This is a genomic window from Rhodococcus sp. NPDC003322 (assembly GCF_053589555.1).
The window spans coordinates 460642-518312 of the sequence record NZ_JBSFSC010000003.1; the positions used below are offsets into that span (position 1 = coordinate 460642).

The 57671-nt window shown below is 68.3% G+C and carries 53 protein-coding genes and 1 pseudogene (2 of these 54 only partly in view); 33 read left to right on the forward strand and 21 right to left on the reverse strand.

Going from position 1 to position 57671, the window contains the following annotated elements:
• On the forward strand, positions 1-8 hold the end of the coding sequence (locus tag ACWDUM_RS14355) for a polynucleotide kinase-phosphatase (protein WP_450134474.1). It extends 2545 nt beyond the left edge of the window; 8 of the gene's 2553 nt are visible here — the last part of the coding sequence; the start codon falls outside the window, past its left edge; it ends in the stop codon at positions 6-8.
• Positions 9-295: 287 nt separating this feature from the next.
• Here the strand turns inward: ACWDUM_RS14355 and ACWDUM_RS14360 are convergent, their stop codons facing one another.
• Positions 296-1828, reverse strand: coding sequence for an FAD-dependent oxidoreductase (locus tag ACWDUM_RS14360; protein WP_450134475.1), 1533 nt, complete (start codon positions 1826-1828; stop codon positions 296-298).
• Between the two features lie 513 nt (positions 1829-2341).
• On the opposite strand from ACWDUM_RS14360, the gene ACWDUM_RS14365 reads away from it, so the two are divergent.
• The 8 genes from ACWDUM_RS14365 to ACWDUM_RS14400 all read left to right on the forward strand — a co-directional run bounded on the left by ACWDUM_RS14365 (position 2342) and on the right by ACWDUM_RS14400 (position 12107).
• Positions 2342-3580 (forward strand): ABC transporter substrate-binding protein, encoded by a 1239-nt coding sequence (locus ACWDUM_RS14365; RefSeq protein ID WP_450134476.1) that lies wholly within the window; start codon positions 2342-2344, stop codon positions 3578-3580.
• 45 nt (positions 3581-3625) lie between these two features.
• Positions 3626-6409 carry an ABC transporter permease subunit gene (locus tag ACWDUM_RS14370; RefSeq protein ID WP_450134477.1) on the forward strand — a complete coding sequence of 928 codons (2784 nt, stop codon included), beginning with the start codon at positions 3626-3628 and terminating at the stop codon, positions 6407-6409.
• Positions 6406-7140 carry an ABC transporter ATP-binding protein gene (locus ACWDUM_RS14375; RefSeq protein WP_450134478.1) on the forward strand — a complete coding sequence of 245 codons (735 nt, stop codon included), beginning with the start codon at positions 6406-6408 and terminating at the stop codon, positions 7138-7140. Before ACWDUM_RS14370 ends, ACWDUM_RS14375 begins: the two co-directional genes overlap by 4 nt.
• 158 nt (positions 7141-7298) lie before the next feature.
• Complete coding sequence (locus tag ACWDUM_RS14380; protein WP_450134479.1) at positions 7299-8246, forward strand: SMP-30/gluconolactonase/LRE family protein; 948 nt, start codon at positions 7299-7301, stop codon at positions 8244-8246.
• Between the two features lie 38 nt (positions 8247-8284).
• On the forward strand, positions 8285-9193 hold the full coding sequence (locus ACWDUM_RS14385; protein WP_450117191.1) for an SDR family NAD(P)-dependent oxidoreductase: 909 nt from the start codon (positions 8285-8287) through the stop codon (positions 9191-9193).
• A 179-nt stretch (positions 9194-9372) separates the two neighbouring features.
• Complete coding sequence (locus ACWDUM_RS14390) at positions 9373-10500, forward strand: cytochrome P450 (protein ID WP_450134480.1); 1128 nt, start codon at positions 9373-9375, stop codon at positions 10498-10500.
• Between the two features lie 10 nt (positions 10501-10510).
• A complete protein-coding gene (locus ACWDUM_RS14395; RefSeq protein WP_450134481.1) occupies positions 10511-10831 on the forward strand; it encodes a 2Fe-2S iron-sulfur cluster-binding protein in 321 nt (106 codons plus the stop codon).
• Positions 10818-12107 carry an NAD(P)/FAD-dependent oxidoreductase gene (locus tag ACWDUM_RS14400; protein WP_450134482.1) on the forward strand — a complete coding sequence of 430 codons (1290 nt, stop codon included), beginning with the start codon at positions 10818-10820 and terminating at the stop codon, positions 12105-12107. The genes ACWDUM_RS14395 and ACWDUM_RS14400 overlap by 14 nt, the downstream gene beginning before the upstream one ends.
• A gap of 69 nt (positions 12108-12176) precedes the next feature.
• Here ACWDUM_RS14400 and ACWDUM_RS14405 read toward each other — a convergent pair whose 3' ends face one another.
• From ACWDUM_RS14405 to ACWDUM_RS14430, 6 genes are all read right to left on the reverse strand, one after another.
• Positions 12177-13154, reverse strand: coding sequence for an alpha/beta hydrolase (locus ACWDUM_RS14405; protein WP_450134483.1), 978 nt, complete (start codon positions 13152-13154; stop codon positions 12177-12179).
• A gap of 62 nt (positions 13155-13216) precedes the next feature.
• Positions 13217-13921, reverse strand: coding sequence for a GntR family transcriptional regulator (locus ACWDUM_RS14410; RefSeq protein WP_450134484.1), 705 nt, complete (start codon positions 13919-13921; stop codon positions 13217-13219).
• 72 nt (positions 13922-13993) lie between these two features.
• The gene (locus tag ACWDUM_RS14415; protein ID WP_450134485.1) at positions 13994-15244 is read right to left on the reverse strand and encodes a CaiB/BaiF CoA transferase family protein; all 1251 of its coding nucleotides are present in this window, start codon (positions 15242-15244) and stop codon (positions 13994-13996) included.
• On the reverse strand, positions 15241-16308 hold the full coding sequence (locus ACWDUM_RS14420) for an acyl-CoA dehydrogenase family protein (protein ID WP_450134486.1): 1068 nt from the start codon (positions 16306-16308) through the stop codon (positions 15241-15243). The genes ACWDUM_RS14415 and ACWDUM_RS14420 overlap by 4 nt, the downstream gene beginning before the upstream one ends.
• The gene (locus tag ACWDUM_RS14425) at positions 16305-17462 is read right to left on the reverse strand and encodes an acyl-CoA dehydrogenase family protein (RefSeq protein WP_450134487.1); all 1158 of its coding nucleotides are present in this window, start codon (positions 17460-17462) and stop codon (positions 16305-16307) included. Before ACWDUM_RS14425 ends, ACWDUM_RS14420 begins: the two co-directional genes overlap by 4 nt.
• Positions 17459-18274, reverse strand: a complete 816-nt coding sequence (locus ACWDUM_RS14430; RefSeq protein ID WP_450116435.1) for an enoyl-CoA hydratase/isomerase family protein — start codon at positions 18272-18274, stop codon at positions 17459-17461. Before ACWDUM_RS14430 ends, ACWDUM_RS14425 begins: the two co-directional genes overlap by 4 nt.
• Positions 18275-18401: 127 nt before the next feature.
• Here ACWDUM_RS14430 and ACWDUM_RS14435 point away from each other — a divergent pair, with 127 nt between their 5' ends.
• Together ACWDUM_RS14435 and ACWDUM_RS14440 are read left to right on the forward strand one after the other, a co-directional pair.
• Positions 18402-19160, forward strand: coding sequence for an SDR family NAD(P)-dependent oxidoreductase (locus ACWDUM_RS14435; protein WP_450116436.1), 759 nt, complete (start codon positions 18402-18404; stop codon positions 19158-19160).
• A complete protein-coding gene (locus tag ACWDUM_RS14440) occupies positions 19157-19573 on the forward strand; it encodes a VOC family protein (protein WP_450116437.1) in 417 nt (138 codons plus the stop codon). Before ACWDUM_RS14435 ends, ACWDUM_RS14440 begins: the two co-directional genes overlap by 4 nt.
• A 201-nt stretch (positions 19574-19774) precedes the next feature.
• Here the strand turns inward: ACWDUM_RS14440 and ACWDUM_RS14445 are convergent, their stop codons facing one another.
• Complete coding sequence (locus ACWDUM_RS14445) at positions 19775-20551, reverse strand: IclR family transcriptional regulator (protein ID WP_450116438.1); 777 nt, start codon at positions 20549-20551, stop codon at positions 19775-19777.
• 280 nt (positions 20552-20831) lie between these two features.
• Between ACWDUM_RS14445 and ACWDUM_RS14450 the strand changes: the two genes are divergently transcribed.
• Genes ACWDUM_RS14450 through ACWDUM_RS14480 form a run of 7 tightly spaced genes read left to right on the forward strand, consistent with a single transcriptional unit; the run spans position 20832 to position 29835 of the window.
• Positions 20832-22031, forward strand: coding sequence for a Rieske 2Fe-2S domain-containing protein (locus ACWDUM_RS14450; RefSeq protein ID WP_450134488.1), 1200 nt, complete (start codon positions 20832-20834; stop codon positions 22029-22031).
• A 38-nt stretch (positions 22032-22069) separates the two neighbouring features.
• Positions 22070-23254 carry an acyl-CoA dehydrogenase family protein gene (locus ACWDUM_RS14455; protein WP_450116440.1) on the forward strand — a complete coding sequence of 395 codons (1185 nt, stop codon included), beginning with the start codon at positions 22070-22072 and terminating at the stop codon, positions 23252-23254.
• Between the two features lie 29 nt (positions 23255-23283).
• Complete coding sequence (locus ACWDUM_RS14460) at positions 23284-24210, forward strand: VOC family protein (protein ID WP_450134489.1); 927 nt, start codon at positions 23284-23286, stop codon at positions 24208-24210.
• The gene (locus ACWDUM_RS14465) at positions 24207-25838 is read left to right on the forward strand and encodes a flavin-containing monooxygenase (RefSeq protein ID WP_450134490.1); all 1632 of its coding nucleotides are present in this window, start codon (positions 24207-24209) and stop codon (positions 25836-25838) included. Before ACWDUM_RS14460 ends, ACWDUM_RS14465 begins: the two co-directional genes overlap by 4 nt.
• A gap of 51 nt (positions 25839-25889) precedes the next feature.
• Positions 25890-27872 (forward strand): flavin-containing monooxygenase, encoded by a 1983-nt coding sequence (locus ACWDUM_RS14470; protein WP_450134491.1) that lies wholly within the window; start codon positions 25890-25892, stop codon positions 27870-27872.
• Complete coding sequence (locus ACWDUM_RS14475; RefSeq protein ID WP_450134492.1) at positions 27869-29578, forward strand: 3-ketosteroid-delta-1-dehydrogenase; 1710 nt, start codon at positions 27869-27871, stop codon at positions 29576-29578. Before ACWDUM_RS14470 ends, ACWDUM_RS14475 begins: the two co-directional genes overlap by 4 nt.
• Positions 29575-29835, forward strand: coding sequence for a hypothetical protein (locus ACWDUM_RS14480; RefSeq protein WP_450134493.1), 261 nt, complete (start codon positions 29575-29577; stop codon positions 29833-29835). The genes ACWDUM_RS14475 and ACWDUM_RS14480 overlap by 4 nt, the downstream gene beginning before the upstream one ends.
• Before the next feature lie 53 nt (positions 29836-29888).
• Here ACWDUM_RS14480 and ACWDUM_RS14485 read toward each other — a convergent pair whose 3' ends face one another.
• Positions 29889-31085, reverse strand: coding sequence for an NADH:flavin oxidoreductase (locus ACWDUM_RS14485; RefSeq protein ID WP_450134494.1), 1197 nt, complete (start codon positions 31083-31085; stop codon positions 29889-29891).
• Between the two features lie 33 nt (positions 31086-31118).
• The gene (locus ACWDUM_RS14490) at positions 31119-31763 is read right to left on the reverse strand and encodes a TetR/AcrR family transcriptional regulator (protein ID WP_450134495.1); all 645 of its coding nucleotides are present in this window, start codon (positions 31761-31763) and stop codon (positions 31119-31121) included.
• A gap of 88 nt (positions 31764-31851) precedes the next feature.
• Here ACWDUM_RS14490 and ACWDUM_RS14495 point away from each other — a divergent pair, with 88 nt between their 5' ends.
• Positions 31852-32700: an SDR family oxidoreductase gene (locus ACWDUM_RS14495; RefSeq protein WP_450134496.1), complete on the forward strand. Its 849-nt coding sequence runs from the start codon at positions 31852-31854 to the stop codon at positions 32698-32700.
• 1 nt (position 32701) lies between these two features.
• Here the strand turns inward: ACWDUM_RS14495 and ACWDUM_RS14500 are convergent, their stop codons facing one another.
• Complete coding sequence (locus ACWDUM_RS14500; protein ID WP_450134497.1) at positions 32702-33184, reverse strand: nuclear transport factor 2 family protein; 483 nt, start codon at positions 33182-33184, stop codon at positions 32702-32704.
• A 201-nt stretch (positions 33185-33385) separates the two neighbouring features.
• Between ACWDUM_RS14500 and ACWDUM_RS14505 the strand changes: the two genes are divergently transcribed.
• The 8 genes and pseudogenes from ACWDUM_RS14505 to ACWDUM_RS14540 all read left to right on the forward strand — a co-directional run bounded on the left by ACWDUM_RS14505 (position 33386) and on the right by ACWDUM_RS14540 (position 39579).
• Positions 33386-34207 (forward strand): SDR family NAD(P)-dependent oxidoreductase, encoded by an 822-nt coding sequence (locus tag ACWDUM_RS14505; RefSeq protein WP_450134498.1) that lies wholly within the window; start codon positions 33386-33388, stop codon positions 34205-34207.
• A 3-nt stretch (positions 34208-34210) separates the two neighbouring features.
• A complete protein-coding gene (locus tag ACWDUM_RS14510; protein ID WP_450134499.1) occupies positions 34211-35074 on the forward strand; it encodes a TIGR03619 family F420-dependent LLM class oxidoreductase in 864 nt (287 codons plus the stop codon).
• Between the two features lie 20 nt (positions 35075-35094).
• Complete coding sequence (locus ACWDUM_RS14515; protein ID WP_450134500.1) at positions 35095-35610, forward strand: nuclear transport factor 2 family protein; 516 nt, start codon at positions 35095-35097, stop codon at positions 35608-35610.
• 130 nt (positions 35611-35740) lie between these two features.
• Positions 35741-36088, forward strand: coding sequence for a hypothetical protein (locus ACWDUM_RS14520; RefSeq protein ID WP_450134501.1), 348 nt, complete (start codon positions 35741-35743; stop codon positions 36086-36088).
• A 310-nt stretch (positions 36089-36398) separates the two neighbouring features.
• Positions 36399-36677 (forward strand): annotated as a pseudogene (locus tag ACWDUM_RS14525) (Dabb family protein); the annotation flags it as partial.
• Between the two features lie 120 nt (positions 36678-36797).
• Complete coding sequence (locus ACWDUM_RS14530; protein WP_450134741.1) at positions 36798-37751, forward strand: alpha/beta hydrolase; 954 nt, start codon at positions 36798-36800, stop codon at positions 37749-37751.
• 47 nt (positions 37752-37798) lie between these two features.
• Positions 37799-38692, forward strand: coding sequence for an SDR family NAD(P)-dependent oxidoreductase (locus tag ACWDUM_RS14535; protein ID WP_450134502.1), 894 nt, complete (start codon positions 37799-37801; stop codon positions 38690-38692).
• The gene (locus tag ACWDUM_RS14540; protein WP_450134503.1) at positions 38689-39579 is read left to right on the forward strand and encodes an SDR family NAD(P)-dependent oxidoreductase; all 891 of its coding nucleotides are present in this window, start codon (positions 38689-38691) and stop codon (positions 39577-39579) included. The genes ACWDUM_RS14535 and ACWDUM_RS14540 overlap by 4 nt, the downstream gene beginning before the upstream one ends.
• A gap of 73 nt (positions 39580-39652) precedes the next feature.
• Here ACWDUM_RS14540 and ACWDUM_RS14545 read toward each other — a convergent pair whose 3' ends face one another.
• Entirely contained in the window at positions 39653-40243 is a 591-nt protein-coding gene (locus ACWDUM_RS14545; protein WP_450134504.1) for a helix-turn-helix domain-containing protein, read from the reverse strand.
• 47 nt (positions 40244-40290) lie between these two features.
• Here ACWDUM_RS14545 and ACWDUM_RS14550 point away from each other — a divergent pair, with 47 nt between their 5' ends.
• Both ACWDUM_RS14550 and ACWDUM_RS14555 read left to right on the forward strand, forming a co-directional pair.
• The gene (locus ACWDUM_RS14550) at positions 40291-41166 is read left to right on the forward strand and encodes a class I SAM-dependent methyltransferase (protein ID WP_450134505.1); all 876 of its coding nucleotides are present in this window, start codon (positions 40291-40293) and stop codon (positions 41164-41166) included.
• Between the two features lie 72 nt (positions 41167-41238).
• Positions 41239-41772: a HutD family protein gene (locus ACWDUM_RS14555; protein WP_450134506.1), complete on the forward strand. Its 534-nt coding sequence runs from the start codon at positions 41239-41241 to the stop codon at positions 41770-41772.
• On the opposite strand, the gene yaaA is transcribed toward ACWDUM_RS14555, so the two are convergent.
• A complete protein-coding gene (gene yaaA, locus ACWDUM_RS14560; RefSeq protein ID WP_450134507.1) occupies positions 41765-42505 on the reverse strand; it encodes a peroxide stress protein YaaA in 741 nt (246 codons plus the stop codon). The two genes, ACWDUM_RS14555 and yaaA, sit on opposite strands and share 8 nt — an antisense overlap.
• Before the next feature lie 84 nt (positions 42506-42589).
• Here yaaA and ACWDUM_RS14565 point away from each other — a divergent pair, with 84 nt between their 5' ends.
• Positions 42590-44347 carry a proline--tRNA ligase gene (locus tag ACWDUM_RS14565; protein WP_450134508.1) on the forward strand — a complete coding sequence of 586 codons (1758 nt, stop codon included), beginning with the start codon at positions 42590-42592 and terminating at the stop codon, positions 44345-44347.
• Positions 44348-44425: 78 nt separating this feature from the next.
• On the opposite strand, the gene ACWDUM_RS14570 is transcribed toward ACWDUM_RS14565, so the two are convergent.
• The 8 genes from ACWDUM_RS14570 to ACWDUM_RS14605 form a co-directional block, all read right to left on the reverse strand.
• The gene (locus tag ACWDUM_RS14570) at positions 44426-45175 is read right to left on the reverse strand and encodes a dioxygenase family protein (protein ID WP_450134509.1); all 750 of its coding nucleotides are present in this window, start codon (positions 45173-45175) and stop codon (positions 44426-44428) included.
• Positions 45176-45319: 144 nt separating this feature from the next.
• Positions 45320-46186 carry an SDR family oxidoreductase gene (locus ACWDUM_RS14575; RefSeq protein WP_450116459.1) on the reverse strand — a complete coding sequence of 289 codons (867 nt, stop codon included), beginning with the start codon at positions 46184-46186 and terminating at the stop codon, positions 45320-45322.
• Positions 46183-47853 carry an AMP-binding protein gene (locus tag ACWDUM_RS14580; RefSeq protein ID WP_450134510.1) on the reverse strand — a complete coding sequence of 557 codons (1671 nt, stop codon included), beginning with the start codon at positions 47851-47853 and terminating at the stop codon, positions 46183-46185. The genes ACWDUM_RS14575 and ACWDUM_RS14580 overlap by 4 nt, the downstream gene beginning before the upstream one ends.
• The gene (locus ACWDUM_RS14585; protein WP_450134511.1) at positions 47850-49469 is read right to left on the reverse strand and encodes a succinic semialdehyde dehydrogenase; all 1620 of its coding nucleotides are present in this window, start codon (positions 49467-49469) and stop codon (positions 47850-47852) included. The genes ACWDUM_RS14580 and ACWDUM_RS14585 overlap by 4 nt, the downstream gene beginning before the upstream one ends.
• A gap of 158 nt (positions 49470-49627) precedes the next feature.
• Positions 49628-50227, reverse strand: coding sequence for a TetR family transcriptional regulator (locus ACWDUM_RS14590; RefSeq protein WP_450134512.1), 600 nt, complete (start codon positions 50225-50227; stop codon positions 49628-49630).
• Between the two features lie 61 nt (positions 50228-50288).
• Complete coding sequence (locus tag ACWDUM_RS14595) at positions 50289-51632, reverse strand: cytochrome P450 (protein WP_450134513.1); 1344 nt, start codon at positions 51630-51632, stop codon at positions 50289-50291.
• 29 nt (positions 51633-51661) lie between these two features.
• Entirely contained in the window at positions 51662-52537 is an 876-nt protein-coding gene (locus tag ACWDUM_RS14600; protein WP_450134742.1) for an oxygenase MpaB family protein, read from the reverse strand.
• A 268-nt stretch (positions 52538-52805) separates the two neighbouring features.
• On the reverse strand, positions 52806-54065 hold the full coding sequence (locus tag ACWDUM_RS14605) for an amidohydrolase (RefSeq protein WP_450134514.1): 1260 nt from the start codon (positions 54063-54065) through the stop codon (positions 52806-52808).
• Positions 54066-54324: 259 nt separating this feature from the next.
• On the opposite strand from ACWDUM_RS14605, the gene ACWDUM_RS14610 reads away from it, so the two are divergent.
• The 3 genes from ACWDUM_RS14610 to ACWDUM_RS14620 all read left to right on the forward strand — a co-directional run.
• A complete protein-coding gene (locus tag ACWDUM_RS14610; protein ID WP_450134515.1) occupies positions 54325-56067 on the forward strand; it encodes an acyl-CoA dehydrogenase family protein in 1743 nt (580 codons plus the stop codon).
• A 20-nt stretch (positions 56068-56087) separates the two neighbouring features.
• Positions 56088-56564, forward strand: a complete 477-nt coding sequence (locus tag ACWDUM_RS14615; RefSeq protein WP_450134516.1) for a hypothetical protein — start codon at positions 56088-56090, stop codon at positions 56562-56564.
• A 335-nt stretch (positions 56565-56899) separates the two neighbouring features.
• A protein-coding gene (locus ACWDUM_RS14620) for an LLM class F420-dependent oxidoreductase (protein ID WP_450116467.1) crosses the window boundary here: on the forward strand, positions 56900-57671 show its 5' portion. Its footprint extends 89 nt past the window's final position; the window shows 772 of its 861 coding nt (coding positions 1-772); it begins with the start codon at positions 56900-56902; the stop codon falls past the right edge of the window.

A 57671-nucleotide genomic window follows, 5' to 3' on the forward strand; every position in this document is an offset into this window, starting at 1 on the left:
GGCTGTGAGGCCGCCCGACCGGGCGGCCTCCCGATGAGCGGGAGGGAGTGAATTTTCGTGCGCGGCCCGGTGCGTAACAGGACGTCTACGACGTCACGAGCTTCCTCGATCTGATCAAGGCGTGGGGCAGACGCGCGATGGAACTGGGCACGTTCGATGCCGCTCAGCGCGGATGGTTCGAACAGGTCTATCCCGACTCGGTCCCGACGTCTGTGTCCGGCTGACAACCCCATCACCCTGCGTGCCGCCCGCGACCGACAACGGTCGTGGGCGGCACGTGGATCTCGCGCCGGCGTCAGGCGTCGGCCGCGCTCTGTCCGGCCCGGCGTCCGAAGAAGCTGCCGTCACCGAGGGAGGCGCCGCTCGCGTAGCCACCGGCGCAGACGCCGGACGTGCAGCGACCGGCCGCGAACAGGCCCGGAATCGGCTGCCCGGAGACGTGCAGCACCTCGGAGTCGACGCTGGTGCGCAGGCCGCCGAGGGTGAACCCGCCGGTCATGCCGCGCAGGTCGATCGCGGCGATCGGGGAGCCGATCGGCTTGACCCACTCCGGCTTCTTCCCGAGCAGCGGGTCCTCCCCGTTGGCGGCGTGCCGGTTGTACACCTCGACGGTGGCCTGCAGCGACCCGGCGGGCAGACCCATCTCGGCCTCGAGCTCCTCGACGGATTCGCACACCCAGGTCGGTCGAGCATGGGTGCGTGGGCTGGAACTCGGAGCGGCCAAGCCTGCCTCGTACGACTCCTCGTCGATGACCAGGAACGCCTGGTTCTGGTTTTCGATCAGCGTGGCCTGCCCGACCCGTCCGGGATAGGTGTCCTCGTTGATGTAGCGCTGACCGCGCCCGTTGACCAGGATGCCGCGGACGAACAGCTGCGGGTTGCAGAAGAACGCGACCTCGGTGGCGTCCATGTGCGCGAGATCGGCGCCGATCGCCTGCGCCATCCGGATCGCGCGACCGTCGTGCTCCTCGATCGACGCGGCCGGGCGACCGACCAGCCGCGGCGCGTAGGACTCGACCATCCGGTCGTTGTAGGCGAAGCTGCCGGTCGCGAGGACGACGCCCTTGCGGGCGCGGATTGCAACGTCCTTGCCGTACTGCTTCGCGATGACACCGACGACGCGGACGCCGCCACCCTTGGGTGAAGCCTCGGGGTCGGCGGCATCGTCCTCGGCGTCGGCGGGATTGTCCTCGATGACCAGCGCCTGCACCCGCATGTCGTATTCGGAGCGCACGCCGAGTTCGGCGGCCTTGTCGGTGAGCGGCTTCATCAGCATGTAGCCGCCGCCCTTCTCCGAACCGAGGTGCTTGTCCTGCATCTGCGGGACGTGACCGCGCGGTGCCGGCGGGATGGTGGCGTTGAACGGGGCCGCGTTCTCGCCGCCGCTGTACATCAGGCCCTCGTCGCCCGGCGGCTCCCAGCCCGGCTCGCCCCAGAAGCTCTCCTTGAACGGCACGCCGCACTCGTCGACGAGCCAGTGATAGTGGTCGACGCTGCCCTCGCAGTAGGCGTCGATCTTCGCCTCGTCGGTGCCCGGGCCGAGCGCTGCCTTCATGAACGCCTTCATGTTGTCGACGGTGTCCTCGAACCCGCACGCCTTCTGCAGCGGAGTGCCGCCACCCAGGTAGATGAAACCGCCCGACATCGCGGCCGCGCCGCCCCAGCCACCGGTGCGCTCGAGCACCAGTACCTCGGCACCCGCCTGCGCGGCACCGACCGCGGCGGCCGCCCCGGCGACACCGAAACCGGCGACGACGACGTCCGCCTCGTACGCCCATTCGGTGATGAGATCGCGGCGAATCGGGTGTATCGGTGTCGCTTCGGGCATGGTGTGTCCCTTCGTCGGTTGTGTGGATCTGTGGCGCAGAGCATGCCGGTCACGGTTCGAGGGCGTGAATCACGTTGATCTGAAATCTGTTTCGTTCCTGCTGCGGCGGTATGCGCTGTGCCTGGGGCTGGGTGCGGGGGAGTGGAGTCCTGCGTATCGCGATGCAGCGCGGGTGTGATTCGTGAGTTGATAGCCGCTGGACGATAGTCGTCGCCGGCGCACGTGGGTTGGTGGTCTCCCGCTGGTCGGGAGGCTCGCTGCGACGGTCGCTGTGTGCCCAATTTCGTTGCTGGCTGCAACCGTTCGCGGCGTGCGTCGCGTCGGGGTTCGGCAGACGTAGAGGCGGTCATATGGGCCTCCCGTTCAGCGGGAGGGGGTGCGCCACGTGTGCGTCCGATGTCCTGATAATCACCGCTCACAATTCAAAGAGTGACGTGCATCACTGCTGGTGGCTGAAGGTGTCCAGCGCCACGCCCCCCGGTGCCGTCACCACCCTGTGAAGGAGTCCACGTAATGAACCCAGTCAGTCGAGGACGGCGCGTGCGCGCTGTTGCCGGCGCGAGTGCGCTGCTGCTTGTCGGACTGCTCGGTACCGCATGTGCCGACGAGGAGACGGCTGACGTCGGTGTCGCGGGCGCGTCGACCTCCGCTCTGCCGAGCAATCCCGCGAGCGGTGATGCGGTGAAGATCGGCTTCGTGTCGACCGAGGGTGGCGCCGCGGTGTCCATTCCCGACATGCGAGAGGGCGCCGAGGCCGCGGTCGAGTACCTCAACAAGAACGGCGGCGGGCTGGCCGGCCGGCCGATCGACCTGGTGGTGTGCAAGCAGCAGGAGGAGCCGACCTCGGCGAGCGCCTGTGCGAATCAGTTCGTCGAGCAGAAGGTGTCCGCGGTGCTGTCCCCGGGCACGTCGCAAGGACCGGTGATCGTGCCGATCGTGCTCGGTGCGGGCATCCCGTACGTCACCCTCAACGGCGTCGCGCCGATCGAGCTGACCTCACCCGACGTTGCCTCCCTCTCCGCGGGCCTGCCCGGCACGTTGACGGCGGCCGCGACCGCGGCCAAGCAGGAGGGCATGGCGAAGTTCACCATGTTCGCCAGCGACGGAGGTGGAATCGCCGCCATGATCGACCAGATGGGTCAGCCGATCTTCCAGGGATTCGGTGTCGCTCTCGATGTCGTCCCGGTGGCCCTGGGCACCCCGGACCCGACGCCGGTCGTCACGGCGGGACTGGCAAAGGATCCCGACGGCGTGAGCTTCATCGGCGACGCCGCCACCTGCACCTCGGTGCTCAAGGCGGTCCAGACCACCGCGCCGACGATGAAGAAGGTGCTCATTCCGACCTGCCTCGACGAGAACGTCGTCAAGGCGATCGGAATCGCCAACGTCAAGGGCAACATCGGTATCACTGCCACCGACGCGCTGTCCGACCGCCCCGACTCGGTGCTGTTCCGGTCGATCTTCGCCGAGTACGCACCCGACCTGTCCCCGAACGGCTACGGGTCGACCGGGTACCAGACCGTGATGGCGCTGGCCGCCGCGACGTCCGGTATCAGCGGCGACGTCAACTCCGCCTCCATTCGTGACGCGCTGCGGAGCGCCACCAACGTCGAGATGCCCGCGGGCGGCGGAATCACCTTCAGCTGCAACGGAACGGCTTTCCCGATGATGCCGTCGATCTGCTCGCGGCAGATGTTGATCGGCGAGATCAACGAGCAGGGCATCCCGGTCGACCTGACGGTCACCGGCTAGCACGGCAACGCCTCTCGAGGCATGTGATCGACTGAAAGAAGAAGCATGACCGACCATCTCGCCTACCTGGTGCTCGGCCTCGGCAACGGTGCCGTGTACGCCGCCATCGGGCTCGCGCTCGTGATGACATTCAAGAGTTCGGGTGTCGTCAATTTCGCCACGGGTGCCGTGGCCCTCTACACCGCATACACCTACGCGCTGCTGCGCACGGGTGAGCTGATGGTCCCGATTCCGGGGCTCCCCAAGACGGTCGACCTCGGTGGACCTCTTGGGGTGGCCCCGGCCATGGCCATATCGCTCGCGATTGCAGCGATCCTCGGAGTGTTGTTCTACGCGTTGATCTTCCGGCCGCTGCGCAATGCGACGGTGGTCGCCAAGGCTGTCGCCTCGATCGGGTTGATGATCGTCCTCCAGGCCCTCATCGCCCTGCGCGTCGGCACCGAGATCGTGGCCGTCGAACCGATCTTCGCGCTCGACAGCATCTCCATCGGCGCCCGGCAGGCGCCGACCGACCGCATCTGGCTCGCGGCAGCGATCATCGCGATCGCTCTCGTCGCGACCGCCGTGTTCCGGTTCACGCGATTCGGTATCGCCACGGAGGCGGCCGCGGAATCGGAGAAGGGTGCCTACCTCACCGGCCTGTCCCCGGACAAGATCGCCTTCGCCAACTGGGCGCTTTCCTCGGTGGTCGCCGGGTTGGGGGGCATCCTGATCGCGCCGATCGTCGCCCTCAATCCCATCGCCTACTCCATGTTCATCGTCCCGGCGCTCGCCGCGACACTGGTCGGCAACTTCAGCTCGATCTGGCTCACGGTCGTCGCCGGCATCGCGATCGGTTCGCTGCAGGCCGAGATGATCAACCTGCAGGCCACGTTCGACTGGTTTCCCCACGCCGGCATGGCGGAGGCGATCCCGCTCCTGCTCATCCTCGTGTTCCTCGTCGTCAAGGGACGGCCGTTGCCCGATCGTGGCAGCGTCGTACGGCAGGCGCTGGGTCGCTCCCCACGCCCCGATCGCATTCTCGGCCCCACCCTGCTCGCCGTCGCGACCGCCGTTGTCGCCCTGTTGCTGGCCAGCGGTAGTTACCGCGCCGCGATCATCAGCAGCGTCATCTTCGCGGTCGTCGCGCTGTCCCAGGTGGTGGTCACGGGATACACCGGGCAGGTGTCCCTGGCGCAGCTCACCCTGGCCGGGGTCGGTGCCTACTCGATCAGCGTGCTGAACACCCACCTCGGCATCCCCTTCCCCTTCGCACCGCTGATCGGTGCCCTGTTCGCAACGGTCATCGGGGTGGTGATCGGGCTTCCGGCGCTGCGTGTCCGGGGCCTGCCGCTGACCGTGGTGACGCTGGCATTGGCGGTCTTCCTGGAGGCGTTCTGGTTCCGCAACCCTCAGTTGAACGGGGGCGTCCAGGGCGCGCCCGTCGATGCCCCGAGGCTGTTCGGTCTCGACCTCGGGATCGGAGCCGGGGAGGCGTACCCGCGGCTGGCGTTCGGGTTGCTGTGCCTCGCGGTGCTTCTCGCGTCGGCCCTCGCGGTCGCGTGGCTGCGGCGCAGCCGTCTCGGCACCGACATGCTTGCGGTCCGGGCGAACGAGAGGTCGGCGGCGGCCTCGGGGATCAACGTCTCGAGGACCAAGCTCGCGGCCTTCGCGATCGGTGCGTTCCTCGCCGGTCTCGCCGGCTCACTGATGGCCTACCAGCAGACTCTGGCGACACCGGAACCGTTCACCGTGTTCCTGGGCATCACGCTGTTCGCGGTCATGTACATCGCCGGCATCACCTCGATCACCGGAGCGCTCATCGCCGGCCTCATCGCTCCGGGCGGTGTGCTCTACCTGCTGGTCGACCGGTTCCTGCACATGGGCGAGTACTACGCCGTCATCAGCGGCATCCTGCTCGTCGTCACGGTCATGACCAGCCCCGACGGCATCGCGGGCAGGCTGCCCTCGATCCCGCTGCCCACGTTCCGGCGCGCGGCATCGAACCGTGCCCCGGTCGGCGTGAACACCGTTGTCGCGCCGACTGTCTCGGCCGGACCCGGCGAGTCGCTCCTGTCCGTGCAGGGGCTCGGGGTCGCCTACGGGGCGGTGCAGGCGGCACAGGATGTCACGTTCGACGTCCGCCCCGGGGAGATCGTCGGGCTGATCGGCCCGAACGGTGCGGGCAAGACCACCGTGATCGACGCAATCACCGGGTTCGCGCCGTCGACCGGCACCGTCGTCCTCGACGGTACGGACGTGAGCGGGTTGCGCCCGCATCGGCGCAGTCGGTTGGGGCTCGGGCGCAGCTTCCAGGACGTCGAACTCTACGACGATCTCTCCGTTGCCGAGAACGTGACGGTGGGTGCGGGACGGTCCGGCTCGGCTTCCGACGTTGCGGGCCGGGTGCGGGGAGTACTGGCGACGGTCGGGCTGACCGATGACGCGGACGCTGCGGTGTCAACCCTTTCCCAGGGTCGTCGCCAGCTCGTCTCCATCGCCCGCGTTCTGGTTTCCGCGCCGAAGGTCGCACTGCTCGACGAGCCTGCCGCCGGTCTCGACAGTGCCGAGAGTCGGTGGCTCGGTGAGCGCCTGCGGGATGCGCGTACCGCCGGAACCTCGATCCTGTTGGTCGACCACGACATGGAGCTGGTGCTCACGATCTGCGACCGGGTCGTCGTGCTCGATCTCGGGCGGGTGGTGTGCTGCGGGACGCCCGACGAGGTCAGGTCCGATCCCAGGGTGATCAGTGCATATCTCGGCCTGCCCGCAGAAGAGGTGGATCCGGCCCACGAGGCGATTCCCGAACTCGCCGCAACCGTCCCTGCCAACGAGGAGGCGCACCCGTGACCGCACTGACGATTCGGAGCCTGACGACGGGCTATCTCCCGCAGCGTCCCTGTATTCGTGGCATCGACCTGGACGTGGAGAAGGGGCAGATCACCTGTCTGCTCGGACCCAACGGGGCAGGCAAGACGACTCTGCTGCTGTCGCTGGCGGGGATGCTGCCGCGATTCGACGGCCGGGTCGCCGTTGACGGACGGGACCTCGTCGGCGGTCGACCCCGCGACGCGGTGCGGTCGGGGATGGTGCTCGTTCCCGACGACCGGGCCCTGTTCCGGGAACTGAGTGTGACCAACAACCTGCGCCTCGCGGTTGCGGACCGTCGCCGCCGTTCCGGGGCCGTCGGCGAGGTGCTCGGGTATTTCCCTGCTCTGGAGAAGCGGCTGGGCGTCGCGGCGGGACGGTTGTCGGGCGGCGAGCAGCAGATGCTCGCCATCGGCCGGGCCATCCTGCAGAGGCCGAAGGTGCTGCTCATCGACGAGCTGAGCATGGGCCTGGCGCCCGTCATCGTCGACGAGATCCTCGCCGTGCTGCGCCGGCTTGCGGTCGAGCGGGAGATGGCGGTGGTGCTCGTCGAACAGCACGTACACCTCGCCCTCGCTACAGCCGACCGGGCCGCCGTGCTGGTGCACGGTGGTGTGGCGCTGACCGATTCGGCCGCCGCACTCCGCAACGATCCGACCCGGATCGAGCGGGCCTATCTCGGTGTGGCATCGGACCTCCCGGCAGCGGGCTGACCGCTCAGCGGGAGGCCCCCGACCACGGCCCACCGCAGAACATATCGTCCATTGCGAAAGTTGTTGTGACACAGTTCACTGCTCTCGATCCGGGCCAGTCACCCGGCGAATCAACCCAGGACCACTGTGTCCTTCTCGCCCTCACTGGAAGGCTTCACATGACCAACGTAGTTGCCGACACCGCCGCTGCTGTCGCGCAGTCGGGCGCGCGCATCGTCGAGCCCCGCAGGATCGCCGGGGGTTTCTCGTGGCCGGAGTGCCCTCGCTGGCACGACGGCGCCTTCTGGTTCTCCGACATGTACACCGCGACCGTGAAAACCCTTGATGACGAGGGCAACGCCACCGTCGTTGTGGACGCCTCGGCCCGTCGGGAGAACACCGAGGTGCCGATCGTCCTCGGTGGTTTCGGATGGCTCCCGGATGGACGGCTGATCGTCAACTCGATGCATGAGAAAGTGGTGCTCGTTCACGGCGGCAACGGCCCGGACGACCTCGCCGTCTACGCCGATCTGTCCGAGTTCTCGCTCGCCGCGACCAACGACATGGTCGTCGACGCGGACGGCCGCGCCTACGTCACGCAGCTCGGATTCAACCTGTTCGCCGGTGACGAGCCGGTGCCGTCTCTCATCATCGTCGTCGAGCCCGACGGCACCGCGCACACCGCGGACGAGGTCGGGCCGCTGGTGTGCGCCAACGGTATCGCGATCAGCGCGGACGGCACGAAGGTCTACACCGCCGAGGTGATGGCGCAGAAGATCACGGTGATCGACCGCGCGGCCGACGGATCGCTGTCGAATCCGCGGCTCTTCGCGTCCTGCCCGTTCATGCCGGACGGCATCGGACTCGACGAGGAGGGTGGCGTCTGGGCGGCGATGCCCGGCAGCGGCTACGTGGCCCGCTTCACCGAGGAGGGCATGACGGATGCCATCCCGGTGCCGATCGAGAACGGTGTCGCGTCGGCGTGCCTGCTCGGCGGCCCTGATCGTTCCACCCTTTACATGACCGTCGGCGTCGAGGTTTTCGACTTCGACAAGTCCGCACGCGAGGCACTGGGCACCATCTGGGTTGCCGACGTGTCGAACCGTGGCGGCGTGACCCGACCCTGACACTGCACCGGCCACTTCACTTTCCGAGGAAGACTCACATGACAGAACTGGATTTCACCGACCGCGTGGTTGTTGTCACCGGCGCGGGACGCGGTATCGGCCGCGCGCACGCGGAACTGCTCGCCTCGCGCGGCGCCGCGGTGGTCGTCGGCGATCTCGGGGCGGCCATCGACGGCTCCGGTGTCGACGGTGACGACCCTGCCCGCGAGGTCGTGGACGCGATCACTGCCGCCGGCGGCAAGGCCGTCGCGTGCTCCGCGGACGTCTCCACCGAGGACGGAGCCGTCGCGCTGGTCGACGCCGCACTGTCCGCGTTCGGTCAGCTCGACGCCGTGATCAACAACGCAGGCATCGTCCGCACCGCGCCATTCGACGAGGTCCCGTACGAGGAGTATCAGCGACACCTCGATGTGCACTACTTCGGTTCGATCAGGCTGTGCCGCGCCGCCTGGCCGCACCTGCTGAAGTCGCCGGCGGGCCGGGTGGTCAACACCATCTCCCAGGCCATGCTCGGCAATCCGGGCATGTCGCACTACGGCGGATCGAAGGGTGCGCTGTTCGGATTCACCCGGAACCTCGCACTCGAGGGGCTCGAGGCCGGAATCAAGGTCAACGCCATCGCACCGGGCGCGGGCACGCGGATGGCCGAGGCCGCCGCCGACACGCTCTCACCGGAGGTCATGGAATACATGCGCACCCAGCTGCTCCCGGAGCACGTCGCCCCCGTGGCGGCCTACCTCGTCCACCCGGAGTGCAGCGTCACCGGTGAGGTGTTCAACGTCGCGGGAGGCATCGTCAACCGCCTCGCCATCCTCAACACCGTCGGGATCCACGACCCCGCTCTCACCGTCGAGACGGTTGCCGAGCGGTTCGACGAGATCATGGCGATCACCCCCGACGCCATCCCGCAGATCGTGGCACCCGCCCAGGTTCCGGCGTCGTCCTGACCCGAACCTCCACGACATCGGCTCATCCCCACCTCGAAGACTCCACCAGGAGAAGTACCGTGAGCTCTACCGAAACCTCCACGACCACCACCGAGACAGTGGACACCGCCTACCCCTTCGGGCCGGTGAGTGTGAACGAAGCATCCCGACGGTATGTCGCCATCGCAGCCGAGCGGCCCATGACGAAGATGACAATGCCGTTCGGCGGTGACGTCTGGGTCATCCACCGCAACGCCGCCGCACGGCAGATGCTCGGCGATCCGCGCTTCGTGCGCGAACCGTTCCGCACCGGTGAGCGTGTGGTGCCGTACTTCGTCGAGTTCCCCGAGTTCCTCAAGACGACGCTGCAGTTCGAGGATCCGCCGCAGCACACCAAGCTGCGCAAGCTCGTGCAGAAGTCCATCTCGCCCAAACGTGTACGTGCCATGCGGGAGTCGGCGGTGGAATTCGCAAACCACCTGATCGACGAGATGATGGCCAAGGGTGCTCCGGCGAACCTGGTGCACGACTATGCCGTCGCTCTGCCGATCCAGATGCTGGCAAATCTCCTCGGGGTGCCGCCGGAGGACCGGCCGAAGTTCCAGAAGTGGAGTTCGGCGACCCTCGCCGTGGCGAACATGCCCGAGGAAGAGGTCGTGGCCAACATGACCGAACTCGTCGGATACATGATGGCCCTGATCGACGAGCGGCGGAAGAACCCCCGGGAGGACCTCCTCAGCGACCTCACGAACGCGCAGCACAAGGACGACACCCTCACCGACGCGGAGATCCTGCCGATCGCGATGGTGTTGATCATCGGCGGTTTCGACAACACGGCCAACTTCATCTGCTTCGGGGCGCTCTCGCTGTTGAAGAACCCGGACCAGTTGAAGGTCCTGCTCGAGGACGTCGACGGTGTCGCCCCGACCGCGGTCGAGGAGATCCTGCGGCACGGGCGAATGGCGTTCGGTGACAGCGTCACCGGCGGGGGCGGTCTGGTCCCATTCGTCGCGACCGAGGACGTCGAGATCGACGGGCACGTCATCGCCAAGGGTGAGGCCGTGCTCGTGGATCCGGCGTCGGTGAACCACGACGGGGTCGCGGTCACCGACGGCGAGAAGTTCGACGTGCGGCGCGAGGGGAACCCGCACCTGACGCTGAGTTATGGCCTGCACCACTGCCTGGGTGCGCCGCTGGCGCGCATGGAGATGCAGGTGGCCATCGCGGAGTTGTTCAAGCGAATGCCGGGGCTGACGTTGGCCGGCGAACCGGCGGTCGACACGAACCTTCTCACCGAGCCGGTCGTCGACGTCCCGGTGACCTGGTAGGAGTTCGGAGATGCCGAAGGTTTTCTACACCCAGCCTGACGGCTCGGAACGTGTGATCGACGGGGCCGTAGGTGATTCCGTCATGTCGGCGGCGGTCACGAACGGCGTGACCGGGATCGTGGGCCAGTGCGCCGGCACACTCTCGTGCGCGACTTGCCACGTCTACCTCGCTGCGGACGACCACCAGTACTTCGACGCTGCGACGGAGGACGAGGACGACATGCTGGACTGCACGGCCAGCGACCGCGAGGACACGTCGCGGCTGTCGTGTCAGCTGGTCCTCCGCGACGGCATCGACGTCCACGTGACAGTGCCCGATGAGCAGGCGTGACGAGAACGGCCGGGGTGCCGGAGAACAGCCCGGCAGCGTGGCGGTAGTCGGTGCCTCTCACGCGGCGGTACACCTCGCCGACCGGTTGCGCGCCGGTGGCTACGCGGGTGCGCTGACGCTGATCGGCGGTGAACCCCACCTGCCGTATCAGCGGCCACCGCTGTCCAAGGCGTGGCTGAAGGGGGACGCCGCAGCGGGTTCGTTGGTGCTGCGGGCCGCAGACCACTACGCCGACAACGGTGTCGAGCTTCTGCTCGGCACTGTTGTCGAACGGGTCGAGCGCGAGGGCGACGGCGTGCTGCTGCACATGCGTCGCGCCGACGGTCCCAGGGAAACCCGGCGTTTCGACCGGCTGGTCCTCGCCACGGGCGCCCGCGCGCGCCGGCTGGAGATGCCCGGCTCCGATCACCGTGACGTGCTGGTGCTTCGCGAACTCGACGACGCTCATCGGCTCGCGGAGCGGGTCGGGTGCGGGCCGGTCGTGGTGATCGGCGGGGGCTTCGTCGGTCTCGAGGTGGCCGCGACCCTTCGCGGTCTCGGCGCCGACGTCAGTGTCGTCGAGGCCGGTCCCAGGTTGATGGGGCGGGCGGTCGGCGCGGGGACGGCGGAGTTCCTACTGGCCGCCCACGCTGACATGGGTGTCGAGGTGCTCCTCGACGCCACGCCCACCGAGATCGTCGTCGACGGCGACCGGATCCGTGCGGTCCGTCTCGCCGACGGCCGCGAGATTCCGGCGGCGACCGTCCTCGTGGGTGTGGGGGCCGAGCCACGCGCGGAACTGGCCGACCGACTCGGCCTGAAGTGCGAGCGCGGGGTCGTCGTGGACGAACACTGCCTGGCTTCGGACGGCCGCACGATTGCGATCGGCGACTGCACGGTCCAGGAGACTCGCGACGGCGGGCGGGTTCGCCTCGAATCGGTCGACAACGCGACCGAGCAGGCGAACGCGGCGGCGGCCACGCTGCTCGGTCACGACGTTCCGGACCGTCCCCAGCCGTGGTTCTGGTCCGATCAGGGATCGTGGAAGCTGCAGATCGTCGGGCTGGTAGGTGCGCACACCGAGGTCGTGGTGCGCACCGACCCGGACAAACCGCAGCGCCGCGTCGCCCTGTACTTCGAGGATGGCGCACTGGTCGCCGCGGAGTGCGTCAATGCGCCGGCAGACTTCGTCGCGCTCCGGACGGCTCTCGCCCGCGGTACTCGTCCCACACCGGATGAACTGTCGGACAACGGAGTTCCGCTGAAGAAACTGCTCGCATCGCCTCGTGGTGCGTGAACCTCCGCGAGGGGTGGGGAAGAAGGAGGCGGCACGACCCGGACCGGGTCGTGCCGCCTCGTCTCTTCGCTATCCCCGCTCGTCGGCCGCGAATCGTGTGGCCACCAGAGCGCCCACCTCCGCCATCGCCGCGCGCGCACGAGCGATCGTCGCGGTCTGCATCGCAAACCCGTGTCCCACACCCGGGTACCGCAACTGCGCCGTCGGCACCCCGGCATCCCGGAGTCGGTCCCCGTACTCCTCGACGCCGTCGCGGATGGGGTCGGCGTACCCGACGGCGATGATCGCCGGCGGCAGCCCCGTCAGCGACGTGGCGAGTGCGGGAGTGCCGTACTCGTCGTCGACGCTCGGGTCGTCACCGAGGTAGAGCGCCTTCATCCAGTCGATGTCGGTTGCGGTGAGGAACGGGCTGTCCCCGAACTCCCGCATGGACGGCCGGTCGCAACGGCGTTCCACGCCCGGATAGAACAGGACCTGCTGTGCGATCGCCGGCCCCTCCTCGTTGCGTGCGCGGATGGCGGTCGCGGCCGCCAGCCCGCCGCCGGCGCTGTCCCCGCCGACGCCGATTCGCCCTGGGTCGACACCGAACTCGCCGGCGTGCTCGTGAAGCCAGCACAGCGCCGCGTACGCCTCGTCGTTGGCAACTGGGTACGTGTGCTCGGGGGCCAAACGGTAATCGACGTTCGCGATCACCGCTCCGGTCGCGTCCGCGACGTCGCGGGCGAGTCGGTCGAAGGAAGCCAGCGAGCCCATGATCATGCCGCCGCCGTGAAACCAGAGCAGGGCCGGCGCATGCGTGTCCGGGGCCGCATGAGGGCGGTAGACGCGCACCGGCACCCGGCCATGGGGTCCGTCGAATCCGCAATCGGTGACGGACCGCATCTGTGGGCCCTCGGGGCGGACGATCGACTCGAGGTTGCGCCTGGCGCCCTCGACACCGATCTCGTGCATCGGTCGGGCGCCTGCGTCGATGACCCGTCTGACGACGACTGCGACGTCCGGGTCCCAGACAGAGGTGTAGCGGTTGGTGGGTTCTGTGGCAGGCAAGTCGTGTTCTCCTCGGTCGACCGGAGTCCGATCCGGTGTGGGGAACGTGACGGCGGGCCAGGTCAGGTGTCGCTGCGGGTCGTGTTGCGCAGCAACATGCCCGTACCGGCCTCTCCGCCACGTCGATGTTCGTTCATGAGCTCGATCAGACGCTCGTTGTCGTGGTCGGCGAGCGCCTCGATCATCGCTTCGTGTTCTGCCACCACCCGCCGCCGCACTTCGGCGTCGAACAGGTAGGCGGCGTGATACGGCATGGCCAGCTTCCACAGCCGGCGGATCTCCGTCACGACGAGGGCAAGGGGGGAGCGGTCGAAGACGGCGAAGTGGAACTCGTGGTTCGCCAGACGCATCTCGAGGACGTCGCCGCGCTCCGCGGCGAGGGTGACGCGGTCGCTGAGGTCCCGGATCTCGGCGAGTGCGTCCTCGTCGAACGGGGGAAGGGTCGCGAGCACCTCGCGTTCGAGGGCGCCGCGCATCAGATAGATCTGGTCGAACTCGGACTGCTCCAGCCGCGCCACCGCATAGCCGACGTTGCGGCGGTGCTCGACGAGCCCCTGTGACGCGAGCTGGCGCAGACCCTCTCGGATCGGAAGCCTGCTGACCCCGAGCCGTTCGGCCATCAGTTCCTGTCGGACGGGTTGACCGGGCAGCAGGTCGCCGGTGACGATCATGCGTTCGATCTCGCCTGCCACCCAGTCGGCGCCGCGAACCACCCCGGCTGTGCCGGGCGCCGAATCGCCCTGCGCCGCTGTCGTCCCTCGGCTCACCGCTGTCCTCCTCGTACCGCTGTCCTCCCAGTACCGCCTTTTTCGTGCCGGCGGCGCACCGCGGCGGAACCGTCACTCCCCGCCGAATGCCCCTGCCGACCGCAGGGCCTCGACCTCGTCGGGGCGGTATCCCATCGCACCGAGAACCTCTTCGGTGTCGGTTCCGCGGGGCACGGCGCGGCGGGGCGTCCGCGTGGGCGTCCGGCTGAGCTTGATCGGAACGCCAACGCCACGATAGTCGACGGTGTCCAGGAACAGGCCGCGGTGACGGGTCTGCGGTGCGGTGAGCGCCTGTTCGACGGTGTTGACGGGGCTGGCGGCGACCCCGGCCGCCTCCAGCTTGCCCGCGAGTTCCTGGCGGTCCCACTGCGCGATCAGATCCTTGAGCAGGGCCGCGAGGGTGTCGCGATGCTCCGACCGCACCCCGTTGGTGACGAAGCGTGGATCGTCCGCGAGTTCGGGGACCCCGAGAACGGTGACCAGCGATCGGAACTGCCGGTCGTTGGCGGCGCTGACGAAGAAGTCGCCGTCGCGGGCGGCGAACACCTGATACGGCACGACGGTCGGGTGGAAGTCGCCGGTGCGCCGCGGCACCGCACCGCTGGACGCCCAGTTCGCGGCGTGCGGATGCAGCAACGAGATCACGGCATCGAGGAGCGTCACATCGACGAGCTGGCCACGTCCGCTGATGCCGCGTTCGGCCAGGGCGAGCAGGATGCCGCTCACCGCGAGGTGCGAGGCGACGACGTCGACGATCGGTACGCCCACCCGCAGCGGGTTGCCGTCGGGGTAGCCGTTGACGCTCATCAACCCGCCGAAGGACTGCAGGACGGCGTCGTAGCCGGGAAGCCCCCCCATCGGGCCGTCCACTCCGAATCCGGTGACACGGCAGTACACGAGGCGCGGATTGGCCTCGGCGAGCACCGTGTCGTAGTCGAAGCCCCAGCGGGACATGGTGCCGGCCTTGAAGTTCTCGATCACCACGTCGGCACCCGCCAGCAGGTTCCGCAGCACGTTACGTCCCGCTTCGGTGCGCAGGTCCAGGCAGACGTTCTCCTTGCTGTGGTTGAGGCTGCCGTAGTAGGCGCTGCTGGCCCCCTCCTCCTCGAAAGGCGGCCCCCAGCCGCGGGTTTCGTCGCCGGACGGTGCCTCGACCTTGATGACCTCGGCGCCGTGGTCGGCGAGGGTTTGCGCGGTGTACGGGCCGGCGAGGACGCGGCTGAGGTCGAGCACACGGAGACCGGCGAGGGCGCCGACCCCGGTGCTCGTGGCGGCCGCGCGCCAGGCCGCGCGTCCGTCGACGGTCGTGGTGGGAGCGTTCATCGCGAACTCCTCTCATCGGTCGTGTCGCCGGTGCCGACGACGAGATCCCACACGTCCACACCCTCGTCGAGGACGCGCCGTGCCAGTTCATCGGCCCAGAATCGCTCCGAGCCGTGACGGTCCCGCCAACTCCACAGTGAGGTGGTGAACCGGCCGAGCCGGTGCTCGGACGTCGTGCCGATGGCGCCGTGGATCTGGTGGGCAGCGGCGGCGATCGGGTGCGCCGAATCCGATGCGACGACCTTCGCGGCCGCGATCGCGTCGGGGGCCCCGGAGGCGATGGCTTCGCCCACCGCGATCTCGGTCATTGTCGTGAGCGCAGCCTGCTGAGCCAGACGTTGCTGTACAGCCTGGAACTTCGCCAGCGGGCGGCCGAACTGGATGCGTTCGGACGCATGACGCAACGTGTGGTCGTGCACGGAGCGGGCGGCGCCGGCGAGCGCGGCGGCGTAGGCGACGGCGCCGCGCCGGACGACCTCGTCAACGGTCAGAGTTGAAGGACCGTGGAAGGAGACGGGTACATCCTCGAAGGTGACGTCGGCCAGCGAGATGCCCGTCAGGTCGGTCCCCGGCGAGACGGAGACACCGGGACCGGACGCCGGCACGATCGCGACGGTGGACCCGTCGGCTCCGGAGCCGGGAGGAAGGACCACCACGATCGTGTCGGCCTCCGCTGCGAAGGCAACCTCGGTGACGGCGCCGTCGAGCACGAGGCGGTCACCATCGGAACGGACGTTGCCCATCGTCGCCACGCCCGCCGTCGCCGCCGACGAGGTGAGGGTGTGGCCGGCGGCCGCCGCGATCCACGCCGCGAGTACCCCGTGCTCGATCAGCGGGGTGAGGGCGCCGCGTTGTGCGGAGACCGACACCACCGCGAGGGCGTCGGCGAGGTCTCCGCCGCCCCCGCCCGCGTCCTCCGACACCGCGACGGTGGCGAAACCGCTGCTCTGCAACTGATCCCAGATCTCCTGGTCCCATCCCGACGCGGGGGTCCGGAGGTCGACACCGATGCGGTCGACGATCGACGTGGTGGCCGAGGTCAGCTCGGCGGCAATCTCGCTCATCGGATTCCCAATCCGCGGGCCACGATGCCGCGCAAGATCTCGTTGGTTCCACCTCGCAGGGTGAACACCGGTGTGTGCAGGACGCTCTGGGCGAGCATCAGGGCGAGTGGGTCCGCCGCCCTCTGGCGCGCGACGATTCCGCTGGAGGCGCGCACCGCCTCGACCAGGTCACCCTCGTACGTGGACCCGAGGTCCTTGACCATCGCCGCGAGAACGTCCGGTTTGCGGCCTGCGGTGAGTTCGGACGCCACCTTCAGTGATATGCGGCGCAGCGCCCAGGCCTTGGCCGTCAGAGTGCCGAGCGTGCGACGCTGGTCGGGCGTGGCGCCGACCTCGGCGAGGTGTGCCGACCACGCCCGCAGCAATGGCATGGTGCTCAGGTAGCGTTCGGGTCCCGAACGCTCGTAGGCGAGTTCGCTCATCACCTGGGCCCAGCCGTTGCCTCGGGTGCCGAGCAGTGCCGTCGCCGGCACTCGCGCATCGTGGAAGATCACCTCGTTGAAGTGGGCCTGGCCGTCGAGGCTCGGGATCGGACGGATCTCGATGTGGGGATTCGGCAGGTCGACGAGGAACTGTGACAATCCCTCCTGGCGATCCTGGGGTCCGCCGTCGGTGCGGGCGAGCACCACCATCGCGTGGGCGATGTGTGCGCCGGTGGTCCACACCTTGGTCCCGCTGAGGACCCAGGTGTCGCCGGCGAGAGTGGCACGGGTCCGGACCGACGCCAGGTCGGAGCCGGCGTCGGGCTCGCTCATCCCGATCGAGATGAACGTGGTGCCGGAGGCGATACCCGGGAGATAGTGCGCCTTCTGCTCATTCGAGCCGTGCGCCAGGATGCTCGGTGCCATCTGGCGGTCGGCGATCCAGTGCGCTGCGACGGGTGCTCCGTGCGCGAGCAGTTCCTCGGTGACGACGAAACGTTCGAGGGGTGTGCGGGCGTGACCGCCGTACTCGGTGGGGATCGTCATGCCGAGCCAGCCGCGTGCTGCCAGACGGGCACTGAAGCCGGGGTCGAAGCCGGCGTTCCAACTGTCGGCTTCGGGTGTGAATCGTCCCTCGGCGAGTTCGTCGGAGAGGAAACGCCGGACGTCGTTTCGAAGGGCGTCCAGTCCGGCGGAGCCGGTGGGCGTCGGGTGGGTCACGGTGGTTGTCATGATCGTGCCGGACCTCGGGAGGACCAGGCGGACTTGCCCTTCCGCGACATCGACCACATCTGCACGCCGCGTTCGATCTCCAGGGCGGACGCCCAGCTGACGGCGGGCGGACCGAGTTCCAGGCGCGCACTGGACATGATTCGCCGGGTCAGTTCGGGGTCGGCCGCAGGGATGCGGACGAGTCCGTCCACGACACCGGGGATCTGCTCGGCCGGGACCGCGGTGTGTGCGAGTCCACGAGCGACGGCCTCGCTCCCGGTGAGCGACTGCCCGCATGCTGCGAGCGCGACGGCACCGGACCAGCCGAGTGCTCGACCGAGCAGTGAGATGTGGCCGCCGCCGGGGTGGATGCTGCGGGCGGAGAAGCCGCTGTCGAGCACGGTGTCCGGCGTGACGACCATGATGTCGGCGGCCAGCGCGAGGTTCAGTCCGGCGCCCACGGCGCCGCCGGTGACGACGGCGACGGTGGGTACGGGCAGTGAGCCGATGCGCACGAACGCGCCGTAGACGGCGGATGTGCGCTCGACCGCTTCGGGAGAGGCCGGGTCCGCCGAGGAGGAGGCCAGGTCGCGGGTGTCGGCGCCGCTGCAGAAGTAGCTGCCGTTGGCGTCGACCACGACCGCGCCGATCGAGAGGTCGGATTCCACACGCTCGCAGAACCGTTCGATGTCGGCGGCCATCGCGAGGGTGATGGCGTTCTTTCGGCCGGGATTGTTGAGGGTGAGGCGGGCGACGCCGTCGTGGACGGACGTGAGGACCGGCGGCTCCGGGGGAGCCGCACCCAGGTCCGTGTCGGGTGTGGTCTGGGTCATGCGCCGACCGTAGCAGATTGTGCACCCAAATTGGATCCAATAATGATTGACAAAAGTGGTTGCGCTGCTGTGCACTGGCCCACACCAGAAGTCGCCGCATCAGGGTGGCGGCCGGGAAGGAGTACCTGTGTTCAGCTTGGCGGGACGGATCGCGCTGGTCAGCGGAGCCGGCCAGAGTGTCGGCGAAGGAATCGCGAAAGTTCTCGCGCGCCAGGGTGCGTCGGTCATCGTCAACGACCTGCACCCCGACCGCGCGGAGAAGGTCGCGGCCGCCCTCGTCGAGGAGGGCAACACCGCGGTCGCCGCAGCCTTCGATGTCACCGACTACGCCGCCGTCGAGGAGCATGTGCGCGCGGCCGAGGCCGAACTCGGCGGGCACGTCGACATCGTCGTCAACAACGCGGGTGTCGCCGAGGGCCGCGTGATCAAGCCGTTCCGCGAGCTCTCCCCCGAGGAGTGGCGGGCGCCGATCGACCTCAACATCTTCGGGGCGATGAATTGCATCAAGGTGGCGCTCGACGGGATGTGCGACGCGGGCTGGGGGCGCGTCGTGCAGATCTCCTCCGGCTCCGCGCGCACCGGGCAGAACATCAACCAGAGCATGTATGCCACCGGAAAGAGCGGCATCGAGGGCTTCATTCGCCACCTCGCCGCGGAGACCGGGCAGTACGGGGTGACCGCGAACATCGTCGCGCTCGGTCATCAGAAGAACCTCGAGGAGAAGATGAGCCCCGAGATGATCGAACAGATTCTCCGCACCATCCCCATCGGCAGGCTCGGTGACGCCATCGAGGTCGGTGCGTTCTGCGCCTACCTGGCGTCGGACGAGGCCGGAGGCATTACCGGGCAGACGATGGACTTCAACGGTGGGTCTCAGACTCGATGAGCGCGCCGGAGTCCGGTCGTACCGGGCCGGCAACCACGCTGTCGCTCACCGCTGTCCGCGTGTCCGACCTCGCCCGGTCCGTCGCGTTCTACGTGGATGGCTGTGGTTTCGCGCACGAACGTGACCTCGAGACGCCCACGTTCAGGGCGTCCATCCTCAGGGCAGGCGCCGCCGGACTCGAACTTCTGGTGCCGGCGGAGCCCGAGCCGCTCGAGTACGGGAACGTACTGGTCAAAATCGTCCTGGGCACCGACGACGTAGTCGCATGTATGACCGCGGCGTGCGCACACGGTGGAACCGAGGAGACGCCGCCAACCCTCCTCGAGGCGTACGGGATGGTGATCGGCACCGTCCGTGATCCCGACGGGCATCTCGTCGAGTTCGTACAGCGCAACGGCGTGAAAGAAGCCTGACCGGCACGGTCGTGCGACGCGCCGCAGTCGTCGGTATCGGCCAATGTGGCTGGAATCAATTGTCTTGCAGTGCCCTTCGATTTCCTGGCGGGGGCAGACGACGAGTTCTGTTGGGGAAAGGGTCCCTTCGGTCGGTTCTTTGTTGGAGCGTTCACGGCGCCGGCCGGGCACCATCGGGTGCCCGGCCGGTGTTGTGTTCCGTCAGTGAGTCGCGAGGTCGGCCGCGACGCACCTGTTCCAGATGTCGCCGGCCACCACGCGCAGCGGCGCGATCATCTTCTGGTGGTCGAACGCGCCGACCGGTGCGCAGATGGACAGTCCCGCGAGATTGCCGTACATGTGCTCGGCCGGGCCGATCGACACACCCACGCAAGCGATGCCGGGGAACGCCTCTCCGCGGTCGAAGGCGGCACCGCGATCACGAACCTGGTTCATCTCTTCGTCGAACCGGCTCGATGCAGGGCGGGTGGGAGGGCTGCCCTCGCCGGCCCCGAGCCCGCGGGGGGACGGGGCCGGAGACACCGCGGAGTAGGCCATGATGACCTTCCCCACCGCAGTCAGATGCGCCGGCACTCGTTGTCCGACCGCGGTCGGTGTAGGTCCGGACGTGCGTCCGTTCACCTTGGCGAGGTAGACGGTGTCGCCCCGGTCGACGACACCGAGTTGGATGGTGAACCCGGTGCGCTGTGCGAATGCGTGCATGACAGGACGTGCGTGGTTGAGGAGGCGGTTCTGGTTGAGCGCGGCCTGCCCCATCTCGTAGGCCTTGACGCCGAGCTCGTAGGTCTGCTCCGGTGAGCGGGCCAGCCAGCCCGCGTTCGAGAGCTGTTCGAGGAGTCGGTGCGCCGACGACCTGGGAATGCCGGTTCGGGCCGTGACCTTGGCCAACGTCATCGGGCCTGCACTCAGGGCCTCCAGGACCAGCGACACCCGGTCAACGACGGAAACCGGGATCCCATCGGTGCGTGACGTATTCAACCCATCCTCCTTGCACCACGTGCGGTGTGACGTGGATCACGGTACCTGTGGTGTGCGGTATGCATCAATCCACGCCGTGACCGTTCGCTGTGTGTGGCACCCGCCAGCGCGAAAACGGCAGGTCGGGGCGTATTCGGCGGTGTTTCTCCGCCGACGACGACGGCGGCAGCGGAACTACCCTCCCGTTCTACGGGAGACCGACGTCACAGGGCAACTCCCGTTGCCAAGCTGGCGACAGCGCGACGGGTGAGTTGTCGCGATCAGCCGATCAGGAGACACCGTGAATTCCACTGACACCGAGGACCAGATTCGCGTCATCGACACCGGCACTCCGCCGACCCGCTACGCGCGCGGATGGCACTGCCTTGGGCTGGTGCGTGACTTCGCCGACGGAAAGCCGCATCAGGTCAGTGCATTCGGGACCGGGCTCGTGGTGTTCGCGGGCGAGGACGGAGAGCTCAACGTCCTCGACGCATTCTGCAGGCACATGGGCGGCAACCTTGCGCAGGGCACGGTGAAGGGCGACTCGATCGCGTGCCCGTTCCACGACTGGCGCTGGCGGGGGGACGGCAAGTGCTCGGGAATCCCGTACGCACGCCGCGTTCCGCCACTGGCCCGCACCCGAGCCTGGCAGACCTCCGTGGTGAGCGGGCAACTGTTCGTGTGGCACGACCCGCAGGGCGCCAAGCCGTCCGGCGAGTTGGCGATTCCCGAAATCCCCACGTATGGGAACCCGGGATGGACGGACTGGGTGTGGAACTCGATCGAGGTGACCGGATCCCACTGCCGAGAGATCGTCGACAACATCGTCGACATGGCGCACTTCTTCTACGTGCACTACGGGATGCCAACCTTCTTCCGCAACGTCTTCGAGGGGCACACCGCAACCCAGCTGATGCGGTCGAGGCCCCGGGCCGACGCGGTCGGGGTGAGTCAGTCCACCAATTACAGCGTCGAGAGTCAGTCGGATGCAACGTATTACGGTCCTTCCTACATGGTCGACAAGCTGTGGAGTGGTGGACGCGACCCTGAATCCGCACCGAACATCTACCTGATCAACTGCCACTACCCGATCACGCCCACATCGTTCCGGCTGCAGTACGGAGTCATGGTGGAGAAGCCGGCCGGTCTCCCCGACGAGCAGGCGGATCAGATCGCGCAGGCCGTTGCCAAGGGTGTCGCGATCGGGTTCGAGCAGGACGTGCACATCTGGAAGAACAAGTCCCGCATCGACAACCCGCTGCTCTGCGAGGAGGACGGCCCCGTCTACCAGCTTCGTCGCTGGTACGAGCAGTTCTACGTCGATGCCGACGATGTCCGGCCCGAGATGGTGAACCGCTTCGAGTACGAGATCGACACCGAGCGGGCACTGGGCAGCTGGCAGGCCGAGGTCGACGAGAACCTCGCCGCCGGACGCAGTGCCTTCGCCCCGAATCTCACCACCGCCCGCGAGGCAGCGCCCGCCCAGTCCGGTTCCTGAACCCCTCGCCACACCTCACACCTTTTGGAGACACGACCATGAGCTACCAAGTGCTCGACAACATCGTCGCGATGACCGACGAGATCCGGGCCGGAGCCGACGCCTCCGACGAGCTCGGCCGGCTGACCGATGACATGGCCAAGAACCTCAAGCAGGCCGGCATCATCCGGCTGCTGCAGCGTAGGAAGTACGACGGCTACGAGGCACACCCCCGTGAGTTCGCCGAGACCGTGATGAAGACCGCGAGCCTCTACGGTTCCGCGGGATGGGTCGGCGGCATCGTCGGGGTCCACCCGTGGCAGCTCGCGTTCGCGGACCCGAAGGTGCAGGACGAGGTGCTCGGCGCCGACTCCGACACGTGGCAGGCGTCCCCGTACATGCCGGGCGGCATCGCCACCCCGGTCGACGGCGGCTACCGGATGTCCGGCCGGTGGCAGTTCTCGTCCGGTACCGACCACTGCGACTGGATCTTCCTCGGTGCGATGGTCGGCGGCGAGGACGGCACACCGCTCATGCCGCCCGTCGGGCTGCACGTGATCCTGCCGCGATCCGACTACGAGATCGTCGAGGACTCGTGGAACGTCGTCGGTCTGCGCGGCACCGGCAGCAAGGACATCGTCGTCACGGACGCCTTCATCCCCGACTACCGGGTGATGAAGTCCCAGGACGTGATCGACGGGACCGCGGCCAAGGAATACGGCGTCACCGAGACGCTGTACCGGATGCCGTGGTCGACGATGTTCCCGCTGGGCATCACGTCCGCAACGATCGGGATCTGCGAGGGCGTCCTCGCTGCCGGCGTCGACTACCAGCGCGGGCGGGTCGGCGCAGCCGGCACCGCGATCAAGGATGACCCGTACGTCCTGCACGCACTGGGGGAGGCCGCCGCGGAGATCGATGCGGCGCGCCAGCAGCTGCTCGCGAACGTGGACCGCATCTGGGATCTCGTCGATGCGGGCAGGGAAGTGGACTTCGAAACCCGGGCCTCGTCCCGCCGCAATCAGGTGCGGTCCGCGTGGCGGGCCGTCCGCGCCGCTGACGAGATCTTCGACCGCTCCGGCGGCAACGCGCTACGGGTCGACAACCCGCTGCAGCGGTTCTGGCGCGACGCGCACGCCGGACTGCACCACGCCATCCACGTCACGAGCACGACGTACCACGCATCAGCAATGGCGTCATTGGGAATCGACGTCCCGAACGGCCCTCTGCGCGTGATGATCTGACGCCCCATCGGCGTCCAGGAAGGAACACAGTGACCGAGATCAAGGGACTCGGGTACGTCCGCGTGCACGCCACCGACATGGTGCGATGGCGCGAGCTCGGATTCGACGTGCTCGGCTTCGCGCCCGGAACCGGACCCGAGGAAGACGCCCTGCACTTCCGCATGGACGAACGGCCGTCGCGGATCACCGTCGAACACGGTGACGTCGACCGCGTCACCGCCGTCGGCTGGGAGGTTCGCGACGGCGCTGCACTGCGCCGGCTTGCCCAGCGGCTCGACGCGGCGGGCTGCGAGTACGCGCCCATGCCGTTCGACGTGTGCGAGTTGCGTCGCGTCGAGGCCGGCCTGGTCACGAAGGACCCCGGCGGCACACCGCTCGAGTTCTTCTTCGGGCCGGCACTCGACCACAGCCCGGTGATCACCCGCTATGGGCAGACGTTCGTCACCGGGTCGCAGGGCCTCGGTCACGTGGTGATGCCGACCGCGAACTTCGACGATTCGTACCGCTTCTACACCGAGGTGCTCGAATTCCTGCCGCGTGGCGCGTTCCGGATGCCGACGCCTCCGGGTACCCCGCCGCAGCGGATCCGGTTCCTCGGCGTCAATCAGCGCCACCACAGCCTGGCGATCATGCCGGTGCCGGAGGGTCGCGACCCCGGGCTCATCCACGTGATGGTGGAGGTGGACTCCCTCGACGCCGTCGGCCGAGCCCTCGATCAGGTCGAGGCACGGAACTTCCCGCTGTCGTCGACGCTGGGCAGGCACACCAACGACAAGATGATCTCCTTCTACGTCCGCGTGCCCGGCGGCTGGGACATCGAATACGGAACCGGCGGAAAGCTGGTCGACGAAACGTACTACACCGCAGAGGAAATCACCGCGGACAGCTACTGGGGCCACGAATGGATGTGGGCTCGGCAGGCGAAAGCCGAGAGGGAAGCGGTCCAGAGCGCATGAAGAAGGACGTGAACACAGTGGACACACACGACGTCGACGCGATCGTCATCGGCGCAGGCATCTCCGGACTGTACGCGGCGTACAAGCTGCGGGAACGCGGCATGACCGTGCACGGCTTCGAATCCGCGGCCGGAGTCGGCGGCACCTGGTTCCACAACCGCTACCCGGGCGCGCGGTGCGATGTCGAGAGCATCGACTACTCGTACTCGTTCGACGAGAACCTGCAGCAAGAGTGGACGTGGACGGAGCGATTCGCGACGCAGGAGGAGATCCTCGCGTATCTCGAGCACGTCGCGGACCGCTTCGACCTGCGCGGCGCATACGACTTCCTGACCCGGGTGACGTCCACCGTCTGGAACGAGGAGTCGGCGCGGTGGACCGTCACCACCGACACCGGGAAGACGATGACCGCACGGTACTGCGTCATGGCCACGGGCGTGCTGTCGGCGACGAACCGTCCCGACATCGCCGGCCGCGACTCGTTCACCGGCGAGACCTACCACACCGGTGAATGGCCCCACGAGAAAGTCGATTTCACCGGCAAGCGTGTCGGGGTGATCGGCACGGGTTCGTCGGGAATGCAGTCCATCCCGCTGATCGCGCAGGACGCGGCGCATGTCTTCGTCTACCAGCGCAGCCCCAACTACTCGATCCCGGCGGGCAACCGGCCGCTCACCCCGGAGCAGATCGCCGAGGTGAAGGCGACCTACCCGGAGCGGCGTCGGCTGGCCCGACTCAGCGGAGGCGGCACCCCGTTCACCCCGTACCCGAAGGGGGCGATGGAGGTCGACGAGGCCGAGCGCCGGCGTGTGTACGACGAGTGGTGGCAGCGGGGCGGATACCTGTTCGCGAAGGCCTTCCCGGATCAGACCGTGAACCTGGAGTCCAACGACACCGCCCGTGAGTACGTCGAATCGAAGATCCGCGAGATGGTGAACGACCCCGCGATCGCCGACCAGCTCATTCCCACCGACCATCCGATCGGAACCAAGCGGATCGTCACGGACAGCGGCTATTTCGAAACCTACAACCGGGACAACGTCACCCTGGTCAATCTGCGGCGAACCCCGATCGTCGAGGTCACCGAGACCGGGATCCGCACCAGCGAGGGTCACCACCAGCTGGACACGCTCGTGTTCGCCACCGGGTTCGATGCGATGACCGGCGCATTGTCGCGGATCGACATCCGCGGGCGCGATGGCCGCACCCTGCGCGACGAATGGGCCGCGGGACCGCGCACGTACCTCGGGCTCGCCTCCAACGGCTTCCCGAACATGTTCTTCATGGTCGGCGCGGGCAGCCCCAGCGTGCTGGCCAACATGGTGCTGATGGCCGAGCAGCAGGTGGACTGGATCTCCGCCTGTCTCGATCACCTCGACGAGGTGGGTGCCCGGACGATCGAAGCCGGCGCACAGGCGGTCGACGACTGGGTTGCCGAATGCAACGAGAAGGCCGCAGGCACCCTGTTCCCGTCCGCGAACTCGTGGTACATGGGCGCCAACATTCCCGGCAAGCCACGCGTGTTCATGCCGTACATCGGCGGTTTCGCCAACTACTGCACCATCTGCGCCGAGGTCGCCGAGGCCGGCTACAAGGGATTCGACCTGGTCGGGTCGGAGAGCGCCTGAGATGACCGCAGCACATTCATCAACCACACATTCATCGACGAGAGGCCGATCATGACCGACACGATGCCCGTCGCCTCCAGGGCCGACACCGAGGAATTCGAATCGCAGTTGGCCGCCGCGATCGACGTGTGCGACCCGGCGCCACTGCTCATGTCGCTCGTTCACGTGACCGGAGACACCGGACTCCTCGACGAGTTCGGTCCGCGGCTGACGATCAGCGAACCGGGGAATCACTATCGGACCGGCACTCGCCCGGCCACACCGCCGGGGCAGTACCCCGAGGACGTGGTCGCCGACATCCGGGCCCGCGCGCACAAGTTGCTCACCGCCGATATGGCCGATCGCCTCGGCGTTCCCGACCCCGAACTGTTCGTTCGCATGGCGACGGTGGGGACGTCGGAGCGCGTCGACGAGGAGTTCGTCCAGATTCTGCGCGAACAGTCCGGGTTCGTCCTGGGGGAGCGCCGCGTCCCGGTGACCGTCGCGCCCCCGGCCGACTTCTCGGTCATCGTCATCGGCGCGGGGATCGTCGGTATCAACGCCGCGATCAAGTTGCAGGATGCCGGCTTCGCCTACCGTGTGTTCGAGGCGCGACACGAAATCGGCGGAACCTGGTCGCGCAACACGTATCCGGGTGCCGCCGTCGACACTCCCAGCCACTACTACTCGTACTCGTTCGAGCTGAACCCCGGCTGGTCGAAGTACTACCCCTCGGGAACCGAGTACCAGCGATACCTCGAGGGCGTCGTCGACACCTACGGGATCGCCGAGAACATTTCCTTCCGCACCCGCGTGCTGTCCGCGACCTGGCTCGACGACCAGCACGTCTGGGAGGTGACCACCGAATCCGCCGACGGCACCCGTGAGGTGCACCGCGCGAACGCGGTGGTGACCGCGCTCGGCATGCTCAACTCGCCGAACATTCCCGACGTCGAGGGCATGGACACGTTTGCCGGAACCGTTGTCCACACCGCCGACTGGGACGCCGGCCTCGACCTGACCGGCAAGCGCGTCGTGGTGCTCGGAACCGGCTGTACGTCCGTGCAGGTCGTCGCCAGCATCGTCGACCAGGTGAAGTCACTCGACGTCGTGGTCCGGTCACCGCACTGGATCGTGCCGGAAAAGGCCGTCGTGAACGACGTTCCGGACGGCGAGAAATGGGCGCTCGCCCACATCCCGCGCTACCACGAGTGGTTCCGGCTGCGCTCGTACTGGTTCGCGTCCGACAATCTGTACACGTTGCCGCGGATCGATGCCGAATGGGCGAAGACGCACTTCTCCGCCTCGCCGGCCAACGAGATGGTGCTGAACACGGCACGGAACTACCTGCAGACCAGCTTCGCCGACCGCCCCGACCTGGTGGAGAAGCTGACGCCCGACTTCCGTCCGTACGGCAAGCGGATCGTCAAGGATCCCGGTTTCTTCAAGGCGCTCACGCGAGAGCACGTGACCCTGCACCGGGCGTCGTTCCAGCGGGTGACACCGGACGGTGTGATCACTACCGAGGGCGACTTCGTGCCCGCCGATGTCATCATCCTGGCGACCGGCTTCGCACTGGAGTTCACCACGTCCATCGAGATCGCCGGACGCGACGGGCGAATGCTCGCCGACCAGTGGAAGGGTGGTGACGACCCCCGCGCCTATCTCGGCATCCAGGTGTCCGGCTTCCCGAACCTGTTCGTCACGGCGGGACCGAATTCGGCACCGAACCACGGTGCCGGCCACAACATTCTGAGCGAGGAGCACGTTCACTACGTCATCGAGTGCCTGCAGTACCTCCTCGAGAACGGGCACGATGCGATGGACGTGCGGCAGGAAGTGCAGGGCGACTACAACCGCAGGGTGGACGAGGCGCTGGACAAGACGGTGTGGGTGCATCCGGGCGCGAAGGTCAACGGCTACTACCGCAACAGCGCCGGACGGGCAGTGGTGCCGTGTCCGTGGCGTCTGGTCGACTTCTGGACGATGCTGCGGGAACCGAACCCGGAGGCTCTCGAGTTCATCGACCCCACCACCCGAGGCGGCGACCGATGAGTCCCGAACCCGCAATCGTCGACGGGTGTGTGGAAGTCGACCTGCTCGTCGTCGGATCCGGCACCGGTCTGGCCGCTGCGCTGGCCGCATCGGAGGCCGGACTGTCGACGCTGGTCGTGGAGAAATCCGAGTACGTGGGCGGGTCGCTGGCCCGTTCGGGTGGAGCGTTCTGGGTTCCCGGAAACCCGGTGCTGGCGGCACTCGCGCCGTCCGACACCCTCTCGGACGCCCGCACCTACGTCCGCGCGGTGGTGGACGGTAGCGCGCCCGACGAGCGGGGTGAGGCGTTCCTCGACCACGGTGGCGCCGCCATCGCGATGCTCGAGCGCATGACACCGATGAAATTCATGTGGGCGAAAGGGTATTCGGACTATCACCCGGAGAGGCCGGGTGGATCGGCGCTGGGCCGGACCTGCGAGTGCAAGCCGTTCGACATGTCCGTGCTCGGTTCCGAGCAGGCCAGGCTCAGACCCGGTCTGCTCGACGCGCCGCTGCCGATGCCGGTCACCGGTGCCGACTACAAGTGGCTCAACCTCCTCACCCGGACGCCGCGCAGGTCGCTGGCCCGGGCAATGCGGGCGTTCGCCATCGGGGTCGGCGGCCTCGCACTGCGACGGCGGTACGTGGCCGGCGGTCAGGCTCTGGCCGCAGGGCTGTTCGCGGGGGCGGTCCGAGCGGGCATCCCGATCTGGACCGACTCGCCGCTGGTCGAGTTGACCGAGCGGGACGGGCGGATCGTCGGTGCGGTGGTGGAGCGGGCAGGTCGTCGGACCACCGTCGTGGCCCGGCGCGGGGTGGTGCTCGCCGCGGGAGGCTTCGACCACGAAATGGAGATGCGGCACAAGTTCCAGTCCGCACGGCTGGCTGAGAACGTCAGCCTGGGATGCACCGCGAACACCGGCGACGCCATCAGGCTGGCCCAGGATCACGGTGCCGCGGTCGGCCTCATGGATCAGGCGTGGTGGTTTCCGGCGGTGGCGCCGCTGCCCGGCGGACAGCCGAGGGTCCTGCTCGCCGAACGCTCGCTCCCGGGATCGTTCATCGTCGATCAGACCGGCCGCCGCTTCCTCAACGAGGCGATGGACTACATGTCGTTCGGACAGCGCGTGCTGGCCCGCGAGCGCGAGGGCGACCCGATCGAGAAGATGTGGCTCGTCTTCGACCAGCGCTATCGCAACAGTTACCTGTTTGCCGGGGAGTTCTACGCTCGGCAGCCGCTTCCGGACTCCTGGTACGAGCACGGGGTCGCACACCGGGCCGGCGGGGCGCGGGAACTCGCCGCCAAGATGGGGGTGCCCGGCCCCGAGTTCGCGGCGACCATGCGGACGTTCAACAACGCCGCTGCGAAGGGCATCGATCACGACTTCGGTCGCGGGTCCAGCGCCTACGACCGGTACTACGGAGACCCGACGGTGACCCCCAACCCGAACCTGCGTGCGCTGCACGAGGAGTCCCTCTTCGCTGTCGAGGTCGTCCTCAGTGACCTGGGGACCTGTGGTGGTCTGAGTGCGGATCACCATGCGCGCGTGCGCCGCGAGGACGGCACCGTCATGGACGGTCTCTACGCGATCGGGAACACCGCCGCGAACGCGTTCGGCGCGACGTATCCCGGCGCCGGGGCGACGATCGGTCAGGGACTCGTGTACGGCTACGTCGCGGCACGGACTGCGGCCGGGGCGCCGCTTCCCGTGAGGATCCCGGGATGACGATGCAGGAACTGAACTGCGAGACGTGTGGGCGGGTCGTGCTCGTCGAGAAGTTCAGTCCGGCCCACACGTCGATCCAGTGGACATCCGACGCGTCGGGGTGCCCGCTGATCGCGGAGGCCACGCACTCGCTCGGCGACCGCGATCGGGGCTGCGGCGCGCTGCGGCGCACCATCGACCGCGCGGTGGCGAGTCACGGACTGGGCGAATCGTGCATCGACTTGCCCTCCGGCCCGGATCTGCCACGCCTGCACTGACGAAAACGGAAGCGGCCATGGAAATCCATGGCCGCTTCCGTTTTCGTCGTGTGTCAGTCCGCGGTGCCGACGACGAGCGGGCAGCGCGTGCCCGTGAAGATGCTCGCCGCGCACTTGTTGCAGTGGATGCACAGTGAACGCGTCTCGCGGTCGCGTTGGATACGCGCGATGAGGTCGGGCTCACGCAGCAGGGCTCGCGCCATGGCGACGAACTCGAACCCCTCACGCATGGCGACCTCCATGGCATCGAGGTCGGTGACACCGCCGAGGAGTACGAGCGGGAGCGACAATTCGTCACGGAATTGCCGCGCGTACTCCAGGAAGTACAGCGGCTCGTACGGGTAGTGCTTGAACACTGCCTTGCCGAACACCTTCATCCCGAACTGCACGATCGGGACCTGCGTCTCCGCCATCTCCTGCAGCGGCACGTCGCCGCGGAACAGGTACATCGGATTCAGCAGGGACGAACCGCCGGTCAGCTCCAGCGCGTCCAGGTGCCCGTCCGATTCGAGCATCTTCGCGAACGGCAGGGATTCGTCGAGCCAGAATCCGCCGGGCACGCCGTCGGCCATGTTCATCTTCGCGAGGACTGCGATCTCACCGCCTGCGGCTTCGGCGACGGCGGCGAGGATGCGGCGGGCGAACTCGGCCCGGTTGGCGAGGGAGCCGCCCCAGCGGTCCTTGCGGTGGTTGACTTTCGGGCTCAGGAACGAACTGGCGAGGTAGTTGTGACCGAGGTGGACCTCGACGGCGTCGAATCCAACCTCGCGCGCGTAGCGGGTGGCCTGTCCGTGGGCGTCGATGATCCGCTGGATGTCCTCGTCGCCCGCCTTGTGGTCCATGCTCATCGACAGCGGGTTCGGCCGGCCGGACGGCGCGAGCGAGGGCAGCCCGTTCGAACGGGAGTTGGCGACGGGACCGGCATGGCCGATCTGTGCGGACACCTTCGCGCCGGTCGCGTGGACGGAATCGGTGAGGTGCCGAAGTCCGTCCAGGGCCTCCGGGCGCCAGTAGATCTGGTCGCGTTCGGTGCGCCCTTCGGGGGCGACGGCGAGGTATGCGACCGTCGTCATGCCGACGCCTCCCGCGCCGACCGCAACGTGGAAGTCCACGAGGCGGTCACTGACGAGGGCATTCGGTGTCGCGCCCTCGAACGTCGCGGACTTGATGACGCGGTTGCGCAGCGTGATCGGTCCGAGGCGCGCGGGAGCGAGTGGGTCGGGTACCGGGGTGGTGGGTGGTGTTGTCATGCGATCTCCATATTTCTCGGGCTGTGAGAGGAGTCATGCACTTGCGGGTGAAACGTGGGTCGCGATGTCCATCCAGCGCAGCATCGCGTCGACGGCGTCGGCGGAATCCCCATGTGCGCCGGCTTCGGCCCATTCGGTCAGTGCGGCAAACGCCGCGGCCTGATAGGCGGTGGCCAACGCGCGGGCGATCGCCGGTGGTGCTTCGGGGATCCGCCGGGTGAGGTAGTCGGACAACACGGTGATCCACGGCCGATATGCCTCGGTCGCCATCCCGGCCAGCTCCGGCTCGCTCGAGATCAGACGGAGCCAGTCGGGGCTGACTCGTTGGACTCGCGGCCGGCGTGAGACCGAATCCACCACAGCGGTTCGAACCGCTTCACCAACCGGAGTGGACTCCGGTATGGCGGACAGGGATTCGCGCAACCGGTCGGTGGCCGAGGCTACACCGATCCACGCGATGGCGGACTTCACGGAGAAGTGCCGGATGAGGGTGCGGGTGCTGATGCCGGTCGCCGCGGCGAGATCGCTCCAGCTGGTCGCGGCGTAACCCTGACGCGACCACAGTGTGAAGGCGACCTCCGCGACCGCTTCGGGTTCGAGGACGGTGGGCCGTCCGCGTCCCCGTCCGCTCGCGGGTCGAGTGGACGGCTCTGAGAGTGAGGATTCTTCGCGACTCACGGTCCGAGAACACCATTATTGGCGTAATGTGTCAAATATCGGCTGCCGGACACGGCGGTGTCGGTTCGATGAGCGAAAGGTGAAGGGCGTGGGCGTGTATGCGGTGACCGGATCCGCCTCGGGTATGGGTCGTGCGGTCGCGGATAGACTCCGGGGAGCCGGGCACACGGTCATCGGTGTCGACATCAGGGAGGCCGATGTCGTGGCGGACCTGTCGACCGCCCAGGGCAGGCGACAGGCTGTGCGGGACGTGCTGGCGGCCGCGGGCGACCGACTGGACGGCGCCGTCCTGGCCGCGGGACTCGGACCGGCGCCGGGACGAGACCGCCCCAGGCTGATCGCCGAGGTCAACTACTTCGGTGTCGTCGACCTGCTGGAGGGGTGGCGGGATGCGCTCGCCGCGGCGGGAAACGCCAAGGTGGTCGTCTTCTCCAGCAACTCGACCACGACAACTCCGGCCGTCCCTCGGCGCACGATCAAGGCGTTCCTCGATGGCGACGCGCACCGGGCAGTGCGGTCGGTCCGCGTATTCGGAAAGGCCGCTCCCGCAATCGCCTACGCGGGATCGAAGATCGCAGTCAGCAGGTGGGTGCGCCGCACAGCGGTGCGATCGGAGTGGGCGGGCGCCGGCATCCGCCTGAACGCACTCGCCCCCGGTGCGATCATGACGCCGCTGCTCGAGAAGCAGCTCTCCACTCCGTCGGAGGCGAAGGCCATCCGCTCGTTCCCGGTCCCCGTCGGAGGATTCGGCGACGCCGGCCAACTCGGGGACTGGGTGGTGTTCATGTTGTCCGATGCCGCCGATTTCCTCTGTGGGAGTGTCGTCTTCGTCGACGGTGGCTCCGACGCGTACTTCCGGCCAGACGACTGGCCGCGGTCCGTCCCGGTTCGGCGGATTGTCTCCTATCTCCGCCGATTCCGGGGATTCGGACGGTGACTCAACGAGGCGCGGGTTCCCTGCACTCGTAGAACCGTGGGGTCGTGTCGACCCGGAGGCGGGTCAGTGCGCGTCGGCTGATGAGCCAACGCCCGTCCTCCTTGCGGTACTCCTCGTGGTAGTGGCCGTAGCCGTGGAGGTGCTCCTCCTGGTCGCCGTTCGTCCACCACAGGTGGTCCTCCATCGCCCAGATTCCACGGGCGGTCGTGTCGGAGGTCAGTTCGATCTCGGGGGTGTGACCGTGGTGCACCGAGGTGATCGGGTGCCGGCCGTCCAGGACCCGCTTGATGGATGCCGTCACGGCGTCCGGTCCGACCACGCTGTGGTCGCCGAATGTCAGGCTGACGACGTCGTCCGTGTGCAGTGTCGGATAGATGTGCCACTCCTTGTTGTCCATGCACCGCAGCCGCGCCGCGAAGGTTCGCTTGATCTCCTCGATGGCCAGGAACTGTTCAGCGGGGCTGAGTGAAATTTCGATCGTCATGGTGAAACTGTCGGTCATTGTGCGGTCGAGCGCAACAGACGTTTCCGCTCAGTGGTGACGAAACATGTTGCCGCCCTGCGTCACAATTGTGAAGCCAGACGGGATCGATTCGATGTTTCGTTCTTCGGGAGGCGGCTGCACACCGCGGTTGTGATGGTCGACACTGGGCGGGTACACACGGCAACTCGGTGAGGAGACAATGTGATCGACGCGAAACGTTACGGACCATGGGCAGTGATCGCCGGCGGCTCGGAGGGCGTCGGCGCCTCGTTCGCCGTGCAACTCGCCGAATCGGGCGTGAACCTCGTCCTCATCGCGCGGAAACCTGAACCCCTCAGGGAGACCGCGGATCGGGCCCGTGCGTTGGGCGTGCAGGTGCGCACGCTGTCGCTCGACCTGACCGAGTCGTCATCGATCGCCGAGATCATCTCTGCCACGGCTGATGTCGAAGTCGGACTGTTGGTCTACAACGCGGGTGCCAACAGTTACGGCAGTGAGTTCGTGCTCGGCGAGCTCGACCGATTCCGTACGGTCATCGATCTGAACATCACCGCGCAACTGGCCCTGGTGAACCACTTCGGTGCGAAGATGCGCGCAGCCGGCCGGGGCGGAATCCTCCTGGTCGGATCCTTGAGCGGCTACATGGGTGGCTTCCATCAGGGCGTCTACGGTGGCGCGAAGGCATTCGGGCGCATCTTCGCGGAATCACTGTGGCTCGAGCTCCGCGATCACGGTGTCGATGTCCTGGAACTCGTCCTCGGTGTCACCCGCACACCGGCGATGCAGCGTGCGGGGTTGAACTTCGACCTGCCCGGGATGCTGGTCAGCGATCCGGACGACGTGGCGAGGGAGGGGCTGGAGCATCTCGCGGACGGCCCGGTGTGGATCGCCGGCGGCAATGCAGAGAAAGCGCAGAGGAACAGTGGCCCCGACCGTGCGGGGCTGATTCTCGCTGCCCACGAGGCGATGCTCAAGTTGTTGCCGCCGCGGGAGGAACAGCCTGCCGGCGACAGTCGGGGCTGACTGATGCGCATCGGGATCGTCAGCCCGGTCGTCACCAGAGTTCCCGGTGCCCACTCGGCCTGGGAGGCCGATGTGGGCATCGCGGAACTCGCGCTGATCGCCGAGCACGCGGACGCTCTGGGATTCGCGCACCTGACGTGCAGCGAGCACGTTGCAGTGCCGGTCGCGGTGGCGCAGCAGCGCGGCGGGACCTACTGGGATCCGCTCGCGACCTTCGGGTACCTCGCGGCGCGGACAGACCGGATCCGGTTCGTGACGCAGGTGCTTGTGCTCGGCTATCACCATCCGTTGGAGATCGCCAAGAGGTACGGCACCCTGGACACCGTCAGCGACGGCCGCCTCACCCTCGGCCTGGGCGTCGGCTCACTCGCCGAGGAGTTCGAAGTCCTGGACGTCCCCTTCGACGGTCGCGGCGAACGAGCCGACGATGCCATGCGCGCCTTGCGGCAGGCTCTGTCGGTGGAGGTGCCGGAATATCGCGGACCACACTACGAGTTCGGTGGCATGCAAGTGGACCCGCGTGCCGTGCAGGAGCATCTTCCGCTCTGGGTCGGCGGGCGCTCGAAGCGGTCCCTGCGCCGGGCCGTCGAACTGGGCGACGGCTGGGTCCCGTTCGGCCTCTCGAACGCGGCCGTGCGGTCGATGCTGGGCGGTGTCGATCTCCCGGACCACTTCGACACCGTCCTGTCCGCGGGAACCGTCGACCCGGTCGGCCGTCGCGACGAAGCGGAGCGGGCCGTCGCTGAGGCGGTGGCCGCAGGCGCGACGACGGTCAACGTCACCGTTGCGGCCGGTTCCCATCACGAGTACTGCGATCAACTGTCGGCGCTCGCCGACATGTTCAATCTCGAAACCCGGTCGCGGTGACCGGCATGACAGGAGGAACCGTGGACGATCGTCTTGAGAGGCTTGAGAAGCGGCTGCGACTGCTCGAGGACGAGCGGGAGATCCAGCGAATCGTCGCCCGATACGGACCACTGGTGGACGATGGTCGTGCCGACGACGTAGCGGGCCTGTGGGCCGACGATGGAGTGTACGACGTCGACGGTCTGTACATGGCCGGCCGCGAGGACATCGCGGCAATGGTCCGGTCGGACACCCACCAGGGATTCATCTCCGGAGGCTGCGCTCACTTCCAGGGGCCGGTGCACATCACGGTCGACGGCGACACCGCTACGGCTGCAAGCTACTCGCTGATGGTCCTGCACCGCGACGGTCGATTCGTCGTCGGCCGTGCCACCGCACACCACTGGCAATTCGAACGCGGTGGCGCGCGGTGGCAGGTGCGGCGGAGGACCAGTCGCGCGCTCGACGGCGACGAGTACGCACACCGGCTGCTGTCTGCCGGTGTGCGTGGGGAGGGGTACGAGGATGCCTGCTTCGGTGACCGTCAGTCGGGCTGAGCCCCTCCGGCACGGCGGGTTTCAGGCAACTCACCGAGGTGAGGTGGGCGAGTGCTGCGGATCCGACGTGATCTCCCGCACAACGGGAGACGGTGATCCGTTGGCGCCTTTGCGGTCCTAGCGTGAGCGAATGGCCGACCAGAGGATCTACATAGTCGATCGCGTGACGACCGAACCCGGGCGCGGGCGAGCTTTCGTCGACGCGTACATGTCGGACTACGTGCCGCAGGCCACGCGCATCGGGATGACGCTCGACCGGGTGCTGGTGAGCCCTCCGGTGTGGTTCGAGGACGACGGGAACACGGTGACCGCGACCTGGACGGTCTCCGGCCACGAGCAGTGGTGGCAGACCGCGATCGCCCGCCGATTCGACGCCGGCTTCGTCGACTTCTGGAATCGCGTCGAGCCGATGGTGTCACAGCGTTCACGCTCGATGGCGGCCGAAGCAGAGAGTGTGGAGGGAATGTGCCGTGTTTAGCGTGACCCGTCTCGTTCACCTGACCGAACCGAGTGACGTGGACGCTGTCGTCGACCGGATCCGTACCGCCGTGGAGGCGACGCCCCGCCGGTACGCGCTGGTGCGGCCGACGCTCGATGGCGTCCGCAACGGCGGCGACGTCCTCGTCCATCTCCGATTCGCGACACAGGCGGAGTGGGAGCGCTGTCGGTCGGCCGTGGAGTCGGCGATCGGCGGACCGGACGTCCGGCACGTCGACGGCGCAGACTACGTCGCCGGAAGCGGGCGGGAGTCGTGGAGCGGGTCACGCACCGGCGCAGTTGAACCCACGGTGTACCGGACACTGCTCCTGCGGGTGGACGACTCTGCCGCACGCGACCTCGTGGAGAGGTTCGAACAGGAGATGCTCAGGATGCCGCGGCATGTCACGTCGATGCTGTCGTGGCAGCTCAGTCGCGTCACCTCCGCGACCGGCACGAGCGAGTGGACCCACGTCTGGGAGCAGTCCTTCACCGATGTCGACGGACTCCTCGGTGAGTACATGGCCCACCCGGTGCACTGGGGGTACGTCGACAAGTGGTTCGACCCGGAAGCCGCCGAGTACATCGTGAAGGACCGTGTCTGCCACAGTTTTTGCGCTCTTCCCAAGGAGATTCCGCTGAATCGGAATCCGCTCGACAAGAAGGAGGACGGCGTGCGCCGATCCGATCTGCACCCCGACGTCGAGGCGATGCTCGCCGGCCTGGAGGCCGGGTTCCCCGACGTGACGCAGTACCCCGCCGCCGAGCTTCGGCAGGTCATCGTCTCGCGGCGCGCGCCGCTGACCCGGACTCCGGACATGCGGGTCGCGCAGGATGTGGTGATCGACGGACCGGGTGGCGATCTGGCGGTGCGGGTGTACGTCCCGCACGGCGACACCATATCCCCGCGCCCGGTGATCGTGTTCGCCCACGGCGGCGGGTTCGTGTTCTGCGATCTCGACAGCCACGACGAGTTCTGCCGGTCGATGGCCGAGGCCGTCGACGCCGTCGTCGTGTCGGTGGACTACCGGCTGGCGCCGGAGCATCCGGCGCCGGCGGCGATGGAGGACGTGTACGCGGCGGTGTGCTGGACCGTGGCGAACGCCGCGGCCTACGGCGGCGACCCGGCGCGCGTCGCGGTCGCGGGTGACAGTGCGGGAGGCAATCTTTCGGCGGCGGTGTCGGTGGCGGCGCGGGAGCGCGGCGGCCCGTCGATCGCGGCGCAGATCCTGCTGTACCCGGTGATCGGGGACGACTTCGAGACGGAGTCCTACCAGCGGTACGGCGTCGGGTACTACAACACCACGAAGGCGATGCGCTGGTACTGGGAGCAATACGCGCCGCAGGGCCGGGACAGCGAACTCGTCGTCCCGAGCCGTGCTACGACACTGACGGGGCTGCCACCGGCGTTGGTGGCCACCGCGGAGCTGGACCCGCCGTGCACGGAGGGCGAGGCGTACGCCGAGCGGCTCGCCGCGGACGGCGTTCCGGTGATCGCGCACCGCTTCGACGGCCTGTTCCACGGATTTCTCACCTTCCCGCAGCTGTCGCTGACCGGGCCGGCGAGGCAGGAGCTGTGGCAGCTGATCCGCCGGATCCTCGACCCCGGCTTCGGTGCGTCGAACGCCGAGGAATCGCACGCGCACACCACGACACGACACTGACGATTCGGGGTGCGAACCCCAACACGCGCAGACACGACAGGGAACACATGACACAACGATTGACGGGCCGCACCGCACTGGTGACGGGAAGCAGCCGGGGGATCGGGCGGGCGATCGCACAGCGTCTGGCGGCGGAGGGCGCCACGGTGGTGGTCACCGCGCGCTCGACGACGCCGTCGCGGTCGGTTCGGGAGGGTCGCGAGCACGTGCTCGAGGGCACCCTCGCCGAGACCGTGGAGCTGATCGAGCGCGCCGGAGGCCGGGCCGTGGCGATCGCGGCGGACCTGGAGGATCCGGTGCAGCGTGCCGGACTGGTCGATGCCGCGGTCGACGCCGTCGAAGGCGTCGACATCCTCGTCAACAATGCCGGTTTCGCCGACTACTCATCGATCGAGTCGATGGGGGAGGACACCTTCGACCGCACTGTGGAGCACTATCTGAAGGTTCCGTTCCTGTTGTCGCAGGCGGTGATTCCCCGTATGCGCAAGGCCGGTGGCGGCTGGATCGTGAACATCGGCTCCTCCACCGGACTCCCGCCGATCCGACCGTTCCGCGAGTACAACAAGACGTCCGGCGACGTGATCTACGCGTCCGCCAAGGCGGCGCTGCACCGGTTCACGCAGGGATTGGCGGCGGAGGTTCAGGGCGACAACATCGCCGTCAACGTGGTCGGGCCGTCGACGGCGATCATGACGCCCGGTGCGGCGTCGTTGCTGCCGGAGGGCTACGAGGCCGAACCGGTCGAATATCTCGCGCAGACCGTGCTGGAGATGTGCACCCTGCCCGCGGCGGAGCGCACCGGACTGGTCGCGTTCAGCCTGCACTTCCCGTGGTCGCAGGGCATCGCGGTGACAAGTCTGGACGGCGGGCGTGAGCTACCGCGTCTCGAGCCGCCTGCGTGGGCGAACCCGAACATCGCGGCGGACGGATTGGGGGCGTGACGGTGCAGGTGGGTGCGGCGCGGGAACGCTTCTCCCGCGGGGTCGCGGTGGTGACGGGGGCGGCCGCCGGGATCGGTGAGGGCATCGCACGGCATCTCGCGTCACTGGGGATGACGGCGGTGGTCGCGGACGTCGACACCGAGCGGGCACGGACGGTCGCCGACGACATCGTGGCGGGCGGCGGTCGCGCCGAGCCGCACACCGTCGATGTCGCCGACCCGGAGTCCGTCGAGGCGATGGCGGCGGCGGTGTTCGATCGCCACGGCAGCGTCGAACTGCTCGTGAACAACGCGGGCGTGGAGACCGCCGGCCTGCTGTGGGAGATCGACCGGGAGCGGTGGCGCCGGCTGATGCAGATCAACGTCGACGGCGTCTTCCACTGCCTGCGGTCCTTCGTGCCGCGGATGATCGCGACGGGGACGCCGTCGTGCATCGCGAACCTGTCGTCGGTGGGCGGGCTGAACTCGGTTGCAGTCCAGTCGCCGTACATCGTCAGCAAGCACGCGGTGCTGGCGATGACCGAGTGCCTGCACCAGGACCTGTCGATCGTCGGCGCACCCATCCAGGTCAGTGCGGTCATCCCGCATTCGATTCGCAGCGAGATCTTCCTGTCGGCGCAGCGTGAGGCGCCGACGGCCAACGCCACCGCGAACGCGGTGTTCGCCGCGATGCAGCGCGACAACGTCGAGAGGGGGCTCGATCCGCTCGTCGCCGCGGAGCACATGATCGAGCAGATCGCCCGGGGGGAGTTCTGGATCCACTCGGACGACGAGCTGTGCATCGCCGCCGCCCACCGCCGTGGCCGGCAACTCTTGGAGCTCAACCCGCCCGATGATCCGCACGCCATGCTCACCCGTATGGGGGTGACGGTCGACCGGTCGAGGTGAGGGCGCGTGAACGCCGAGACAGCGGGCGGTGCACGCCCGAGACCGCGGCAGGCACGGACCTCGGTGGAGGGTGTCAGTTCTCCGTCTGGTCGTCCGGCGGTTCCAGGTGGGCACGCCGGCCGTCGCGGTCGAGGATCGACAGGATCTCCGTCGGACCGTCGTAGGCGGTGATGCCGTGCGGCGTCATCGTGGAGAACTGGGCCGCCTGGCCCGCCTCGACGCGGATCGTGCGTTCGCCGAGCTGGAGCCGAACGGTTCCGGACAACACGGTGAACCACTCGAGGCCCGGATGGATGCCGAGCTTGTCGGCGGGCACCGGGGTCTCGTCGGTGATGCGCAACTTGGCCACGGTCACCCCAGGCAGGCTGCCCTCCCGGGACAACAGCCACGTCGTGACACCGCGACGTTGCTGCGGTTCGGGCCGGATCACGACGTCGGCGTCGTCGGGCGACTCGACCAGTTCGTCCAGGGTGGTGTCGAGTGCACGCGCGATGGGTACCAGCTGGTCGAGAGCGATCCGGCGGTGTCCGGTCTCGATGCGGCTCAGCGTGGACGGGCTCATGTGGCAGCGGGCGGCGAGGGCGTCGAGGGACCAGCCGCGGGCCAGCCGCAGGCTGCGGATGCGACGGCGGACCACGTCCTCCAGGACCACTTCTTGCGTCATGGGCAAGATTGTATGCCTCAAGCGCATGAAGGGGTTAGCGTGGCGTCATGGCTCAGCACGCACACACCCACCATCCCGACGGTCACGGTCACGGTCACGGTCACGGGCACGGCCACGGCAACGACGAGACCGGGCTCGCGGACATGCTCGACCTCGACGCCGAGGTGCACGGCCCGCTCCTCGACGAGCTCACCGGGTGGGCCGCCGGACATGCTCCGACCGAGGTTCGCAGCGTTGCCGACATCGGAGCAGGCACCGGCACCGGCACGCTGGCCCTGGCGCGGCGGTTCCCGGACGCCGACCTGATCGCGATCGACCGCTCGGACGTGATGCTCGACCGCGTGCGCGCGGCGGCGCAGGCGCAGGATCTGGACGGACGGGTGCGGCTCGTACGGGCCGATCTCGACGTAGGGTGGCCGGCCGTCGACTCGGTCGACGTCGCCTGGGCGGCGCTGGCGCTGCACGAGGTCGCCGACCCGGACCGTCTGCTCGGCGACGTCCACGGCGCACTGAATCCCGGCGGAGTGCTTGCGGTCGTCGAGATGGACGGGTTCCCCCGGTTCCTGCCCGACGAGATCGGGTTCGGCACGCCCGGACTGGAGGCCCGCTGTCACCAGGTCCTCCTCGGCGCGGGCTGGAACACCCACCCGGACTGGCGTGAGCACCTCGTTCGGGCCGGGTTCGAGGTCGCCGACCAGCGCACCTTCCCCGTGCGGCACCCCGCGACCGAGAACACGGGCCGCTACGCGCAGACCTTCCTGGGGCGGGCGCGTGACTTCCTCGCCGACCGGATCGACGCCGACGATCTCGCGGCCCTCGACCGGTTGCTCGGTGACGGTCCCGACGCCGTCACGAGGCGCGGCGACCTCGTCGTCGGTGGCAGCCGCACCGTGTGGGCGGCCCGCCGGCCCGCCGATCGGTGACGGCCGTACGGTTGTTCGGAGGTCGCCGGACCCGACGACCGGACCGGCACGCGACGAAGGAGTAAGCGCCCCATGACATCCGCCCGTCCCCGACACACCCGCGCCGTCGACCGTGAGGTGGTGCGCTGGCGCAACGGTCAGGGCACCACGCAGGTCGTCGAGGAAACCGATCTGTGGCGGGTGAGCATCGCAGACGAGCCGACGAGGTCCACGTTCTCGGTCATCGAGGGCTACGACCGGCTGCTGATGCCGACCGGATCGGTGACGATGGAGATGAGTGGACCGCCGTACGAGACGTCCGGGGAGGTGCAGTCGACGGGCGAGGTGCACCGGGTGGCGCCGCCCAGGCAGGTCTTCGTGTTTCCGGGCGAGTGGGCCCCGAGTTGCCGGGCGGCCGACCGCACCCGGGCACTGAACGTGATGGGCAGGCGGGGCCGCGTCGAGATGTCACTGCGGCTCGCCGACGTGACCGCACCGGTGGACGTGGATGCGGTGCGGATCTACGTCGATCTCGACACCGAGGACGCGGTGATCGTGTCGCCCGGCGACGACACGACGCCCGACTGGGCCGGCGAGTGCGCGGTGGTCTCGATCCGGACTAGGTGAGGATGACCAGCTCCGTCGGGGAGGCGATCTCGACCGTCAGGCCCGCCTTGGCGGCGACCCGGGCGACACCCTTCACATCGGACGGCTCCGCCCGCGAGACGACGAGGGCGCGCGCCAGCAAGCCCTTGTGATGCTTGTTGAAGTGGCTTACGACCGACCGGCTGCCGTCCGGCTTCTCGGTGAGGACGGTCGTGGTCACCGCCCCGGAGAGCGGGCCGAGCTGCTGGTAGGTGCCGGAGCGCAGGTCCACCACCAGTCCCTCGTCCTCCGCTTCGAGCGCCGGGGTCAGCTCCGGCTTCCACAGCGACTGCAACGTGCCCATCCCGGGCAGCTTCGACCCGCCGGACAGGCGGTACGCGGGGATCGCGTCGCCGGCCCGCACCACACCGAACAGCGCCGACCCGATCGCCAGCCGGGACAGTGCCTTCGCCTTCTGCGCGCGGGTGAACGACTTCGCGTCGAGCGCATCGAACAGCACCCCGGTGTAGCGCTCGAGTGCGGGACGGGTGGGGGAGGTCCACAGGGCGGCATTGCGGGCGACCTCGTCGGCCTGCCCGGCGCTGAGGCCCAGCGCCCGGCTGGACGCCTCGACGTCCGCGGCCAACTCGACGAGCGCGTCGACGAGCATCTCGCGGGTCGCGGTCAGCTTCGGAAGCGAGAGTTCCCCGAGATCGAGCGGGGCGCCCTTGCCGCCGTCGGACTTGGTCTCGGATGGGGGCAGTAGTACCAGCACGGGCGGTAACGGTACCGGGCCGGGGACCCGGGCCGGAGGCCCGACTGTCCTGGTACGCCGGTGTGCCGACTATCCTGGTATCCCGTGATCACCCGCCTGTCTCAGCTGTTCCTGCGCACGCTTCGCGACGACCCGGCCGACGCCGAGGTCCCGAGCCACAAGCTGCTCGTCCGTGCCGGCTACGTCCGCCGCATCGCGCCGGGCGTCTACTCGTGGCTGCCGCTGGGCCTGCGGGTGCTGCGCGAGGTCGAGCGCGTTGTCCGTGAGGAGATGGACGCCATTGGCGCCCAGGAGATCTCGCTGCCGGCGCTGCTGCCGCGCGACCCCTACGAGACGTCGAACCGGTGGACCGAGTACGGCCAGGGTCTGTTCCGGTTGCAGGACCGCAAGGGCAACGACTACCTCCTCGGTCCCACCCACGAGGAGATGTTCGCGCTCACCGTCAAGGGCGAATACAACTCCTACAAGGACTTCCCGGTCACGCTCTACCAGGTGCAGACCAAGTACCGCGACGAGGAGCGGCCGCGGGCCGGCATCCTGCGCGGCCGCGAGTTCATCATGAAGGACTCGTACTCCTTCGACCTGACCGACGAGGGCCTGGCCACCTCCTACCGCGCGCACCGCGACGCGTACGAGCGCATCCTGCAGCGGCTGGCGGTCAAGTACGTCATCGTCTCCGCGACGTCCGGCGCCATGGGTGGCAGCGCGTCCGAGGAGTTCCTGGCCGAGTCCGAGGTCGGCGAGGACACGTTTGTCCGCTGCCTCGAGTCCGGATACGCCGCGAACGTCGAGGCCGTGACCACCCCCGCACCCGCACCGATCCCGTTCGACGGGCTGCCGGCCGCGGTCGTCCACGACACCCCCGACGCCCCGACCATCGCCACGCTCGTGCACTGGGCGAACTCGGCCGGCGTCACGGTCGGTGAGGGTCGTCCGGCGACCGCCGCCGACACCCTCAAGAACATCGTCGTCAAGACGCGCCGCCCGGGCGGGGAGTGGGAACTGCTCGGCATCGGCCTCCCGGGTGACCGCGAGGTGGACGACAAGCGGCTCGAGGCATCCCTCGAGCCTGCCGAGGTCGAGCTCCTCACGGAGGCCGACTTCGCCGCGAACCCGTTCCTCGTGAAGGGTTACATCGGTCCGAAGGCGCTGCTGGACAACGGTGTTCGCTACCTCGTCGACCCGCGCGTCGCCGACGGCACGTCCTGGATCACCGGGGCCGACGAGCAGGGCAAGCACGTCGTCGGACTGGTCGCCGGCCGCGATTTCACCCCTGACGGCACCATCGAGGCCGCCGAGGTCCGCGACGGCGACCCGTCCCCGGACGGCGCGGGCAAGCTGGTCTCCGCCCGCGGCATCGAGGTCGGGCACGTCTTCCAGCTCGGCCGCAAGTACACCGACGCGTTCGAGGTGAACGTCCTCGGCGAGAACGGCAAGCCCGTTCGCCCGACGATGGGCTCGTACGGCATCGGCGTCTCCCGCCTCGTCGCCGTGATCGCCGAGCAGCAGCACGACGACAAGGGCCTGCGGTGGCCCGCCGAGGTGTCCCCGGCGAACGTGCACCTGGTGATCGCCAACAAGGACGACGCCGCCCGCGAGGGCGCCGAGGCGCTCGCCGCGCAGCTCGACAAGGCCGGCCTGTCGGTGATCCTCGACGACCGCAAGGCCTCGCCCGGCGTGAAGTTCAAGGACTCGGAGCTGCTCGGCGTCCCGCTGATCGTGGTCGTCGGCCGCGGCTACGCCGACGGCAACGTCGAACTGCGGGACCGCTTCACCGGCGAGGCACGGGAGGTGCCCGCCGACACCGCGCTCGACGAGGTCCTGGCCATCGTCCGCGGTTAGTAGCACCCGAGCAGGGACCGGGGCCCCGACGCGCAGGCGTCGGGGCCCCGTCCTCGTTTCGGGGGAGTGCGATCGGCGTCAGACGCCGATCCGCCAGCTCGCGGTGAAGCCGCTCGCCAGATCTCCCATCACGGTGGCGAGGTTGTCGGCGACGCCGTCGCCCTCCTTCGCGAAGACCTGGTCGGTCGCATTGGTGGTCGGGTTGGTGCCCGGGTATCCGGCGCTGTGGTTGACCAGTCCGTTGGTGGTCTCGTCGAAGGCGGCCTGGGTGGTCTTCTTCACGGTGTTGCCGTCCTTGTGCACCTTGAAGTGGATGTGCGTGGTGCGGCCCGAGTACCAGCCCGGGTACACGGTGTCGAAGGTGACCGCGCCCTGCGCGTCGGTGATCTGGAAGCCGCGCAGATAGGTGGTGCCGGTGCCGTTGTATCCGCCTGGCTGACCGGCGTATTCGGAGTAGTGGCCGGACGGATCGCAGTGCCAGATCTCGACCGTGTACCCCTCGAGAGGTGAGCACTCGGTGGACGCGTCGGTGACGATCACGGTCATCGCCAGTGGCACGGCCGCCGGGTACAGGCCCTCGGTGATGTCGCGCCGGTAGTACTTCTCGTCGGCCATCATGCCCACCTTGTCCGGGTAGGGGCCCGCGGTCGTGTCGTCGGCCGCGCCGCACCCGGAGCCGTCGTCCGGGGTGGTCGTGGTGGTGTCGTCCGACCCGGAGGTGAGGTCGGACGAGCCGGACCCGAACAGGTCCAGCAGATTGCTGCTCGCGGCGGTGGTGCCGGCGACGGCGAGAAACTTGAGCGCGGAACGGCGATCGAGTGGGGACACGAACTCTCCTGACGGCGGGACCGGTCGTGTGGACCGGCGCGGGCGGACCGGTGGCCGCCCGTGGGCGACATCTCCGGCGAATCGCCACGGACGCTAGCCGCCGGCGATCCGGTCCCGTCGGGGATTCTCCATGGGAGTTTGCTGTCAGTTCGGATCTGTGTTCTCGCTGGTCAACGCCTGTGAATCGGCTGCGAGTGGAGCGATTCGGCGCTCGTACGAGGCCCGGTCGGACGTCACGTCGAGGAACACCCGGTCGAGCCCGAACCCGCGGCGCAGCACGCGGGCGGCGGGCCGGGGGAACAGTTGCCACAGCGCGCTTCCGGTCGACAGCCGGCCCGGGACGACCGCGTGCCTACTGCCGCGCCGCAACACCCGGACGACGGTCGCGGCGACCTGTTCGGGCGGGATCGGGCGGGTCAGCGGGCCCGGTGTGGTGCCGGCGATCAGTTCGGTGTTCGTGAACGAGGGCAGCACGGTCGAGACCCGCACCCCGCGGCCTGCGAGTTCGGCGTCGAGCGCCTCGCCGAATCCGACCACCGCGAACTTCGTGCCGGTGTAGACGGCCATCCCGGGCGCGGGCATGCGGCCGGCGATGGACGCCACGTTCACGATCCGGCCACCGCCGCGGGTGACCATGCGGCGGGCGGCGGCGCGGGCGCCGTTGATCACGCCGAGGACGTTGATGTCGATCGCGCGGCGGATCAGCGCGTCGTCCTGGTCGAGCACCGGACCGATCGGCATGATGCCGGCGTTGTTCACCCACACGGTGATCGGTCCGAGAGCCGACTCCACCTCGTCGGCGAACGCAGCGACGGAGCCGGGATCGGTGACGTCCAGCCGGTATCCGTGCACCCCGAGTTCCGCGCAGGTCTCCTCCAGTCGCGCCCTGTCGACATCGCCGACGGCCACCTTCGCCCCCGCGTCGCGCAGCGCGATCGCGATGGTCCGTCCGATGCCGCGGGCACCGCCCGTGACGACCGCCACCCGGCCGGTCGGATCGATTCCCCTCATGCGCGCTGCTCCTTCAGGTCGGTCCTCGCATCGGTGTCGGTACTGGCGTCGAGATCGTCGAGGGTGCGGCGCAGCACCTTTCCCGACGATCCCCGGGACAGGGTGTCGACGAAAAGGACGTCTCGCGGCATCCGTGACCGCGGCAGATGCGCGGTCACGTGGGCCCGCACGGCCTCCTCGTCGAGGTCACCGGTTTCGGGCCGCGTCGCGGCGCGCACGACGTAGGCGCGCAGGCGTTGCCCGAACTCCACGTCGTCGACCGGCGTGACGGCGGCGTCGTCGATGCCCGGGTGCGTGAGCAGGACGAGCTCGACCTCCTCCGGATAGACGTTCTCGCCGCCCGACACGATCATCGAGTCGGAGCGACCGGACACATGCAACCGTCCGAGCGGATCGAGGTGACCGCGGTCGCCGGTGTCGAGGAAACCGTAGGTGTCGCTGCGGCTGGTGCCGTCGGTGTACGCCTCGATCTGGGCAGGTGTGCGCACCAGGATGCGGCCCTCGGTGCCTGCGGTTTCGGACCTGCCGCGGGCGTCGACGATGCGCACCACCGTGCCCAGCGTCGGCCGACCCGCGCAGTTCGGGGCGTCTGCGAGATCCTGCGGCGTAGCGATGCTGATGTAGGCGGCCTCCGTCGACCCGTAGAGGTTGTGCAGCACCGGCCCGAACACCTCGGTCGCCTGGGTGACCAGGGCGCCCTCCAGCCGCGCGCCGCCACTGGCAACGATGCGCAGGCTCGACAGGTCCGCGGCCCGGACCTGCTCGCCGAGGTCGAGTACCCGCCGGATCATCGTCGGCACCGCGATGAAGGCGGCGCACCGCTGCCGTGTGAGGTCGGCCAGTGCCCGAGACGCATCGAAGCGGCGGTGCAGGATCAGTGTCGACCCGAGCATCAGGGTGAGGACCGCGACAAGCAGCCCCCAGCCGTGGAACACGGGCGCGGACAACAGCACTCGCTCGCCTCCGCGCAGCGGTATCCGTTCGAGCAGGCCTGCGGTGAGCATCAGGGTGCGCGGTTCGGCGCGGGGTGCGCCCTTCGGCGTTCCACTGGAACCGCTGGTGAGGATCACCAGCGATGCCGCGTGCTTCGGGCGCGGCGGCGGTGTCGCGGACTGCGGTTCGAGCAGGAGGGACAGTGCGTCCGGGGGGATCTCGCCGTCGTACCAGGCACACCACCGGTGGCCGTCGAAATCGGCAACGGCCCCGGCGAACTCCTGGTCGTAGACGATCGCGTCGAGACGCTCCCGGGCGGCGACCACCGCCACCTGCGCGGGCCCGAAGTCGGCGCCGAGCAGAACCACCCGGGCGCCCGCCGCGGCCGCCGCGCACAGCGTCACCAGCGCATCCGCGTGGTTGCGGCACAGGATCCCGATGCTCGGCTGGGTGTCGCCCACCGGCAGTGTGGCGCGCAGCGCGTTGGCGAGCCGATGGGTGCGGGAGGCGAACTCGTCGAACGTCAGGGCACCGCGGTCGTCGACGATCGCGACCGCGCCGCGGTGCACCGCCGCGCAGTAGGCGGGGAGCCCGCCGAACGGGCCGAGGTGGGCCACGGCCCTGACGCCGGCGGCCAGCGCGCGCGGCCTGCCGGACACCATGCCGGCCCGCCACAGGATTCGGGCGGCGACGGCTTCGTTGCGGACTCGGGTTCGCAGGGCATGAGCGTTCATCGTCGTCCTCGGAATCGTTGCGGAAAGCCGTCTTTCACGGGCAGGGCCAGTTTCACGCGGCTGGTCGAGTTCATGACGCGGAGCAGTCCGGCGCGCAGCCGGTCGGGGTAGGCGGTGGGGACGCGTTGGGTGGTGACGGTCTGCGGTTCGGTGTAGCGGACGATGCCCTCACGGCCGTGCCTGCGCCCGACACCACTGGTCCGCATGCCGCCCATCGGCGCATCGAGCGTGGCGATCGCGGAAAGGTAACCGTCGTTGACGTTGACCGCTCCCGCGACGATCCGCGCAGCGAGTTCGCGGCCCCGCCGCACGTCCTTCGTCCACACACTCGCGCTCAACCCGTACTCGCCCTCGTTGGCGAGCCGGACCGCCTCCTCCTCCGACGTGACGCGGTACACCGACACCACGGGGCCGAAGGTCTCCTCGGCGTACACGCTCATGTCGGCGGTGACGTCGGTCAGCACCGTCGGGTCGTGGAACAGTGGCCCAAGGTCCGGGCGGGGGCACCCGCCGGTCTGCACTGTCGCGCCCTTGGCGACGGCGTCCTCGACGTGCGCGGCGGTGGCCGCGAGCTGACGCCCGGACGTCAGCGATCCCATGTCGACGGCATACGTGTAGCCGGATCCGAGCCGAAGCCTGCGGGTGCGGTCGACGAGGGCGTCCACGAACTGCCCGTAGACCCGCTCGTGGACGTAGATCCGTTCGATGCCGATGCACATCTGGCCCGCGTTGGAGAAGCATGCCTGGACCGCGCCGGTCGCCGCGGCGCCGATGTCGGCGTCGGCGCACACGATCATCGGGTTCTTCCCCCCGAGTTCGAGCGACGCCCCGATCAGCCGGTCGGCGCACTGCCGCGCGATGGCGCGCCCGGTCGCGGTGGACCCGGTGAAGCACAGGTGGTCGACGGCGCCGATCAGCGCGGAACCGATCTCGGCTCCCGGTCCCGCGACCACCTGCCAGACCCGTGGCGGCAGACCGGATTCGACCGCGAGCTTGCGTGCAAGCAGCAGTGTCCACGGGGCCTGGGAATCGGCCTTGCTCAGCACGGCGTTTCCGGCGACGAGCGCCGGGATCACGTCGCCGACGGCGAGGAAGAGCGGATAGTTCCACGGCGCGATCACCCCGACCAGGCCCTTGGGCCGGAACCCGACCCGGGCGGCCACGACCCCGGGAACGGCGGTGCTCGCCCGCCTGCCCCGCAGGTGCTGGGCACCGGTGCGGCCGTAGTACGTGGCCACCGAGATCACGCCCTGCACCTCGACCGCGGCGTGCACCCGCGCCTTGCCCGTCTCCCACTGCATCAGGTCGCAGAGCAGGTCGTGGTGGTCGATCAGGGCCCGCGCGAAACGGCGGACGACTCGCTCGCGGTCCCGGATCGGGGTGTCCGCCCACCCGGCCTGGGCTTCGCGCGCGGACCGTGCCGCGTCGGCCACCGCGGCCGGATCGGCCTGGGGCACACCGGGCAGCGGTTCGCCGGTGAACGGGGCGTTCGCCCGGCGCAGTGGACCGGTGTGGGGGAGTTGGGCGCGCAGCGTGCGGATCAGGGCCGGATCGACCGCGCGGGGATGATCGGCGGCGGGTGGGTCACCGATGTCGGGTGAGCTGACGGATGTCACGTGTTGTTGTCTCCTCGCTCGGAGGGGTGGGGTGACGGCGCGGCCGCCGAGGGGTGGGGTGACGGCTCGGCCGCCGAGGGGACGGGCTGCGTAACGGTGTGGGGCGACCGGGGTGCCGGTGTGCCCGTGTGGTCAGCGGTGACGGCGTCGGGCGCCGGTCACCACACCAGACGGACCAGGTACCGCTCGGCGTACTGCCGAACTGCCGCCTGATCCGAGATGTCCAGCTGGCCTTGAGGATTCAGCATCAGGGACACCGCGATCCGGACGAGGATCTCGGAGACCGCGGTCAGATCCTCGTCCGACATCGTCACCCCGCTGCGGCGGAGGGTGACGGCGACCTGCGCGGCGGCCTGGGTGATCGGCGCGCCATCGGTTCGGTTGGTCAGTCCGAGGATCAGTTCCGGTTCGCTCTCGAGTATCCGCGCGACCAGCGGCATCTCCTGGGCGAGCCGGACACCACGGGTGAAGCACTCCACGACGGCGCTGCGCGGGTCGCGGTTCGCCGCCACCCGGTCCAGTTCCGCGAAGAACGCCGCAGTGTCGTGGAGAACGAGTGTCTCGACCAGTGCGTCCTTGTTCGGGAACCGGCGATAGAGGGTGCTGCGGGAGATGCCGGCCCGGCGGGCGATGTCGTCCATGTTGGTGCGCCGGATCCCGTACCGCTCGAACTCGTCCCGCGCGGCGTCGAGCATCGCCATCTCCGGCGACGCGGACCGCGCGGTGGGTTCGACTGGTGTGGGCATCGGGGTGAGCATATCGGTCGCCGCCTTCCGGCACGGTAGGCGATCCTGGTGCGCCTCGCACGTCGGTACCCGCCTACAGTGCGCGAAGGCGCACCGGCAGGCGGTCCTTCGGTACCGGCAGGGTGGAGTTGTCGAGTTCCCAGCGATAGTCCTCCGGTACCGACCACTCGTACCTGAGCAGCATGTTGTGCATGATCGTCTTGATCTCCATCTGAGCGAAGTACAGGCCGATGCATTTGTGCACTCCGCCGCCGAAGGGCATCCAGGCGTAGCGGTGAACCTTGTCCTCGGCGCGTTCCTTGGTGAACCGGTCCGGGTCGAAACGCTCAGGATCGCGCCACAGCGCGGGATTGTGGTGGTTGACCATGCCGATCGCGGAGACGTAGGTGCCCTCCGGGATGTGGTGCCCGCAGATTTCGGTGTCCTTGATCGCCCGCCGGGGCAGGCCGGGGACCGGGGAGTTCAGCCGCAACGACTCCTTCATGATCCGGTCGAGGACGGTGAACTCGTCGAGGGTGTCGTAGGAGATCTCGCGAGGCAGGTTCCGTGACTGCGCGCGGGCCTTCTCCTGCCACTCCGGGTGTCTGGCCATGTAGTACGCCATCGTGGTCAGGGTGATGGTGGACGTGTCGTGTGCGGCCATCAGCACGAAGATCATGTGGTTGACCACGTCCTCGTCGGTGAAGGTGTGGCCCTCCTCGTCCTGGGCGTGACACAGCACGGAGAACAGGTCGGGGGTCTGCGTTGCGCGTTTGGCGGGCAGGTGCTCGTAGAAGAAGTCCTCGAGCACCCTGCGACCGGCCAGGCCCCGCGCCCAGCGTGTGCCGGGAATGTTCTTGCGGATGATCGACAGGCCGGCACCGACGCAGTCGACGAACGCCTTGTTGATCCGGTCGGCTTCGGTGCGCGGCAGGTCGAGTCCGAGGAAGATCTCCAGGGCCAGGTCCAGTGTGATCTGCTTGAACTCGTCGAGGAGTCTCACGTCGTCACCGAGTCGGAGGTGCGCGACCCGGTCCGCGAGCATCGGCTGCATGTCCTGCAGGTAGCCCTTGAGGTGGGTGTTGCTGAAGGCCTGCTGCATGATTCGCCGGTGGTGACGGTGCTCCTCGAAGTCCATCAGCATGATGCCGCGGCGGAAGAAGGGGCCGATCAGGAATCCCCACGCCGGTTCGTTCGCGAAGGCCTTTTCACGGTTCATCGCGACGGCCTCGCTGCCGTCGGCGTCGAGTGGGATCACGAACTTGAGGCCGAACGAGTTGATGTACGTGATGTCGCCGTACGCGGCGCGACGCCTGGCGACCATGGTGATCGGATCCCGGAAGAACCGGAGGACCTCGATCACGCCCGGATCGCCTGTTCCGTGAATCGGTTTGAGGCCACTGCCCGCCGGAACGGTGGCCAACTGCTTGCGACGCATGGGAACTCCTGAAGGTCGTTCGAAGATGGTCAGGCCGCGGTGTTGTGCAGGCGCCGAGGATCGACGCCGACGCGCCGCCAGGCGTCGCGGGCCCACGGCAGGTACAGCGCCCCTACGGGGAGCCGGTTGAACACCGGGTTCAGTGCCCGCATGACGCGCGCGAACCGTTGAAAGCGCTTCTCCTTCTTGTCGTCCCATTCGAGGCGGCAGACCTCGCGCATCTGTGGGGGCACGGTGCCGACGACGACGGTCCGGGTGAAGGCGTTCAGCGGTGCGGACAGCACCTTCCAGATCGGAGCGGGGATCTGCCGGGGGCCGGGGATGCCCTTCCGGATGTACCCGGTCGCGTAGACGATCGTCTTGGTCGGCACGAACCGGTCCAGCATTCCGTCCCAGTACTCGACGAACTCGGAATAGGTCTGCGGCTGGCCGCGGTCACTGACCCCGTACAGCCGGTACCAGGCCTTGCTCTCCTCGAAGATCTGTTCCTTCTCGGCCTCGGACAGGCGACGAATGAACGTGTCTGTGATGTAGAGAACCTGATCGACGAATGTCGCGTGTGCCCAGTAGAACAACTCGGGGTTCAGCGCGTGGTAGCGCGATCCGTCGGCGATGGTGCCCTTGATGGGCTTGTGGAAGTCGCGGACCGTCCGGCCCCACGCGTGCGGGTCCGCGCTGTAGACGGTCTTCATGATCGGTGGTGCGCTGCGCTTCGCCCGGCCGATCGTGTCGGCGAAGATCACCGAGTGGTCCTCGACGGCCTTGCCGAGCTGTTCGATGCAGTTCTCGGTGCCCGCGAGCCGCTGGAACCCGAGCAGGCCGCGCACGTCGCCGTAGAACTTCCACACCAGCGAGTCCGGACCGAGTGGCACCACCAGGTCGGCGGTGTCGTCGTCGACCGGCATCGGCAGTGCCTCGCGGATGCCCTCGTCGAATCCGGGCCGTACCGGCTCGCCGGTCGCGGTGTCGCCGACGGACTCGTGGGTTGACGTCATGCGAACTCCTGTCGCCGGGGACATCGAAGGATCGGGAAATGGAAGGAGCGAGACGTTGGAACAAATCTGTGTCTGTGTGTCACACGGTAGCAACGTGGCCCCGCTCACACAAGGGGTTCGGGCATGCAAGTCCGGCCCGACCGGTCACTGCTCGGTCGGGCCGGACGGTTCGTGCAGGTTAGGGCGTGGCCTGGTCGCTCGGCGGCAACCATGTACGGGCGGCGGTCACCAACGCGGTCACGCCGATCGGCAGAGTCGGCTCGACGACCGGGGCGTAGTGAGGGGAGTGGTTGGACGGCACGGTGAGCAGCGCGGGGTCCGTCATGTCTCCCGTGGTGAACAGGGACGGATCCGCCCCGCCGAGCAGCCAGTAGGACAGCGGCGCCCCGGAACTGGTCGCGAAGATGCCGACGTCCTCGCTGCCTGCTCCCGCGCCCGGATCGAGAATGTTGTCCCGGCCGAGCCATGTGGCGAACGCGTCGAGGCTCTTCTTCAATGCCTCCGGGGTGTTCGTGACGACCGGAAACCGTTCGATTTCCGTTATCGTCGGCTCCTCCGGTGCTCCGGCGGTCTCCGCTTCACCGCGAACGATGCGCTCGACACTGTCGAGGATGCGGCGTCGCACGGTGGTGTCGTAGCTGCGAATGTTCAACTGGATCTCGGCGTGACCGGGAATCACGTTGGCGGCGTCACCTGCGTGGATCGACCCGACGGTGAGCACGGCCGTCGCGGTGCTCGGGACCTCGCGGGAAATGATGGTCTGCAGGCGCAATACCGTTGCCGACGCCAGCACGATGGGATCGACCGAGGCCTCCGGCATCGACCCGTGTGCGCCCTTGCCGACGAGCCGCACGCGCAGTGAATCCGACCCCGCGTAGGACGCGCCCGGATGCCCGGCGATCTTCCCTGCGGGCAGGGGTGCCACGTGCTGGCCGAGCACGACGTCGGGCTTGGGGAACCTGTCGAACAATCCGTCGTCGACCATCGCCTGCGCACCCGCCCCCAGCTCTTCGGCCGGCTGGAACACGAGCAGCAGTGTGCCGTTCCAGCGGGACCGGTCGGCGGCGAGGATCTGCGCCGCGCCGAGCAGGCAGGTGGTGTGCAGGTCGTGGCCGCACGCATGGGCGACCGGGACCGTGCCGCCGTGCTCGTCGGTGACCGTCATGGTGCTGGCGTAGTCGAGTCCGGTGTCCTCCCGGATGGGCAGCGCATCCATGTCCGCCCGCAGCAGCGCGGTCGGGCCCGCGCCGTTCTTCAGGACGCCGACCACCCCGGTCTTCCCGATTCCGGTCGTGACCTCGAATCCCGCTGCCGTCAGTCGCTCGGCGACGAGGGCGGCGGTGCGGTGTTCCTGGAATCCGAGTTCGGGATGTCGGTGCAGGTCCTTGTACAGGTCGGCGAGCGCCGGATCGATCACGATGTCGCTGGGTGCTGTCATGGTTTTCCCTTCGACGAAGGTCATCTGCTGGGCAGGTGACCCGATTTCGGGTTTCCATGTGCTTTGTGTCCGCCGCTCCGAACGGCGCGCACGTGGGTGCCATTCTTTCATTTCTCATCCGAACGGGCGCGTTGAGCCAACTGGTGCGCGAGGCGCACCGAACTCGTGCGGGCTCGCTTGCCCGGTGGCGCCCGAAGTGGGTCCCCAATCAAGTTACTGGCTGGTAATTTGAGTTGGGACTCCGACGAAAGGCCGAGCCGTGACCGAGCTGCTGTTCAACCCGAAAACCTACGACCCGCAGGAATTCGATCCGGAGACCCGGCGACTACTGCGCGCGACGATCGACTGGTTCGAGAACCGTGGCAAGGAGCGACTGCTCGCCGACGACCTCGATGCGGTGTGGGTCGCGGACTTTCTCGAGTTCGTGAAGGACGAGAAGCTGTTCGCCACTTTCCAGACCCCTGCCGAGTTCGGCGGTGACGACCCGAACCGGCGCTGGGACGCGGCCCGCAACGCGGCGCTGAGCGAGATCCTCGGGTTCTACGGCCTGGCGTACTGGTACGCCTGGCAGGTCACGATCCTCGGCCTCGGGCCGATCTGGATGAGCGAGAACGACAAGGCCCGCCAGCGTGCCGCCGACGAACTGTCGGCGGGCGGCGTGATGGCCTTCGGCCTGTCCGAGCGCGCGCACGGCGCCGACGTGTACTCCACCGACATGCTTCTCACCCCGGTCTCCGGAGACGACGCGACGGGTGAGGGAGGGATCACGTTCCGGGCGACGGGGGACAAGTACTACATCGGCAACGGCAACGTGGCCGGCATGGTCTCGGTGTTCGGCCGACGCACCGACATCGACGGCCCCGAGGGCTACGTCTTCTTCGTCGCGGACAGTCGACACCCGAACTACCAGCTGATCGACAACGTCATCCATGGCCAGATGTACGTCAGCACCTTCCGGCTCGAGGACTACCCGGTCCGTGAGGAGGACATCCTGCACACCGGGGTGCAGGCGTTCGAGGCCGCGCTCAACACCGTCAACGTCGGCAAGTTCAATCTGTGCACCGGCTCGATCGGCATCAGCGAGCACGCCTTCTACGAAGCGATCACCCACGCGCACAACCGGATCCTCTACGGGAACCCGGTCACCGACTTCACCCATGTGCGCGCCGCGTTCGTGGACGCATACAGCCGACTCGTCGCGATGAAGCAGTTCAGTGCCCGTGCGGTGGACTACTTCCGCAGCGCCGGCTCCGGCGACCGCCGCTACCTGCTCTTCAACCCGATGACGAAGGCCAAGGTCACTTCCGAGGGCGAGCGGGTGATCGCGCTGCTGCACGATGTCATCGCCGCCAAGGGGTACGAGAAGAACACCTACTTCCGCGAGGCCGTCGAGGTGATCGGCACCCTGCCCAAGCTGGAGGGCACCGTGCACGTGAACGTCGGGCTGATCCTCAAGTTCATGCCGAACTACCTGTTCGCTCCGGCGGAGTACCCGGAGATCGGCACCCGGCTCGACGCCGCCGACGACGAGTTCTTCTGGCACCAGGGACCCACCAGGGGTGCGGCCAAGGTGCAGTTCCACGACTGGGTCCCGGTCTACGAGCGGCACGCCGACCTCCCCAACGTGGCGCTGTTCCTCGAGCAGGCGCGGGCCCTGCAGGAGCTGCTCACCACCGCGGGCCCGGACGCCGCGCAGCAGAAGGATCTGGACTTCCTGCTCAACGTCGGCCACCTGTTCTCGCTGGTCGTCTACGGCCAGTTGATCCTCGAACAGGCCGAGCTCACCGGCCTCGACCGCGACCTGCTCGACCAGATCTTCGACTTCCAGGTCCGCGACTTCTCCGCGTACGCCGTGGCGCTGCACGGCAAGTCCTCCTCGACGCCGGCCCAGCAGGCGTGGGCGCTGGGGGCGATCCGCAAGCCGGTGGTCGACGACCAACGGTTCGCGCGCGTCTGGGACCAGGTGGTGGCCTACGATGGCGCCTACGAGATGACGCCGTAGCGTCGGCTGGGGGGAACACGATGAAACTTGTTCGTGCGGTGGTGGTGTCGGCCGTCGTTGCGGCATCGATGACGGGCGGCACCGCCGCGGCGTCGACCGGCTCGTCGGCCGACCCGGCGGGGATCTCGCCCACGTACACGCTCGGCGGCGGGGCGCTCGGGTGCGTCGGGACCGTGGATGCGCACTACGATCCGAACGCCCTTTTCTACGGGCAGAACCCGACGATCTGGGTGCGACCGGAGTTCACCTTCGTGCCCGGTCTGTTCCAGAACCCGTACTGCGGCGTCGAGGCCACGCTGCGCTGGAAGAACCTGGACACCGGCGCGAGCGGAGTCTTCCCGGGGCCGCCGGTCCCGCTCGGCGACGACACGCCGCTGTCGCCGACGAACGGCCCGTGGGTGCCGATGACCGCACCCACCGGGGCCGGACGGATCGAGGTCCAGATCGACACCAATTTCCCGCACATTCCGGGTCGCGGCACCATCGTCGTCGGTTAGCCATTCGCGACTCGGGTGGGAGACGGCGAACCCTGACGGTGTCGGGGCTCTGATCATGCTCGAGGGCGTGACGGCCGGTGGCGATTCCGCCGGCCGTCGCGCCCTTTCCCATGTGACGCGGACGTCGTCGCAGAGGGATTCGGGTGGGCAGGAACATGTGTCATAGCGGCAGCGGTGATCGGTTCTAGATGGCTGGTCCACCGCTGGCAGGATTCGGTGAACGAGTTCCAGAATCTGATCGACGCCGGTCGACTGGACACCTTGATAAACAGGTGTCCAGCAAATAGTGTCGGGGACGAGCGACGAGTTGTTCGTCACAGTGCGAGGAGGCTTTGGTGGAGTTTGGCATCACGCTGTTCACGAGCGACCGCGGTATCACCCCCGCGGCGGCGGCGCGGGCGGTGGAACGGTTCGGATTCGATTCGTTCTACGTCCCCGAGCACACGCACATCCCCGTCCGGCGCGACGCCGCGCACCCGCAGACCGGCGACGAATCGCTGCCCGACGACCGGTACATGCGCACCCTGGACCCGTGGGTCTCGCTCGGGACCGCCGCGTCGGTGACCGAGCGGATCCGGCTCGGCACCGCCGTCGCGTTGCCCGTCGAACACGACCCGATCACCCTGGCGAAGACCATCGCCTCCCTCGACCACCTGTCCGGTGGCCGCGTCACCCTCGGCGTCGGCTACGGCTGGAACCTCGACGAACTCACCGACCACGGTGTCCCGACCGGCAAGCGCCGCACCATGCTGCGCGAGTACCTCGAAGGCATGCAGGCGCTGTGGTCGCAGGAGGAGGCGTCCTACGAGGGCGAGTTCCTCAGCTTCGGTCCGAGCTGGGCGTGGCCGAAAACCATTCAGCAGCCGAGGGTTCCGATCATCGTCGGGGCGGCGGGCAACGAGAAGAACTTCAAGTGGATCGCCCGGTCCGCGGACGGCTGGATGACCACCCCGATCGAGCAGGACATCGACGACAACGTCCTGCTGCTGCGCAAGACGTGGGAGGCCGCCGGCCGGGAGGGTTCGCCGCGGATCGTCGTCCTCGATCGCAAGCCGGTCCCCGAAACGCTCTCGCGTTGGGAAGACCTCGGGGTCGACGAGGTCGTGT

Bases quoted from the DNA above. Each gene is read 5' to 3' on its own strand.
- ACWDUM_RS14360 (WP_450134475.1), bottom strand. From the start codon at position 1,828: ATGCCCGAAGCGACACCGATACACCCGATTCGCCGCGATCTCATCACC.
- ACWDUM_RS14365 (WP_450134476.1), top strand. From the start codon at position 2,342: ATGAACCCAGTCAGTCGAGGACGGCGCGTGCGCGCTGTTGCCGGCGCG.
- ACWDUM_RS14370 (WP_450134477.1), top strand. From the start codon at position 3,626: ATGACCGACCATCTCGCCTACCTGGTGCTCGGCCTCGGCAACGGTGCC.
- ACWDUM_RS14380 (WP_450134479.1), top strand. From the start codon at position 7,299: ATGACCAACGTAGTTGCCGACACCGCCGCTGCTGTCGCGCAGTCGGGC.
- ACWDUM_RS14385 (WP_450117191.1), top strand. From the start codon at position 8,285: ATGACAGAACTGGATTTCACCGACCGCGTGGTTGTTGTCACCGGCGCG.
- ACWDUM_RS14390 (WP_450134480.1), top strand. From the start codon at position 9,373: ATGACGAAGATGACAATGCCGTTCGGCGGTGACGTCTGGGTCATCCAC.
- ACWDUM_RS14395 (WP_450134481.1), top strand. From the start codon at position 10,511: ATGCCGAAGGTTTTCTACACCCAGCCTGACGGCTCGGAACGTGTGATC.
- ACWDUM_RS14400 (WP_450134482.1), top strand. From the start codon at position 10,818: ATGAGCAGGCGTGACGAGAACGGCCGGGGTGCCGGAGAACAGCCCGGC.
- ACWDUM_RS14415 (WP_450134485.1), bottom strand. From the start codon at position 15,244: ATGAACGCTCCCACCACGACCGTCGACGGACGCGCGGCCTGGCGCGCG.
- ACWDUM_RS14420 (WP_450134486.1), bottom strand. From the start codon at position 16,308: ATGAGCGAGATTGCCGCCGAGCTGACCTCGGCCACCACGTCGATCGTC.
- ACWDUM_RS14425 (WP_450134487.1), bottom strand. From the start codon at position 17,462: ATGACAACCACCGTGACCCACCCGACGCCCACCGGCTCCGCCGGACTG.
- ACWDUM_RS14430 (WP_450116435.1), bottom strand. From the start codon at position 18,274: ATGACCCAGACCACACCCGACACGGACCTGGGTGCGGCTCCCCCGGAG.
- ACWDUM_RS14440 (WP_450116437.1), top strand. From the start codon at position 19,157: ATGAGCGCGCCGGAGTCCGGTCGTACCGGGCCGGCAACCACGCTGTCG.
- ACWDUM_RS14455 (WP_450116440.1), top strand. From the start codon at position 22,070: ATGAGCTACCAAGTGCTCGACAACATCGTCGCGATGACCGACGAGATC.
- ACWDUM_RS14465 (WP_450134490.1), top strand. From the start codon at position 24,207: ATGAAGAAGGACGTGAACACAGTGGACACACACGACGTCGACGCGATC.
- ACWDUM_RS14470 (WP_450134491.1), top strand. From the start codon at position 25,890: ATGACCGACACGATGCCCGTCGCCTCCAGGGCCGACACCGAGGAATTC.
- ACWDUM_RS14475 (WP_450134492.1), top strand. From the start codon at position 27,869: ATGAGTCCCGAACCCGCAATCGTCGACGGGTGTGTGGAAGTCGACCTG.
- ACWDUM_RS14480 (WP_450134493.1), top strand. From the start codon at position 29,575: ATGACGATGCAGGAACTGAACTGCGAGACGTGTGGGCGGGTCGTGCTC.
- ACWDUM_RS14485 (WP_450134494.1), bottom strand. From the start codon at position 31,085: ATGACAACACCACCCACCACCCCGGTACCCGACCCACTCGCTCCCGCG.
- ACWDUM_RS14500 (WP_450134497.1), bottom strand. From the start codon at position 33,184: ATGACGATCGAAATTTCACTCAGCCCCGCTGAACAGTTCCTGGCCATC.
- ACWDUM_RS14510 (WP_450134499.1), top strand. From the start codon at position 34,211: ATGCGCATCGGGATCGTCAGCCCGGTCGTCACCAGAGTTCCCGGTGCC.
- ACWDUM_RS14520 (WP_450134501.1), top strand. From the start codon at position 35,741: ATGGCCGACCAGAGGATCTACATAGTCGATCGCGTGACGACCGAACCC.
- ACWDUM_RS14530 (WP_450134741.1), top strand. From the start codon at position 36,798: ATGCTCGCCGGCCTGGAGGCCGGGTTCCCCGACGTGACGCAGTACCCC.
- ACWDUM_RS14535 (WP_450134502.1), top strand. From the start codon at position 37,799: ATGACACAACGATTGACGGGCCGCACCGCACTGGTGACGGGAAGCAGC.
- ACWDUM_RS14545 (WP_450134504.1), bottom strand. From the start codon at position 40,243: ATGACGCAAGAAGTGGTCCTGGAGGACGTGGTCCGCCGTCGCATCCGC.
- ACWDUM_RS14550 (WP_450134505.1), top strand. From the start codon at position 40,291: ATGGCTCAGCACGCACACACCCACCATCCCGACGGTCACGGTCACGGT.
- ACWDUM_RS14555 (WP_450134506.1), top strand. From the start codon at position 41,239: ATGACATCCGCCCGTCCCCGACACACCCGCGCCGTCGACCGTGAGGTG.
- ACWDUM_RS14575 (WP_450116459.1), bottom strand. From the start codon at position 46,186: ATGAGGGGAATCGATCCGACCGGCCGGGTGGCGGTCGTCACGGGCGGT.
- ACWDUM_RS14580 (WP_450134510.1), bottom strand. From the start codon at position 47,853: ATGAACGCTCATGCCCTGCGAACCCGAGTCCGCAACGAAGCCGTCGCC.
- ACWDUM_RS14590 (WP_450134512.1), bottom strand. From the start codon at position 50,227: ATGCTCACCCCGATGCCCACACCAGTCGAACCCACCGCGCGGTCCGCG.
- ACWDUM_RS14595 (WP_450134513.1), bottom strand. From the start codon at position 51,632: ATGCGTCGCAAGCAGTTGGCCACCGTTCCGGCGGGCAGTGGCCTCAAA.
- ACWDUM_RS14600 (WP_450134742.1), bottom strand. From the start codon at position 52,537: ATGCCGGTCGACGACGACACCGCCGACCTGGTGGTGCCACTCGGTCCG.
- ACWDUM_RS14605 (WP_450134514.1), bottom strand. From the start codon at position 54,065: ATGACAGCACCCAGCGACATCGTGATCGATCCGGCGCTCGCCGACCTG.
- ACWDUM_RS14615 (WP_450134516.1), top strand. From the start codon at position 56,088: ATGAAACTTGTTCGTGCGGTGGTGGTGTCGGCCGTCGTTGCGGCATCG.